Origin of the sequence: Mesorhizobium sp. M1273 (assembly GCF_040318195.1) — a bacterium.
Classification (GTDB): Bacteria; Pseudomonadota; Alphaproteobacteria; order Rhizobiales; family Rhizobiaceae; genus Mesorhizobium.
Window position 1 is genome coordinate 277,551 of record NZ_JAMYLV010000003.1, and the last position, 44,492, is coordinate 322,042.

Annotated in this window: 36 protein-coding genes and 1 pseudogene; 10 read left to right on the forward strand and 27 right to left on the reverse strand. The window is 62.5% G+C overall.

Features of this window, described 5'->3' with window-relative positions:
* Nucleotides 1-71: 71 nt before the first annotated feature.
* From NKH30_RS05705 to NKH30_RS05725, 5 genes are all read right to left on the reverse strand, one after another.
* Nucleotides 72-1,268, reverse strand: a complete 1,197-nt coding sequence (locus NKH30_RS05705; protein ID WP_352539307.1) for a glycoside hydrolase family 172 protein — start codon at nt 1,266-1,268, stop codon at nt 72-74.
* 24 nt (nt 1,269-1,292) lie between these two features.
* Nucleotides 1,293-2,135 carry a carbohydrate ABC transporter permease gene (locus tag NKH30_RS05710; RefSeq protein ID WP_352469604.1) on the reverse strand — a complete coding sequence of 281 codons (843 nt, stop codon included), beginning with the start codon at nt 2,133-2,135 and terminating at the stop codon, nt 1,293-1,295.
* Nucleotides 2,128-3,054, reverse strand: a complete 927-nt coding sequence (locus tag NKH30_RS05715) for a carbohydrate ABC transporter permease (protein ID WP_352539308.1) — start codon at nt 3,052-3,054, stop codon at nt 2,128-2,130. The genes NKH30_RS05710 and NKH30_RS05715 overlap by 8 nt, the downstream gene beginning before the upstream one ends.
* 21 nt (nt 3,055-3,075) lie before the next feature.
* Nucleotides 3,076-4,431, reverse strand: a complete 1,356-nt coding sequence (locus NKH30_RS05720) for an ABC transporter substrate-binding protein (protein ID WP_352539309.1) — start codon at nt 4,429-4,431, stop codon at nt 3,076-3,078.
* A gap of 72 nt (nt 4,432-4,503) precedes the next feature.
* Nucleotides 4,504-5,508: a LacI family DNA-binding transcriptional regulator gene (locus tag NKH30_RS05725; protein WP_352469815.1), complete on the reverse strand. Its 1,005-nt coding sequence runs from the start codon at nt 5,506-5,508 to the stop codon at nt 4,504-4,506.
* 896 nt (nt 5,509-6,404) lie between these two features.
* On the opposite strand from NKH30_RS05725, the gene NKH30_RS05730 reads away from it, so the two are divergent.
* A complete protein-coding gene (locus tag NKH30_RS05730; RefSeq protein WP_352994500.1) occupies nt 6,405-6,869 on the forward strand; it encodes a hypothetical protein in 465 nt (154 codons plus the stop codon).
* 39 nt (nt 6,870-6,908) lie between these two features.
* On the opposite strand, the gene NKH30_RS05735 is transcribed toward NKH30_RS05730, so the two are convergent.
* The 3 genes from NKH30_RS05735 to NKH30_RS05745 all read right to left on the reverse strand — a co-directional run bounded on the left by NKH30_RS05735 (nt 6,909) and on the right by NKH30_RS05745 (nt 10,688).
* Nucleotides 6,909-7,583, reverse strand: a complete 675-nt coding sequence (locus tag NKH30_RS05735; RefSeq protein WP_352448141.1) for a LuxR C-terminal-related transcriptional regulator — start codon at nt 7,581-7,583, stop codon at nt 6,909-6,911.
* On the reverse strand, nt 7,580-8,809 hold the full coding sequence (locus tag NKH30_RS05740) for a sensor histidine kinase (RefSeq protein ID WP_352539311.1): 1,230 nt from the start codon (nt 8,807-8,809) through the stop codon (nt 7,580-7,582). Before NKH30_RS05740 ends, NKH30_RS05735 begins: the two co-directional genes overlap by 4 nt.
* Nucleotides 8,810-9,170: 361 nt before the next feature.
* Complete coding sequence (locus NKH30_RS05745) at nt 9,171-10,688, reverse strand: S10 family peptidase (protein ID WP_352469598.1); 1,518 nt, start codon at nt 10,686-10,688, stop codon at nt 9,171-9,173.
* A gap of 278 nt (nt 10,689-10,966) precedes the next feature.
* Between NKH30_RS05745 and NKH30_RS05750 the strand changes: the two genes are divergently transcribed.
* The gene (locus tag NKH30_RS05750; RefSeq protein ID WP_352469597.1) at nt 10,967-11,464 is read left to right on the forward strand and encodes a hypothetical protein; all 498 of its coding nucleotides are present in this window, start codon (nt 10,967-10,969) and stop codon (nt 11,462-11,464) included.
* Nucleotides 11,465-11,573: 109 nt separating this feature from the next.
* Here the strand turns inward: NKH30_RS05750 and NKH30_RS05755 are convergent, their stop codons facing one another.
* A complete protein-coding gene (locus NKH30_RS05755) occupies nt 11,574-12,908 on the reverse strand; it encodes a four-carbon acid sugar kinase family protein (RefSeq protein WP_352539312.1) in 1,335 nt (444 codons plus the stop codon).
* Between the two features lie 4 nt (nt 12,909-12,912).
* Nucleotides 12,913-14,175: a 3-oxo-isoapionate-4-phosphate decarboxylase OiaX gene (oiaX, locus tag NKH30_RS05760; protein WP_352539313.1), complete on the reverse strand. Its 1,263-nt coding sequence runs from the start codon at nt 14,173-14,175 to the stop codon at nt 12,913-12,915.
* 181 nt (nt 14,176-14,356) lie between these two features.
* On the opposite strand from oiaX, the gene NKH30_RS05765 reads away from it, so the two are divergent.
* Nucleotides 14,357-15,070 (forward strand): transcriptional regulator NanR, encoded by a 714-nt coding sequence (locus tag NKH30_RS05765; RefSeq protein WP_292663135.1) that lies wholly within the window; start codon nt 14,357-14,359, stop codon nt 15,068-15,070.
* Between the two features lie 304 nt (nt 15,071-15,374).
* Entirely contained in the window at nt 15,375-16,343 is a 969-nt protein-coding gene (locus tag NKH30_RS05770) for a GlxA family transcriptional regulator (protein WP_352539314.1), read from the forward strand.
* Nucleotides 16,344-16,419: 76 nt separating this feature from the next.
* Here the strand turns inward: NKH30_RS05770 and apnL are convergent, their stop codons facing one another.
* From apnL to NKH30_RS05805, 7 genes are all read right to left on the reverse strand, one after another.
* Nucleotides 16,420-18,327: a D-apionate lactonase gene (apnL, locus tag NKH30_RS05775; protein WP_352539315.1), complete on the reverse strand. Its 1,908-nt coding sequence runs from the start codon at nt 18,325-18,327 to the stop codon at nt 16,420-16,422.
* Nucleotides 18,324-19,358: a Gfo/Idh/MocA family protein gene (locus NKH30_RS05780; RefSeq protein ID WP_352926817.1), complete on the reverse strand. Its 1,035-nt coding sequence runs from the start codon at nt 19,356-19,358 to the stop codon at nt 18,324-18,326. Before NKH30_RS05780 ends, apnL begins: the two co-directional genes overlap by 4 nt.
* Nucleotide 19,359: 1 nt before the next feature.
* Nucleotides 19,360-20,424, reverse strand: coding sequence for an ABC transporter permease (locus NKH30_RS05785; RefSeq protein WP_023675478.1), 1,065 nt, complete (start codon nt 20,422-20,424; stop codon nt 19,360-19,362).
* Nucleotides 20,421-21,965: a sugar ABC transporter ATP-binding protein gene (locus NKH30_RS05790; protein ID WP_352469590.1), complete on the reverse strand. Its 1,545-nt coding sequence runs from the start codon at nt 21,963-21,965 to the stop codon at nt 20,421-20,423. Before NKH30_RS05790 ends, NKH30_RS05785 begins: the two co-directional genes overlap by 4 nt.
* The gene (locus tag NKH30_RS05795) at nt 21,962-22,615 is read right to left on the reverse strand and encodes a DUF2291 family protein (RefSeq protein ID WP_352994503.1); all 654 of its coding nucleotides are present in this window, start codon (nt 22,613-22,615) and stop codon (nt 21,962-21,964) included. The genes NKH30_RS05790 and NKH30_RS05795 overlap by 4 nt, the downstream gene beginning before the upstream one ends.
* A 113-nt stretch (nt 22,616-22,728) precedes the next feature.
* Entirely contained in the window at nt 22,729-23,670 is a 942-nt protein-coding gene (locus NKH30_RS05800; RefSeq protein WP_352469588.1) for a D-ribose ABC transporter substrate-binding protein, read from the reverse strand.
* A 265-nt stretch (nt 23,671-23,935) separates the two neighbouring features.
* Nucleotides 23,936-24,763: a phosphogluconate dehydrogenase C-terminal domain-containing protein gene (locus NKH30_RS05805; protein ID WP_352539318.1), complete on the reverse strand. Its 828-nt coding sequence runs from the start codon at nt 24,761-24,763 to the stop codon at nt 23,936-23,938.
* Nucleotides 24,764-25,104: 341 nt separating this feature from the next.
* Between NKH30_RS05805 and NKH30_RS05810 the strand changes: the two genes are divergently transcribed.
* The 3 genes from NKH30_RS05810 (at nt 25,105) to NKH30_RS05820 (ending at nt 27,609) form a co-directional block, all read left to right on the forward strand.
* Nucleotides 25,105-25,779: a DUF2161 domain-containing phosphodiesterase gene (locus tag NKH30_RS05810; RefSeq protein ID WP_352454118.1), complete on the forward strand. Its 675-nt coding sequence runs from the start codon at nt 25,105-25,107 to the stop codon at nt 25,777-25,779.
* Between the two features lie 147 nt (nt 25,780-25,926).
* Entirely contained in the window at nt 25,927-26,352 is a 426-nt protein-coding gene (locus NKH30_RS05815) for a hypothetical protein (RefSeq protein WP_352539319.1), read from the forward strand.
* Nucleotides 26,353-26,418: 66 nt separating this feature from the next.
* Nucleotides 26,419-27,609, forward strand: coding sequence for an NADH-quinone oxidoreductase subunit D (locus NKH30_RS05820; protein WP_352501918.1), 1,191 nt, complete (start codon nt 26,419-26,421; stop codon nt 27,607-27,609).
* A 286-nt stretch (nt 27,610-27,895) separates the two neighbouring features.
* On the opposite strand, the gene NKH30_RS05825 is transcribed toward NKH30_RS05820, so the two are convergent.
* Complete coding sequence (locus NKH30_RS05825; protein WP_023675469.1) at nt 27,896-28,327, reverse strand: hypothetical protein; 432 nt, start codon at nt 28,325-28,327, stop codon at nt 27,896-27,898.
* Nucleotides 28,328-28,595: 268 nt separating this feature from the next.
* Between NKH30_RS05825 and NKH30_RS05830 the strand changes: the two genes are divergently transcribed.
* Nucleotides 28,596-29,771: an HlyD family secretion protein gene (locus NKH30_RS05830; protein WP_352539320.1), complete on the forward strand. Its 1,176-nt coding sequence runs from the start codon at nt 28,596-28,598 to the stop codon at nt 29,769-29,771.
* Complete coding sequence (locus NKH30_RS05835) at nt 29,768-31,381, forward strand: DHA2 family efflux MFS transporter permease subunit (protein ID WP_352539321.1); 1,614 nt, start codon at nt 29,768-29,770, stop codon at nt 31,379-31,381. Before NKH30_RS05830 ends, NKH30_RS05835 begins: the two co-directional genes overlap by 4 nt.
* Before the next feature lie 320 nt (nt 31,382-31,701).
* Here the strand turns inward: NKH30_RS05835 and NKH30_RS05840 are convergent, their stop codons facing one another.
* Nucleotides 31,702-32,454 carry a metallophosphoesterase family protein gene (locus NKH30_RS05840; RefSeq protein WP_352469581.1) on the reverse strand — a complete coding sequence of 251 codons (753 nt, stop codon included), beginning with the start codon at nt 32,452-32,454 and terminating at the stop codon, nt 31,702-31,704.
* Nucleotides 32,447-33,259 (reverse strand): nucleotidyltransferase family protein, encoded by an 813-nt coding sequence (locus tag NKH30_RS05845; RefSeq protein WP_352539322.1) that lies wholly within the window; start codon nt 33,257-33,259, stop codon nt 32,447-32,449. Before NKH30_RS05845 ends, NKH30_RS05840 begins: the two co-directional genes overlap by 8 nt.
* Before the next feature lie 718 nt (nt 33,260-33,977).
* Between NKH30_RS05845 and NKH30_RS05850 the strand changes: the two genes are divergently transcribed.
* Complete coding sequence (locus tag NKH30_RS05850) at nt 33,978-34,859, forward strand: hypothetical protein (RefSeq protein WP_352994507.1); 882 nt, start codon at nt 33,978-33,980, stop codon at nt 34,857-34,859.
* 59 nt (nt 34,860-34,918) lie between these two features.
* On the opposite strand, the gene amaB is transcribed toward NKH30_RS05850, so the two are convergent.
* From amaB to NKH30_RS05885, 7 genes and pseudogenes are all read right to left on the reverse strand, one after another.
* Entirely contained in the window at nt 34,919-36,433 is a 1,515-nt protein-coding gene (gene amaB, locus NKH30_RS05855; RefSeq protein ID WP_352994509.1) for an L-piperidine-6-carboxylate dehydrogenase, read from the reverse strand.
* 186 nt (nt 36,434-36,619) lie between these two features.
* Entirely contained in the window at nt 36,620-37,894 is a 1,275-nt protein-coding gene (locus NKH30_RS05860) for an RNA polymerase sigma factor (RefSeq protein WP_352448164.1), read from the reverse strand.
* Nucleotides 37,891-38,265 (reverse strand): YciI family protein, encoded by a 375-nt coding sequence (locus NKH30_RS05865; protein ID WP_254817007.1) that lies wholly within the window; start codon nt 38,263-38,265, stop codon nt 37,891-37,893. The genes NKH30_RS05860 and NKH30_RS05865 overlap by 4 nt, the downstream gene beginning before the upstream one ends.
* Nucleotides 38,266-38,349: 84 nt before the next feature.
* Nucleotides 38,350-39,471 (reverse strand): DNA topoisomerase IB, encoded by a 1,122-nt coding sequence (locus tag NKH30_RS05870; RefSeq protein WP_352994511.1) that lies wholly within the window; start codon nt 39,469-39,471, stop codon nt 38,350-38,352.
* A 118-nt stretch (nt 39,472-39,589) separates the two neighbouring features.
* A complete protein-coding gene (locus NKH30_RS05875) occupies nt 39,590-40,474 on the reverse strand; it encodes a transglutaminase family protein (RefSeq protein WP_352994513.1) in 885 nt (294 codons plus the stop codon).
* Nucleotides 40,475-40,481: 7 nt separating this feature from the next.
* Nucleotides 40,482-42,893, reverse strand: coding sequence for a circularly permuted type 2 ATP-grasp protein (locus tag NKH30_RS05880; protein ID WP_352994515.1), 2,412 nt, complete (start codon nt 42,891-42,893; stop codon nt 40,482-40,484).
* Between the two features lie 6 nt (nt 42,894-42,899).
* Nucleotides 42,900-44,423 (reverse strand): annotated as a pseudogene (locus NKH30_RS05885) (transglutaminase family protein); the annotation flags it as partial.
* Between the last annotated feature and the right edge of the window lie 69 nt (nt 44,424-44,492).

A 44,492-nucleotide genomic window follows, 5' to 3' on the forward strand; every position in this document is an offset into this window, starting at 1 on the left:
CACGCTGCGGCAGGGTCGTGCCCCGACACAGATAGCGCGGGATGCACGGTTCAATTCGAACGCATCCCGGCCTAACGCCTCTTCTCGTCGAAGGCGGCATTCCAATTGTGATAAGGCGCGCGATAGGTGGGGATGCGGTCCTCGACATCGACAAGCGCTTCGAACGGTTTGTGCGGTTCGGCCTGATACCAGAAGGCGACCGACGAAATGTCGTCCGAGCGGCGATTGGCGTGACCGTGCTCGATGGTCACCCGGATGCGTTTGTGGAAGATGACCGGGTCCTCTATGTGCCAGCGATAGAGCGTAACCGGCTCGGTCCAGTTCGGCCCGCCGGCGGCGATGATGCCGTGATAGGGCGCGCTGTAGTCCTGTGTCGGGCACCATGCCGTATTGAAATAATCTTCCGTGCCGGTGCCGTGCAGCGTCGGCGGCCAGGCATCGTTGGCGCCGGGGCCGGTCTCGCCGCGATCGTCGATCAGTTCGGCCTTCGGTCCGATGCGCGGATCGGGCTTGCGCACTGTATCCGGCACGGAAATGCCCGGCTCGCCATCGACGAAGATCATGTCGTCGCCCTCGCCATACCAGTCCCATAGTGCGGAACGCCGCCGCGAATAGACGGAATAGAGTACGCCGACATAGTGGCCATGACCTTCCGCCTCCAGGATGGTGTAGTTGCCGTTCCCGTCGGTGTTTTCCCCGCCAAACAGGACCTGCTCGTTGGCCAATCCCGTCTCGTCTATGCCGTCAGGTCGCTGCTGACTGTATTGGGCGTGGAAGCGGCCCAGGCCTTCCTCGAGTTCCTCATGCAGTTCGAGATCGACATAGTAATAGAAAAGCAGGTCGTCCTCAGCTTCATTGGCGACGGTGAAGCGCATGTGGCTGGCAAACGGCATCGGAAAGTAGCAGTTGAAGGCCTTGCCATCCTCGGGGCTTGCCTGGACCGGCAGGCTGGCAAAATTGCGGGTGCGGGCATGCCCCATGCCGAAGAAATCACCGATCGGCGTTTCGATGCTCGGATACTCCTCGCCATCCCAGTAAGCGCGCAGCACGATCTTGCGCAGGAAGTCCTCACTCTTGCAGGCGAGCGTCGCCCAGATATGCGTGACAATGCCGGCACCGTCATGCTCGGCAATCACCACCGTCTGGCCGGGTTCAACATGCAGCCGGTCGTCATTGCCGCCGGTGCGGTCGTAGCTCGAGAACCGGCGGGTTTTGGCGTCGCGCAATTTGGCGAGCCCGCGAAGCGGCGACAAGCCGGCATTATCCATGTGTTTCTCCTCTTGCTTCAGCGGTTATTTCAGGCCGCTTGTCTTGATCGATTCCATGATCTGGCGTTGGAAGATCACGAAAAGAACCAGCATCGGCACGGCGACGATGGTCGAGGCGGCCATGACGTAGTTCCAGGCGGCGGCGTACTGGCTCTTGAAGTTCGCAATGGCTACCTGCACCACCCAGAGATCGAGGTCCGATGTGATCGTCAACGGCCACAGGAAAGCATTCCAGTTGGCGAGGAAGAACAGGATCGCCAGTGCCGACAGGATCGGCCGGCTGAGCGGCAGGATGATGCTCCAATAGATGCGCCAGTAGCCGGCACCATCCATGATCGCCGCTTCTTCCAGTTCCCTGGGCAGCGACAGGTAGTATTGCCTGAGCAGAAAGATGCCGAACGCGTTGAAGATCGCCGGAATGATCAGCCCGGCATAGCTGTCCAGCATGTGCAGCATCCGCGTCAGGATGAACAGCGGCACGATGATTACCGGCAGCGACACCAGAAAGGTCGAGAACATGGCGAGGAACAGCGTGTCGCGGCCCGGAAAACGCAGCCGTGCGAGCGAATAGCCGGCCATCGAATGAAAGAACAGCGCGGCGACCGTCACCGTCGCCGACACGAAGAACGAATTGAAGAGATAGCGCAGGAACGGCACCTCGGTCAGCACATAGAGGAAATTGCCGAGCGTCGGGCGTTCCGGAATGAGGCTCGGCGTGAAGACGTCGCTCGCCGGCTTGAGCGAGATGACCAGCATCCAGACAAGCGGGAATACCGTCATCAGGCCAAGTGCGGCGGTTGCCAGCATCCAGGCAAGTCTCGCCGCTCGTATCTGCGAACGGCCGGAAGGAGTTCGGCCGTCAGTCATGCTCGAAACGTCCGCCGCGCGTCAGCACGAAGAAGAAGACCGTGACCAGCATCAGCGCCAGCACCAGCAGCGATGCCATTGCCGATGCATAGCCGAACGCGCCGAACTGGAATGCCTGCTTGTAGATGTAGATGATCAGCACCGAGGTCGAATTGACCGGACCGCCTTTGGTCATCACATAGATCAGGTCGAAGACCTGGCCGCCGGCGACAGCCGCGACGAGCGAGACCAGGAGGACGAAGAAGCTGGTCGGCTTGAGCAGGGGCAAAGTAATGTACCAGAAGCTTGTCACCGGCCCGGCACCGTCGATCTTTGCGGCTTCGTAGTACTCTGCCGGGATGTCCTGGAGCCCGCCGAGGAAGATCAGCATGTAGAAACCCATCAGGAACCAGACGCTGACCAGCACCAGCGTGAACAGCGCCAGATTTGGATCGCCGAGCAGCGAAATTCCGCCGAGGCCGACGCGCGGCGCCAGCCGGCTGACGATGCCGACCTTTTCGACCAGCATGAGCTGCCACACGAGCGCCACCACGACCAGGCTGACCATCTGCGGCGCAAAGAACATCGAGCGCATGACCGCGTTGAAGCGGTTGGTCTTCTGCACCAGAAGCGCCAGTCCCAGTCCGGCGACGTAGAGCGCCGGCACCAGCATGACGGCATAAGCTACCGTCACCTTCACGGACGACCAGAACAGCGGGTCGCCCCACATGCGCCTGTAATTGCCGAACCCGACGAACCTGTAGCCGCCGAAGCCGTTGACCTCGAAGAACCCGACGGCGAGCGACAGCAGCATCGGCACGCCGACGAACACCAGCAGGCCAACCGCATCGGGCAGGACGAACAGCCATGCGGCGCAGCGCTCCCTTTGCTTGGCGGTGAGGCCGCGGGCGGAATTCGCGCCCGCGGCTGGCGGTTTCATCTGATCCATGCTGGAAAGGGCCTAAAGGATCGGCGCGCCGGAATAGGAAGCGAGGAACGCATCGAGTTGCTGACTGGCCGTCGTCGCCGCCTGCTGGGCATCAACCCCGCCAAGCTGTGCCGACTGGATGGCGTCGGAGATGATCTTGTAGGCCTCCGGCGGAACCCGCGGCTCGGCGCGCGTCCCCGGATGGATCTCCTTGGCGAAGGTGCCGAACTTGCCGGTGCTGAAGACATCGGCGCCGGCCTTCAGCGCGCTGTTGCGCGGCGGCATGTCGCTCTTGGCGACAGTGCACCAGTTGACGACCCGGTCGATCGATGCCGGATCCATTGAGGCCAGCGCCCAGGCGCAGAACTGGGCGGAAGCATCCGGGTTCTTGCCTCCGGCATTGGCGACAAAGGCCCAGCCACCGCCGACGGTGACGTATTTGCCATTGGCCGGTGTCGGCAATTTGAAGATGCCGTAGGGCACGTCCTTGGCGTTGTTGTCCATCGCCGAAATACCCCAGATGCCGCAGTTCTGCATGGCGCACAGCCCTGCCCCGAGATTGGCGACTATGTCGAAGCCGCCGCCGACCACCTGACGCGGCGCCACGCCGGTATTGATGGCATCCTGCCAGAGTTTCAGCGCCTGGACGGTGGCCGGCGAATCGAAGGCGCTCTTGCCGTCCTTGCCCTGGAATTCGCCGCCGCCCTGCCACAGGAACGGATACCAGGTGAAGTTCTGGTAATAGCCGGGAGTCGTTTCGAACAGCACGCCGTAGCGACTGGGCGTCGTCAGCTTTTTGGCGACCGCCAACAGCTCGTCCCAGGTCTTCGGCACGTCGTTCTCGTTGAGCTTTGCATCCTCGAACGCTTTGACCGAATAGTAGAAGGCCATCGGCTCGACTTCCATCGGCACACCGTAGATCTTGCCGTCCACCATGCGGTTGGCGATGACGCTTTCCGGGAAATCGGCCTTGGCGGCATCCTCGATATGCGGCGTCAGGTCGGCAAGTACGCCGCCATTGTAATAACGCAGGAAATCGCCGGGGCTGATGAGGAAGATGTCAGGGCCCTCGCCCGACGCGAAGGCCGTTGCCAGCTTGGAACCGGAGATGTATTCGCTGTTGACGACATATTCGAGCTCGACCTTCTGGTCGTGGCCGTCGTTCCAGTCGGCCACCAGCTTCTCGAACCACTGGACCTGCGGCTTCACGTCTCCCCCAGGCGCATAGAACTGCCAGAATTTCAGCGGCGCTTCCTGAGCGCGCACGGCCATCCTGTTGATGAACGGGAAGCCTGTGAGGCCGGCGGCAGCGAAAGTGGCGCCGCCCTGGATCAGCCGACGGCGGTTCAGGCTGGCCAATGGCCGGTCGCGGGTCGTTTTGTCAGTCATCAATTCCTCCCTTGGATGTTGTTCGGTCGAACGTTGGCGAAGGGACCTCCGTTCCCTTTGCCGGCATCTGCGTCACGCGCTGTCGAATGGGCTCAACGCGCATGGGATCACTTCGGTGCGCGGCGCGCCCTCGACTTTGCCACCCAGCCGTTCGAGCAGCATTTCCGTGGCGCGCTTGGCAAGCATTGTCGGACTGTTGCCGACACAGGTCAGCTTCGGCCTGACATATTCCAGTTGAGGCAGGTCATCGAAGACTGCGATGGCGATATCCTGAGGGATATTGATCCCATGGTCGTAGAATTCGGTCAGCGCACCGGAGGCCATCAGATAATTGGCGAAGAACATCGCCGACGGCAGGTGTCCGCCGTGCTTCTCCCTGAGCCAGGTGACCGCTTCCCGCCCTGACGGGGCAAGATAGCTTCCCTCGAACCGCAGATCGGCGGAGATTGGCACGCCATTGTCGGCGAGCCCTTTTTCGAAACCGGCGGCACGCGCCATCGCCTCCTTGAAAAAGGATGGCCCGGTGACATGGGCGATGCGGCGATGGCCCCTCTTCGCCAGATACTCGCCCATCAGATAGCCGCCGCCGAAATCGTCCAGCTGGACGCTGTCGACAGCATGGTTCGGCAGATGGCCGATGAAGACGGCGGGCAGATCGAGGCTGAGCAGTTCGCTGTGCATGCCGTGCAGCGCGAAGTCGGCAACGATGACGCCGTCGACCCGCTTGCGCCCGATCTGGCGCAAATACTCGCGGCCGTGATCCTGTGAATGTCCGCCCGGCACGTCGGTGTTGAAGATCAGCATGTCGAGGCCGACCACTTCGAGCGTCGACTGCGCCGTTTTCACCAGCTCCGGATAGAACGGGTTGCGGATGTCCGGGATCAGCATCGCGATAATGTTGGTACGGCCGGTGCGCAGGCTCTGCGCCTGCGGGTTCGGGGTGTAGCCGAGTTCGTCGATCGCCGCTTGTACGCGCTCACGCAGCGATTTCGATACCCGGTCCGCATGGTTGATGACATGCGACACGGTCGTGCGCGACACGCCCGCTCGCGTGGCAACTTTGGAAATCGTGCTCATGGTGACAGGTTATGAGCACATGAATGCATTTGCAAATCGATTTTACCGATGTCTCGCAAATTAGGGCCATCAGGCGGATTGCGCAAAATGCCAAAAGAAAAGGCCGGACTGTTAAGCCCGGCCAAGTGTGAAGGTCTATAACCTCCAGAGGGGAACGCGCCGGACGCAATGGGAGGAGACATCCGACGCAATTCGCATATGGGTCTGTATTGGTGGCGTTTCAACGATGCGGCAGTAGACCAACGGCGTTGCTGCCATAGAGCCAGAAACGCAAAGCATTCGAAGGGGGCGGTGGATCGCAGCTGCCAGTTGGACACAAAGGTCGCCGAATGCAGGGTGGCTCCTGGCATAGGGACTTCAGTCTGTAGGCCTATCGACCAAGGACCCGCACAGCCAAACTTTGGTCCGAGGCTGCTATCGCAAAAGCCCGAAATGCGAGAGTTTCAGGAACTGAGTTCCGAGGAGCCCCGTTGCGATGCCGACTGTTATAGGAGGCCGCCATGGACCCGAGCATTCACCAGGCACGTTGGCTGCTTTTTCCGTTATTTGGCCTGTGTTTCGGGGTCGCGGCCATTGGATTTATTGTTGGCTGACAGTGGGAACTCGGCGCTATCGCGGAGAGACGCAACCACGGGAAGGCAAAAGGCTTGCGCAGTAAATAGTCCCTTCCTGCGCTAGCGAGACCCACCAGTTACCATCGTGGGACTGGTGGGCCTTGACGTTCCGGACGCAAACCATTGTTTTAAGCATCACACGAATTCGAACAGGAGGCAGTACGACAGAGCCGTATGATTAAGGGGAGTTCCGACATGCGACTGGCAAGTTCATTGATGACGACCCGGAAACGAAGGACCGGATCTTCACGAGGACGTCGTGTCGGCATTTCTGTAGTCGTCTTGACCTTCATTCTCGTCGTAAGCCCCTATCGCGTCGTGTTCGATGGATCATCGCAGCCGCTCGGCCCGCAGGCTGCCTGGGCCAAAGATGGCGGGAACGGCAATGGCGGGAACGGGAACGGGAACGGGAATGGGAACGGCAATTCGGGCAATTCGGGTGGAAACTCCGGCAATTCGAACTCGAACGCTGGTGCCGGCAAGGGCAAAGCAAAGTCGCAGGACGACAATCTCCCTGATCCCGCCCCTGCGGTAAACCCCGATAGCAAGCCAAAACTCTTTGTCAACGCATCCACAGGAGACCGGGTCGAGGTGAGCGGCCCGAGCATTGGCGTGGTGCATTCGAACGGACTCAGCGAACGCATCGACAGCGACCAATATGAAATGCGGGATGCCGAGGGCCGCATCATCATTCGGCGCCTGGCGACGCGTTCCGATCGGGACAGGTTGCTTGGAATGATCAACTGAGGGCCAGTTCACATGGCAGCGCAGTGCGGCAATTTCGGCTCAAGCATGATCGCGAACAGGCGGATGGCGGCGCTCAGTCGCGTCGCGCAAGGTCATGGCAGCTTCGGTCCTGTTGCTGACGTTGAGCTTGGCCAGGATTCGCGTCATGTGGTGCTTTATCGTCTTTTCATGGAGGTTCAGCCGAAGCCCGATCCGCTTGTTGCTCAGTCCCGCGGCAACCAGCGTCAGGATCTCCCTTTCGCGGCTGGTGAGGTCGGCAAGTCCGTCAGCTTTCGCCGGCTCTTTTGATTGAGCCGAGAGATCGGCCAACAGGCGCGCCGACAATTGTGGACAGACATATCGTTCGCCCGACGCTACCGTGCGCAGGATCGCAGCCAACGTCCTCGACCCGACCCCCTTCAGAACATAGCCCCTTGCCCCGCTCTGCAACGCGGTCATCACGTGCTGGTTTTCTTCCGAAACGGTCAGCATCACAATTTTCAGTGCCGGATGCCGCTCAAGGGCCGGTCCGATCACGCCAAGGCCACCTCCAGGAACCGATATGTCCATCAGCAGAATGTCGGGCCGCTGGTCTTCGATTATCCGCAGGGCATCGTCTCTGCTGCTTCCTTCACCGACGATCTCGAACCCGCCGATCTGATCGAGCGTGCGCACAACGCCTTCCCTGAACAGCGGGTGGTCGTCGACGATGGCGAGCTTGATGGCTACTGTCATGTCTGCCCCATTTCAACGATGTTGAGGGCCATTCTTACGACTGTGCCACTCTGTGAGGAAGTCACGGTAAACTGGCCCCCGAGGCTTTCCACACGCTCGCGCAGCCCTACGAGTCCCAGCCTCTCGGGACGCACGATTTGCGGGTCAAAGCCGGCGCCGGCGTCGGCCACTTCGATACAAACGCGCTCGCCGTCGAAATGTTTCTCGACCGACTGACCTTCACCTCCGGCATGACGGAATCCATTGTTCAGCGCCTCCTGGACGAAGCGGAAGATGCAGATCTTGGCCGCCGGCGACAATGGCGCATGGCCGCCGGTCATCGATAGCATCACTTTGACGCCGGTTCGTTCTTCGTGCGCCCGTACGGCAAGCTGGAGAATTTCACCCAGTTCGGCATGCTCGATATGCGGCAGGACAAGGCCCTTGCTGATGCTCCTGATCTCGCGCATGGCATCGTCCAGATGTGCTTTGATGGCCAGCAATTCCTGTGCACGCTTCGATTGCGACGTAGCGGGATCGGCAATGACGGGGCTGTCGATCCCCAGCGCCGCGAGAGCAACCAATTGCGCCGGGCCATCGTGCAAGTCCGCACCGATGCGCCTGAGATAGCGTTCGTTAAGTGCGGTGGCACGCTGCGAGGCACGCTGCACCCGCAGCCTCAACAGTCTGTTTTGCGCAAGCAGATCGGAAAGCTCGGCAATGCGCTGCTTCAACGAGCGGCTCTGCGAACTGATCATGCGGCTGCCACGGAACACGATTGCCGACAGCCCGAGAAAGAAGGCCGCTGTGACGGCGGCAACGTCCAGCCAGGTTCGAATGAGTGCCTGATGCAGGTTTCTTTCAAAATCAGTGGCGACCTCGTAGAATTCTGAAACGGCCACCACTTCCCCCGACCATGGCTGCAGCACCGGATTGTAGATCTCGAGAAGATGCAAGCCGCTGGCCCTTTCGGCCTCGCTGTCCGAATCGTCCAGCTTGTCGAACTCCGAGACCATTTGGCCTGCGAATGCCGCCCGGAGATTGTCGCTGGGTTCAAAGCGCTTGCCGATCAATGTCTTGTCGGTCGAATACAGGATGGTTCCGTCGCGACGCCAGAGCTTGAAGGATTCGAGCCTTGTGCCGAGTGCCCCTTGTCCCAGCGTTTCATCGAGCGCGTGGGCGACGCTCTCGTCGAGCACTTCGCTCTTGCGCATATCCGGAAGCAGCGGCGCGATGACGCTGTCCACGTAAAGAGCCGTTGCGGAAGCCGAATTCTGCGTGACCACGGTTTCTATATGATTCGTGACGGAAATCCCGACCACCACCATGGCTGACAGGGAAAATAGACCGCCCGCGAGCAGGAACTGCGTTGCCAGCGACAGCGCATTCCAACGGTCAACAAGGCTTGTCAGCCTGTGTGGCTTGGTGTTCCGAATGGCCCGCTCGGCAGCACGCCGCACCAGTGGCGCGATTCTGGAGAGCCGGCTAATCCGTTGTCGAACGTCGCTGAAAGACGCCATCCTAGGTGTGTAACCGATCAATCGCGATGGAACTAGGGCCTGATGAGAGGGCGAACAGCGTATCCGGCGCTTTTTTGGGCAAACCGTCTCATTGCGTCGTTCGGTAAAGCTCGGACGCGGCCTGCTTCAGTGCCGCCCGTCCATCCGGCCTCAGATACATCATGTGCCCGCCCTCCAGCACCTCGGTGCGAATGGGCTTTGCGCCGGCAAGCGAAGGAATTTGACCAAGCAGGTAGCGCGAGCCCATGTACGGCGTCACCAGGTCGCTGTAGCCGTTGACGATCAGCACGCCGAGGCTGGGGTTTAGCACGCGCGCCTGTTGAAGGTCGTCCATGACACCCGCATAGCCCTGACGCGTCGCGCTCGTCCCATAGTCCCAATTGCCGCTGACTTCACGGTTGAGAAGCCGATAGCTGATATCCGTGCGGAAGTTCAATTCATCACGCACATAGCCGACGAAAGCGGAGGTGAGCGCCGGCACGCTTCGGTCGAGCACCGGATCGGGACCCTCGACTCCCAGGCTCTCTGGCGCCACGTCCGCTGTCGCGATGTTGCCGTCATAGGCGCTGAGAACATTGCCCTTTGCCCGTGCAAACTCCTTGGCGAACAGCCCTATGGGAATGCGTGCAAAGTGCCGCTGGACGAGATCGAGCGGCAGACCGGTGATTGCGGCGACACGCTGGCTCGCCAGGCGTCCACCCTGCTCCAGCCCACCGGCCAGCGCGGCCAGATAATCGCCGAGCGCATAGCGTTCGACTTCCGCCAGCCGCTCCTGCAGGGCCGGGCCGGAAACGCCTTCGCTGTGTAGGCGCACTGCCGCCAGCGACGGCAGTTCCAGCGCCCAGTGGAGCGGCTGGAACTCGTCCGGGCGCACCAGCGTGAATTCGAGCGCCGGCGAAATCAGCACGACACCACTCGGGCTGATGCCGATGTCTTCCTGAAGCTTCCTGGCGAGCAATGCTGCTCGAAAGCCGCCATAGCTTTCGCCAGCCAGGAAGACAGGCGATGCCGTACGGTTCGTCTGCGCCAGATAGAGTCGGATAAACGCGCCTATCGACGCGGCGTCCTGGCTGACGCCCCAGAAGCTGTGTGCTTCCGTGCCGGGCGCTTCACGGCTGTAACCGGTTCCGACAGGGTCCACAAAGACCAGGTCGGTCATGTCGAGCCAGGTGTCGGGGTTATCGAACAGCCTCTGCGGCGACGGCAGGAAACTTCCATCGGCCGCTGTCGCCAGAACCCGCGGACCGAGCGCGCCGAGATGGAGATAGGCGGAAGCTGCTCCCGGACCGCCATTGAACACGAAGGTGATCGGGCGACGCGGATCCGGTCCCGTTTCTTTCCCTGCGTGCAGAGCATAGGCGACATAGAAAATCTCGGCGGTGATATCGCCTTTGCCGGACGGCAATGACAGCGTGCCGGCCTTGGCCTCGTAATCGAGCGTGCGTCCGGCAATGACGATCGAATGATCGGAAGTCTGCGGCGGTGGCAGGAGCGAGAGAACCCCGCCTGTGGGCGGCGGCCGCTGGGCCGTCTCCGCATGACCGAACCCAGTTCCGGCAACCAACAGCAGAAGAGCGAGGGCGATTTCTTGCAGCTTGATAGGCATGACGTCTCCGGAGCAATTGGCTGGAAACTAGCACACCGTCGGCCGAACCAAAGTCACAGCACCGTGCGCCAGTACATCTGACAAGAAGGGGTCGGATTTGGAAATCCGATGCCCAGGCGGAAGATAGGGCGCGAGGGTCACGGCGGCAGCCTAACCTCTTCCAGCAGATGCGTGCGGCGGAATGGCGGACCAACGACTTCGTGAATTTTCTGCCGGTTGACTCGATTGGCCCACTTCCTAGGTTTGCATTCGGGCCTCCCGTGCAATCCGAAGTTGGTATGACATCTTTCCACACCCGAAAGCTTGCCCTTCTCCTTCTATCGGCAAGCGCCGCCATCCTGTCTTCCTGCGTCATGCCCGACGACACGTCGAGCACTGCGAAGGAAGACGCCACGGCGGCGGCAGCCCGCAGGGAGATGGTCGGCCTTAGCGAGGCGGACGTTCGAATGTGCGCCGGCTTTCCTACCGCCACTGCCGATGTCGGCAAATCCGGCCAGATCTGGACCTATCAGCGCGTCGTTCAACGCGGCAATCTCAACATTGTCGTTCCGACCGTCGCCATTGGCCCCGTCCCGGCGCTGGGGGGTTCCGTCAACGTCGCCCCCGGCGGCTATTGCAACACGCAAATTCGAATGGTTGACGGTCATGTTGCCGAGGTTGCCTACGCCGGCGACAACAACCTGCCGAACAACCGCGATGCGCTCTGTGTCAGCACGGTAGACGCCTGTGTCGCCTACGCCCGTCAGTATCATCCAGGCAGGACAATGGGCAGATAGCGTGATGAGTGGCATTGCCGCTGATCTGAACGCCTGAGATTTCTGGTTTGCCGGCTAGTATCCTCGATCCCGATCGAGCATCACCGATTTGACCTGACATTCCCCGCTCTCAACCGCCGACCCCATCGCGAATAGCGGAGAAATAGCGGTCGGTTCCGACCTGCCCACCCTTGAGGGCAATTTCCAGCCCATCGATCGCCTTAATGCTTGAATGCGCCACACAAAGTGGCGAGCCCGGCGATGCCGGCAGCGGCATTCGCACAGTCAGCGCGTCTACGCCCATCTGGCCAAGTGCATGGCTCGACGTGTCGCCGCCGGCGATGACCACGCGCAGTAGCTTCTCTTGAAGCGTCAGTTCGCGGAGAACCTCGCCAAGGCCGTAGCCGAGCTTATGGCGGGCGCCTTCCCGGAGATCGATTTCTGCACCGCGGTCGGCCGCAGGCCCGAGCGCGGTGTAGAGGACGACGCTGCGCCCGGCCCGTAGGCTGGAGCGGCCGGTTGCCACCGCGCGCGCAATCGCGTCGTTCGAAGCCTCAGAAACCAGTTGGACTGGGTCGAGCTCGATCCCGTCGAAGCCGTCGGCCAGAGCATGACGGATCTGTCGTTCCGTCGTCGGCGAGCAGCTCCCCGAGACCACGGCGATCCTGTCGGCAGCGCCCGGCGGCGAAAAGGCGGATTTGGTATCCACGATCCGGTTCGATGCCCATTCGACCAGCAAGGCATATTCGATGCCTGAAGAGCCGACGACGAAATAACCGCCCGGCTTGCGAGCGCGCCAAATCTCCTTGCCGGCAAGTGCCTGGGTTTCCAGGCTATCGACATCGACAAGCACGATACCTGAGCCATTCTCCACAAGCCGGTCGAATGCTTTCGACCGCGACGCGGACTGCAGCGTCGCCAGGTCGACCAGGCCCGAGGCGAGGCTGGTCTGGCGCGACAGATGGATCAGCAGGTCGGATTCGTCCATCGGCGTGGTCGGATGGCGGCTCATCACGGGATGGCGGTCGATGCGGAAATATTTTTCGCGATAGGCCGCGAACAGATGACCGAAGGCGGTGTAGCGCTTCAGCTGCGGCGCGCCGACCACCAGCGGCACGCCGTCTTGCCGGAAAACCGAGCGGCCGATTTCGATCGCCCGGCCGATGCTGCCGATTGCCGGGCTGGAATCGAAGGTCGAGCAGACCTTGTAGTGGCAGATCTCGGCGTTGACGGTCTTCAGCCAGGCGAAGGCATCTCGCAGATGCGTGTCCATCCACTGCGGCGTCTCGCTGCGGCTGGTGCCGGCCAGCCCAAGGGCGCGGCAATGCGCAAATTGCGAAAGCAGCGCTTCGTCCGGCTGGCGCATGAACAGGACGGTCGGCACGCCGCCGAGCTCGAGCGCCTCCATAACGTCGGTCGAGCCGGTCAGGTCGTCGCCATAGTAACTCAGAAGCAGGTTTTGCATGGCGTCAGGCCGCCTCGCCGCCGCCGAACTTCTCGATCGACCGCGCCAGCTCGACATGGCTCAAGGCATAATCCGCCAACGAAATGTCCTGGACCGCCGCCTGCCAGGCCTGCTGCACGGCGCGCACGCCGGCGCCCGGCCCGTCCGGGTGGCTGACGATGCCACCGCCGCAGAGATAGAGAAGATCGACCGTCCGGCCGGTTCGCTGGAAGGTTTCAGGCGCCTGCCCGCCCCACTGGCCGGAGCCGGCGACCGGCAATGCGCAATCGGCCGGCGAAAAGATCGGCGTGGTCACCGCCTTGAAGGATTCGACGAAGGACCAGTCGGGTTCCCAGTATTTTGAGGCGATGCCGTTGATCTGGAACTGGTCGACGCCGAGCAGACGCCAGAACTGCTGCCAGACCTTGAAATCCATGCCAAGGCCGGGATGACGGGTGAGAATGTCCCAGCCATTGCGGTGGGCATGGAGCACAAGGCTGGAGCGTTTTCGAAGGTAAGCCATGCCGCCGAAACCGATCGAATTGATATTGACCACCGCGCAATTGCCGCCGGCCTTTGCCACCAGATCGTGGTTTCGCATCATCTCGTCGGGATCGGCATGTGAAATGCCGAAGGCATACATGACCTTCTTACCGGTCTTCTGCTCGTGATCGAGGATCAGCGGCATGATTGCCCTCACCCGCTCCGACAGCGGCGAATAGGCCGGGCTCATCAGCTTCTCGTCGTCCTTGATGAAGTCGACGCCGGCCGCAATCAGCTCTTGCACCATTGCGGCCGTCTCGGGCGGGCGGAGCCCCAGCGCCGGCTTGACGATGGTCCCGATGATCGGACGATCCGCGACACCGGTCAGCCTGCGGCTGCCCGTGACGCCGAATTGCGGGCCCGGATGCGCGCGCCGGTACTCCTCTGGTAGCCTCATGTCGACGACCCGGATACCGGACAGGCCCTTGATCGAAAAGGTGCCGCCGATGGTGATGGTCATCAACGCCGACAGGTCGGTACCGATGGCGTCCAGCGGAAACGCGATGTCGACGTCGGCGCGCTTGACCGGGCCGTTGCGCGCTTCGGGACCGGTTTCGGGAAGAGACGGCCGATCCGCATCCGGCAGATGCCGTATCGCCAGGACTCGCGCTGCGACCCTGGCCTTGAGCTCTTCGGTCTCGCCGGCCAGCGCGACGAAGGTTCCGGTCGACTGGTCGCTTGCGATCTTGGCCGCCAGCGCCTCGATATTGCCCGGCGTTTCGATGCGATAGGTGAGAACAATCATATTCGCGCGGCCTGCCGGGTGGTTCGAAAAAGGTTCCTTGGCCCTTGAAATCTGGTATAATGAGTACATAAGCTTTGCAAGCCCTATCCGGCTTGGCGGTAAGGGCGAGCCGGCAGCAGGCGTTCCGGAATTCACGGCGGAAATGCTAGATAGGGGCCGGTCAAAGGAGTGATTCGCGACGATGAACCGTTCGGAGCCGATCGTCCGGCGCAAGCTTTCCGACGAAGTATTCTTGAGACTGAAGCGCCTGATCACCAGCGGCGAATTGCTGCCGGGTGACGACATGCCGTCGGAGCGCGAATTGATGGAGCGCTTCGAGGTCGGCAGGCCGGCGATCCGCGAGGCAATGCAGGCGTTGAGCAATATGGGCCTCGTCGCGATCTCGCATGGCGAGCGGGCGAAAGTGCTGCAGCTGACCGCCAAGTCGATCATCAAACAGGTCGACGGCGCCGCCAAGATCATCCTGTCGTCGTCGAAGGACACGCTGGAGCACCTCAAGAACGCGCGTATCTTCTTCGAGCGCGGCATGGTCAGGGAAGCCGCAGAGAAGGCAACCGCCGAGGACGTGCAGCGGTTGCGCGCAACGGTTGCCGAGCAGCGCAGCCATCGTGGCGACTCGGAAGCCTTTATATCCGCCGACATGAAATTCCACACCCAGATCGCGGCAATATCCGGCAACCCGATCTATGTCGCCGTCAGCGAGGCAATGCTTGGCTGGCTAAAGGAATACCACACCGAAATGCTGATCTGGACCGGCAAGGAAAAGTTCACGCTGACCGAGCACGAAGAGATCATCGGACGCATCGAGGCCAAGGATGCGGATGGCGCCGAGAAGGCGATGATCAAGCACCTCGAACGCTCGCGTGCGCTTTACGTGATGAACTCCGGCAGCTGAAAATCAAGAGCAAGGTCCCGACCGCAGCGGCCGGCACCTTGCTCTCGGCCTACTGACTGACCACAGATCAGCCTGAGCCCGGACCGACGCAGTTTTCTATTGCGTCTGAATCCGATGTATGTGCCGCGTGTTTTCATTCAACGATTTCAGCATTTGCATCTTCCCAGCCATGGATTTCCGCGGCCCGCTTTCGTCAGCAAGCCCGCATAGGCCCTCCTGGAGGCGCCGCGCTTGTTCTGGGATTGGCAATTCTTGCAAAGACTATGCTAGGCTTGCCATCCGAGAACGATACTGGAGTACCGCAATGGCTGACAGGGGCCTCCACGTTGTGATCTGGCTGCCGTCGAATTTCTATTCGGCCGTCGTCTCGACGCTCGTGGAAATGTTTCAGCTTGTGAATGACGTCTGCCGTTCGCAGGTTCTCTCCTGTGAGTTCGTTTCAAGGAGCGCGCCGTCGGCATCGAGCACCGGAATTTCCTTCCCGACAAAGGCTCAACCATCCCGGAAAATGGATGTCCTGATTCTCATTGCCATGCCGGGTGTCGAGATTCCGGAGCTTCTGCGCTCGCTCGACGAGGAGAGTGAGCATTCAAAACCGCTGATCGCGCTCGCGCAGCAGCAGGACGCAATCATCGCAGCACATTGCGGCGCGTGTTATCTGCTCGCCACTTCGGGATTGTTGGACGGCAAGCGCGCAACGATATCCTGGTGGCTGAAGAACGAGGCAAGCCGCCGGTTTCCGCAAGTGCGATGGGACGCTTCCCGCCTGCTCATTCGCCAGGACCGCCTTTACACATGTGGAGGCGGGTTTTCCGGACTCGAACTCGCCAGGGCTTTGCTGATCGATCTGGGCTTCGAGAAGGAAGAGCGGATCATTCGAAAACTTCTGGTTCTTCCTCCGCCGCGCAAATTCCAGAGTCCCTACGAATTTCTTCTCGACAAAATTTCGAACGACGCCAGCCCATTCGAGAACAAGCTGCGCGAGCTCTCGAACGACAAGATGTCAGAAATCGATTTGAAATTTCTTGCAACCGAATTGGCAATGTCTTCGCGAACCCTGTCTCGCAGGTTTTTCGACGAGCTCCAGACAACGCCGGGAAAATGGATCCAGGAAAGGCGGCTGGAGTTGGCAAGGTCCATGCTTGAGGAAACGAAACTGAGCGTCTCAGAAATCTGCTATCGGGTGGGATATCAGGACGTCGCTTCGTTCAGCCGTCTTTTTTCCAAGACAACTGGAATGGCACCAGGCGAGTTTCGAAAGCAAGTCCGGTGACAAGTCGGCAGCGGAAGTGCTGCGGCTACGGGCAACCGCTGCGGAACTGCGGCGATTCATGAACCCCGGCGTGACTTCAGCCAATCCGGACGATTGCGTAGGGCGTCATGACAAGACGGTCTCGGCCCGACGCGTCGCGCTGAATCTGGCGTGACGTTCGTCCATCCCAGATATTCAGAAAACCCTGATCGGAACCGAGCCCGGAAACATCGACTGGAAGGTCGTCCGGAGTAAGGTTCGCCAGCCAGACGATGATCTTGCCTGTCTGGGAGTGGCCGGCCAGTGCCAGCACCCGCGTCTCATCGGTCGTTGTCGCCGCCACATGCGCATGGCCGGCCAGATCGCAAAGTCCTTTCACCGCGTGGAAAATCGGCCGGGGTGTACCTTCTTTGACAGGTTCGCCCGACGAGGCCAGCACGCCGAGTGGTCCGGTGAAGCTGCAGAGCGTCAGCATTTCGAGCCCGGCCGGCGCGACGCGCGCCGCATAGCCGATCGTCCATGCGGCCCCGAACAGCCCGGCATGGCGAGGGTCGCGGTCGGCCATGGCAATGCGCTGATTGTCGGGATTGGCCTTGGTCGCGCCGCCATAAGGGTTCTGGCGCATGGCAATGGTCGACGGCCCGACCCGATAAGGTATTGTTCCGAAGATCGTTCGTACTGACGCCGTGATGAAAGGCAATGCTTCCAGCGATTGCATGACGCTGAGATCGTCGGCGGCGTGCACGATCGGGCAGGTGCAATGCGTGACGAAATCGAGCGGGTCGGCCGGCACACGCTTGCGATTGAGTTCGGTGAAATAGCTGAACATGCCGCCGCCGAGGCGGCTGTCGGGAAAGGAGCGCCGCGCCGCGGCGTAGACGTCTTCGAGCGGCGGGCAGTGCGGCCACGCGCTGCCCGGTGGCGTCGACTGCCGGTCGACCGAAGGCGAGACGGCAATGGCCGAAAGCTTGAGCCCGGCCTGGCGCACCCTGTCGGCGACGCCTGAAAGCTCGGCGTCGAGATCGCCGTCGCCGGCAATGACACATTCGAGCGTTGTCCGGACCGGATAGGCGGCGGCGAGCCGGGCGTAGGATCGCAAGGCGTCGAGCCCATGGCCACGCGTCGGGTCGTAGTGGAACATCAATTGCTGCGGACCAAGCTCGCACAGCATCGGCAGCTTGCCCAGCGCCGCCTCGACCTCATCCGGGTAGATGATCACGCCAACATCCGGCAGCGCCGGTCCGGCTTGGCCGAGCGTGACGCGAACTGGGTCCGCGATTGCCGCAGCGGCCGGCACTTTCCCGCGACCCTCTATCCGCAAACTAGTGGTCTGGCGGAAGGTCTTGCCGGCAGGCAGCACATAGGGCCATGGCAGCGCGAGCGGCCGGACATAGGTCTTGTAGGAGGCATCCGACCAGTTGCGCTGGTCCTCCATCTCGAACGTGTCGCCTTGCATCCGGCATTCGGCGGTGACGCCCGGCCGGATCTCATGGGTGATCGCCCGCAGATCCTTGAAAGGCTGCCAGGCATCGATCAGCTCTGGAAGCCGCGTCGCGACCACGCTGCCATCGGTATGCTCGACCGTGACCGGGCTGCCGGCCAGCCCGGCAATTGGATGCAGGATGCAGAAGCCGCAGCGATTGGTCTCGAAATCGTTGTCGGGAAGAGCGCTCACGTCGAAGATCAGCTGGCCATCGGCCGAGCCCTTGATGGTCGCACGGAAGTCGAGCCGGCTTCCCTCTGGTCCGAAACAACCTGCCGAATAGCTGACGAAGAAAGCGTCATCGCCCTGGTCGATGATTAAATCGGTGAGCGCCGGCTCGTAGGTGCCCCAGTCGCGATCCCTGACGATGAAGGCGACGGCGCGCAGAACCTCGGTGCCGCCATGCCGGATGGTGCGCAGATTGCCGTTGACGAAGTCCGCCGTCAGCGCGCCGGCGCGCAGCTTGACCGGTTCGGCTTCAACGGCACGTGTGCCGTAGAGGAGGAAGGCGTCGGCTGTCATTTCAGCAAGGCGTCGAGTTGCACCGGCTCCCGGCTTGCGGCGCCAGCGTACGCAGCCTCGACCAGCGCTAGTGTCTTGAGGTTGTCCGCGCCCGAGGTCGCGGGCTCGGTTCCCTTGGTCAGGCAGTCGACCCAATGCTTTTGAATGGCGACGACGCTTTCCTGGATGTTGTGCCACGGCCGTGATGCCCAGGCCAGCAGCGGCGGCGAGACGTCGCTCACAGCTGTCCCGCTCCTGCCGGTGACGGTGAGGCGGTAGCCCTGCGCCAGCCGGATCGTGCCGTCGCTGCCGTCGATCTCGATCAGCGTCTCGGGGAACGGCTCTGTCGCGAGCCTGCTGGCGTAGCTGCAGTCGACCACGGAAGTGGCTCCGCCCGTGTGGTCCATCAGCATCGTCGCAACGTCCTCCCCGGCAATGCCTGGATTGATGCGCGCCGTTCGCGCAGTGACGGTCGAGACGTCGCCCAGCAGGAAGCGGGCTATGTCGAGGATGTGGATACCCAGATCCTCGATGATGAAGCGCTTTCCCGTCGCCAGATAAGGCTGGCCGGAAAACACGTCATAGGCAGAGCGGAACGAGATCCGTCCGAAAAAGGGGGTGCCGATTTCGCCGCTGTCGAGCACGGTACGCACCGCCTGGATCGGCGACTGCCAGCGAAAATTCTCATGCACCATCAGCGGCACGCCGGCGTCAGCACAGGCCTTTACCATCGCCTTGGCGTCGGCAAGCGTCGGCGCAAACGGTTTTTGGCAGATTGCCGGAACGCCGTGCTGCGCCGCCATCTCCACGAGCATTCTGTGGCTTGGTGCCGTGGTGGCGATGTCGACGAAATCCAGCCTTTCGCCGGCAAACAGCGCTGCCGCGTCGGTATAGCGCCGTGCGACCCCGAACTGGTCGCCAATGATCCGTAGCCGGTCCGGATCGCGGTCGCAGATGGCGGTGATCGAGGCGCCCTCTATATCGCGCCAGGCATGCATCTGGTTGATGGCAAAGAAGCCGCAGCCGATCAGCGCTCCACGCAGTTCCGCCATGTCAGCCGGCCTTTGCCATCTGCATCAGCGTGACACGGCTCTGCAGCCGGCGCTGTGCCTGGTCGACGACGACGGCGACGATGATGACGAGGCCCTTGATCACCATCTGCCAGAACGAACTCACTCCCATCATCACCAGCCCGTCCGAAAGAATGCCGATTACGAAGGCGCCGACAATGGTGCCGCCGATCGTGCCGCGACCGCCCGACATCGAGGTGCCGCCGAGCACCGCCGCGGCAATGGCGTTGAGCTCGAAGCTCTCTCCGGTCGCCGGATGCGACGCCATCAGCTCCGACGAGATGATCAGCCCGACGATCGCCGCGCAGAAGCCGGAGAACATGTAGACGAACATCTTCACCATATTGACGCGGACGCCCGAAATCCGCGCCGCCCGTTCATTGCCACCAACCGCGAAGATGTGGCGGCCGAGCGGGGTGTATTTGGCGAGATAGGCCGCCCCTAGCGCAACGACGAGCAAAATCCAGAGCGCGACCGGCAGGCCGAGCAACCGGCCGGCGCCGAGAAAGCCGAATCCGGTGGTGCCGAGCTCCGGCTTGCCGACGAGATTGGGGAAAGTACGGCCGTCGGACGACAGCAGCGCCAGGCCGCGCGCGACATAGAGCACGCCGAGCGTGGCGATGAACGGCGCAACGTTGAGCCTGGTGATCAGCAAGCCGTTGACGGCGCCGATCAATATGCCGACGGCAAGCGTGATCAGCGCGATCTCGAAGACGTTGAAATAGATGGTATAGCCGACCTGCAGGTCGATGCCGTTGAGCACGAGATAGCCGGCCACCATGCCGCACAGGCCGACGATCGAGCCGACCGACAGGTCGATGCCGCCGGTGATGATGACGAAGGTCATGCCCATTGCGAGGAATGCGTTCAGCGCCACATGCTTCGACATCAGGATAAGATTGGCGGCCGATAGGAAATTGGGGGCGGCTATCGAGAAGAATAACAGCACGGCGATCAGCGCGATGAACGTCCTCGCCTTCATCAGCGTCAGCAGGACCGAGCCGCCCGACATGGAGTTGACCGCCGCCTTGGCTGGGATGTCAGTCATGCGTCTTGCTCTCCGTGCGGGACCGGTCCGTGGCCGAAGGCGGAGGCAGCGACGAGTGCGGCCTCCGTCGCCTCGGCGCGGTCGAACATGCCGGTCAGTTTTCCATTGCTCATCACCGCGATGCGGTCGGACAACGCCATCACTTCGTCGAGATCGGAGGTGGCAAACAGAATCCCCAGGCCGTCGCGCGACAGCTTGCGCATGGTGCGGAACACGTCGGCCTTGGCGCCGACGTCGATGCCGCGGCTGGGCTCGTCCATCAACAGCACCTTCGGCCCGGTGAGCAGCGCCTTGCCGATCACCACCTTCTGCTGGTTGCCGCCTGACAGCGACGAGACTTCCTGCGCCGGATCGGCGACCTTGATCGCCAGTTCGCGCACCGTCCGGGCCACCGCCTGTCTTTCGGCGGCACCACGAATGTGGAACAGGCGCACGAACCGCGACAGGCTGGCCAGCGTCAGATTGCTGGCGACGGAGAGGATTGACACCAGCCCTTCGCGCTGGCGGTCTTCGGGGATCAGCGCCAGGCCGCGCCGGATGCGCCGCGTCGTGTCGCGCTCGTGCACTTTCTTGCCGGCAATGAATATCGTGCCCGTCGAATGGCCGTGGCGGCCCATGATGCAGTCGAACAGCTCGCTGCGTCCGGCGCCCATCAGGCCATAGATGCCGAGAATTTCGCCGGCGCGCAGCGATAGCGAGACGTGATCGACCGCAAGCCCGCCGGTGACGCGCGGCAGGCAGATGTCCTCGGCGCGGAATATTTCCTCGCCCGGCACATGGCCGTCGGCCTTGGCGAAGTCCTTGGCGTCCGAGCCGATCATCTGCCGCACGATCCACTGGGTGTCGACGTCTTTCATCTCCGCCTGGCCGGTGATGCGCCCGTCGCGCAGCACCGTAATGGTGTCGCCGATGCGGATCAGCTCCTCGAGCCGGTGCGAGATGTAGACGATTGCCACGCCGCGTGCCTTGAGGTCGGCAATCACCTTGAACAGGATCTCGACTTCCGCCGCGCTGAGCGCCGAGGTCGGTTCATCCATGATCAGGATGCGCGCATCGAGCGAAACCGCCTTGGCGATCTCGACCAACTGCTGCTGGCCGATGCGCAGATCCTCGACCAGCATGTCGGGCCGGATGCCGGCTTCCAGGCGTTCAAGGAACTCCGCCGCGCGGCGCTCCTGCTCCTTGCGGTCGATCTTGCGGAAGCGGTTGGTGATCTCGCGGGTGGCGAAAATATTTTCGGCGACAGTCAGATTGCCGAACAGATTCAGCTCCTGGAAAACCATGCCGATGCCGCGGCTCACGGCATCACCGGAAGACGAGAATGAAACCTCCTCGCCGTCCAGCAGGATGCGCCCGAGCGTCGGTTGCTCGACGCCGGCGATGATCTTCATCAGCGTCGATTTGCCGGCTCCGTTTTCGCCGACCAGCACGTTGACCGCGCCTTTGCGCACTTCGAAATTCGCCCGCTTGACCGCGACGGTGCCGGAATAGACTTTCGAGACGTCCTCCAGCTTCAGGATGACATCTTGATCGCCGCTCATGACTTCGGCCCGATCTTTGCCTCCGCCGGCGTCACCAGCGGCAGGTCCTGGCCACTGCCCGGCGTATAGGCGCCAAGTACCTCGACGCTGCGGCCCTCGAGTGCCTCGCGCGGCAGCTTGGAAAGCACGGTCTTGTCGGCATAGGCGTTGAAAGCCTTGCCGAACTGGGCGAAGTCGATCTGGTTGGTGAAATCGTTGAACTGGATGAAGTCGAGGCTGTCGCGCAGCGCGGTTCCGCGCATGGCGGGTCCGATCTGCACCCGCGCGTCCGCCTTGCCGTCGCCGTCGGCATCGACGTCCATCGTCGCCGCGCGTGACTGTGTGTTGGATGCCACGACCTTGCCCTCGAGCCGAACGGCGAAGGTCCATGGCGAATTCGCCTGCTTCTTCGGGTTGCCGTATTTGGCGCCGGCAGCGGCGGGATCGGTCTTGGCCAAGGTGTGAACCTCGGCAAACGGCCCGGCCTTCTGCTGCAGATAGGGTATCACTTTCGCCGCCCAGATGTCCGCGACCATCTTGTCGGGATCGAATGCGGAGCCAGTGCCGCCGTTTTCCGCCGACGGCGTCGGCAGGATCTTGCAGGCGGTCAGGCTGCCTATTGCTGCGAGGAACAACGCGACAAAGATCGGCCGGGTCAGCGTGTTGAACATGTCGGCTCGTTCGGCATGGCGGTCAGGAGCACCCAGAGAAATGGAGGCAAGGGCGAAATGGAAGCAAGGGACGAACCGGAGGCTCGTCCCTTGCTGCTTGATGTTACGCCGGCTCAGTTGGTGAGCGCGAACGTCTCCAGCTTGGCGGCATTGTCGCCATTGACCAGGACGCAGTCCATCAGCTGCTTTTCCTCAGCCGGGGACTTCTTGTTCTTGATGAAGTCGTTGGCCTGCTCGACCGCCATCTGCGCCTGCGCGAAGGCCGGCTGCAGGACTGTCGCCTTGATGCCGCCGGAGGTGATCGAGTCGCGCACGTCGTTCGACCCGTCGAAGCCGACGACGATGACGTCCTTGCGGCCGGCAGCGGCAAGTGCCGCATGAGCGCCCATCGCCATCGTGTCGTTGCCGGAGATCACGCCCTTGATATCGGGATTGGCCTGGAGGATCGATTCCATCTTTGAATAGGCCTCGGTCTGGCTCCAATTGGCCGACTGCTGCGCCACCATCTTCAGGTCCGGATAGTCGTCGATGACGTCGTGGTAACCCTTGGAGCGGATGCCGGCATTGGTGTCGGATTCCTTGCCGACGAGCTCGACGAAATTACCCTTCTCGCCCATCAGCTTGACGAATTCCTGCGCGCCGAGCTGGGCGCCCTGATAATTGTTGGAGACGATCTGCGCGACGGCAACGCCGGTGGCATTGATCTCGCGATCGATCAGGAAGGAAGGAACGCCTGCGTCCTTGGCCTTCTGCACCGCGGCGACGGTGGCGTCGGCGCCGGCATTGTCGAGGATGATCGCCTTGGCGCCGCGGCCAATCGCCGTGTCGATCAATTCGGACTGCTTGTTGGCGTCGTCGTCATGGACGAGCACCAACGCCTCGTACCCGAGTTCCTTGGCCTTCGCCTCCGCGCCGACAGCTTCCGCCTTGAAGAACGGATTGTCATGCGAGGGCGTGATGATGGCGATCAAATCCGCCGCATAGGCGGGTGCGGCGGTGCCAAGCGCCAGCATGCCGGCAAAAGCCGCAAGCGTCATTCTGCGTGTCAGTTTCATGTATTCCTCCCGTTGAAAATCCGTGCCTTATCCCAAGGCTATATGCATTCGATTTCGTTAGCCGGCCGTAGGCGGCGGGTCGCGTCAGATTCACAAGCCCTTGGCCGGCTTCACCTCGACGGATCGCTCCCCCTATCCTCCACTCATCCAGCGCCTGATCCTGCTGCGAAGCTTGACGGTCCGATCCATCGAACAGCTAAGCCAACTGGTATAATGAGTCAATGACAATTTCAGGTGACATGTTCCGGAGAACGCGTTGCTGCCCTCAAGTGATGCGCTGAATGCTCGCGGCAATCTCCTCCGGCTCGAACACCCGCCTCCAGTCGTCGCGCATCAGCACCGGCTTGCCGAACTCTATCGCCTTGTTGCAGGCGTCGGAGAACACGCCTTTGGTCTCGCCGAAGATGACGGCGCCAAGCACGTTCATATGACCAAGCAGGAAGTCGAGCGCCGCCTGCTTGTCGACCCCGCGCGCCACCACCTCGTCAACGGCCTCCTTCATGACGACGAGCAGCGAGGCGCATACCGTTTCCGAAAGGCCGGGCTCGAGCAGCGCCATCTGATCGACGGTGACGCGATGCGAGCGCATGACCGGGGCCCAGATGATCTTGGCGATCGCCTCACCCTTGGCGAAATCCTCCTCCGGTCCCTGCATCAAGGCGCTGACCATGTGTTGCTTGGCCTTGACGCCGCCGAAATAGTCCTTCTTCGCCGCCATGTCGGTCTCGTCGTTGAAGATCGGCGGATGGCACGGGTGAGTGACGAAATACGTCAGGTCCGACCGCTTCGGCAAATGCCCGGCGAAAGGTGCCGCGGCGTCGAGCACGACGACCATCGTGCCTGATGCAAGCTTGCTCTCGATGTTCGCCGCGACCTTGCCGATATGCGTGTCCGGCACCGCCAGGATCACCACATCGGCGCCATCAAGCGCCTCATCGGCGCTGACGGCATCGATGCCGAGGCCCGACTTAAGCCGCTCGCGGCCGGCGTCGCTGACCTCGACATGGCGTATCGTATAGGGAGATCCGCGAAAATTGGTCGACAGACGGTAACCCATTTTGCCGCCCGCACCAAACAGCGCAATCGTTGTCATGTGTCCGTTACTCCTGAATTCCAACGACGGCCCTGCCGATCGTCATCCCATTGACTTGTATGCACATTGCCGCCGGTCGGCGGATTAGAGAACGCAGGGGAGCCGCCGCTCAAATGACGATGCCATGGACGATGTCTCGGGCGCCCGGATGTCCAGCACAGCGCAGCTACGCGGAGCATGCTACCTCAGGTACACATTATACCAGCATACCAAATTGGCAAGCGGCCATGGCACGGCTCTGACCACTTGTTTGGCCGTCGTTTACCTCCTGTTCAACGGCAAGGAGCGATCATCGCGCTGAACCGCCGATCGGCGGGATGATTCGCAGCCGACAAAGGCCCATGCTCGAAACGTCACTCTACAGCCCGGTCAAGGCCTTCCTGGAAGGCCTGGGTTTCATGGTCAAGGGCGAGATCGGCGGCTGCGATCTGCTGGCGCTGAGTGCCGACTCTCCACCGATCGTCGTCATCTGCGAGCTGAAGCTGAAGTTCAACCTCGAACTGGTCCTCCAGGGCGTCGACCGTATGGCGGCGAGCGACGAGGTCTGGCTAGCGGCATGCATGTCGGCCCGTGGCAAGGGCCGTGAGAGCGATGTGAGATACCGCAATCTCTGCCGTCGCCTCGGCTTTGGCCTGCTTGGCGTGCGACCGAACGGCGAAGTTCAGGTGCTGCTCAGCCCGACGGCATTGGCTCCGCGTCGGGATCCCCGGCGCCGCTCGAAGCTGATCGATGAACATCGGCGTCGGCAGGGCGATCCTGTCGCCGGCGGCGGCTCGCGTGCGCCGATCATGACCGCTTATCGCCAGCAGGCGCTGGCATGCGCCGCAGCCCTCGCCGATGGCCCAAAGCGGCCGCGTGACTTGAAGCCCAACCTGCCGAACGCGCCTAAGATCCTGCTGCACAATGTGTATCGCTGGTTCGCGCGCACCGATCGCGGGATCTACGAACTGACCGCTCAGGGCCGTGAGGCGTTGCAGCGCTGGCCGCAGCCCGATCGCAGCCACACCGCTGCCTGAGACAGGCAACGCCGGATTTCGCGCCCTGCTTTCCGCGACAATCACGGCTTTCGGCAAGACATCACCTCGCTCACGGAACCATATTTCGACACGATGGTTTTGTCGTCACCGAATTGATCGTCCGCTGAGCAAACGGAAGGAACGGCCATGCGCCTATCGACGACAATTGCCACACTTTCGGCACTGGCCCTTGCCTCGCCGGTCTATGCGCAATCCGTGGGACCAGAGCTTGCCCCTGTCCCGCCGACGGCCCCGCAAAGCCTGCCAGAGCAAGCCACGCCCGAAGGGACCACTCCCGACCAGGCTACACCTGACCAAGCCTTCTCCGCCCAGAATTTCACCGCAGTGACAATCGTGGCGATGGAGGATCTGCCTCCTGACATCAAGGCACAGGCGGAGGCCGTCGTCACCCAGACCAGCGCCGAGGATTTGCGCATCCTGCAAAGTTCGATCGACGCATCGCCGCAGGCGGCATCGGCGCTGGCGGCGAACGGGCTTAATTCCACGCAGGTCGTCGCAGCCAATATCGACGGCGACGGCACGCTGACGCTGATCATCCAGACGACGACGTGAGCGGCTGAAAGCGGACAAGCCGGCTCCGGCACGGAACCAAAGCCCGCTTGATCGCGGAGGACTGTCATGGCCGAGGCTGCAGTTCGCAACTTCACCATCAATTTCGGGCCACAACATCCCTCCGCTCACGGCGTCCTGCGGCTGGTGCTCGAACTCGACGGCGAGATCGTGGAACGCGCCGATCCCCATATCGGCCTGCTGCATCGCGGCACCGAAAAGCTCATCGAGTACAAGAACTACCTGCAGGCCTTGCCCTATTTCGACCGGCTCGACTACGTCGCGCCGATGAACCAGGAGCATGCATTCTGTCTCGCCGCCGAGAAGCTCCTCGAAATATCGGTTCCGAAACGCGGACAGCTCATCCGCGTGCTTTTCTGCGAAATAGGCCGGCTGTTATCGCACCTCCTCAACGTCACCACGCAAGCCATGGACATCGGCGCGCTGACGCCGCCGCTCTGGGGTTTCGCCGAGCGCGAGAAGCTGATGGTCTTTTATGAGCGCGCGTCCGGCGCCCGCATGCACGCGAATTATTTCAGGGTCGGCGGCGTGCATCAGGATCTGCCGCCGGAACTCCTAGACGACATCTGGAAGTTCTGTGATCCGTTCCTCAAGGTCTGCGACAATCTCGAAGAGCTGTTGACCGAGAACCGCATCTTCAAGCAGCGCAATGTCGATGTCGGGGTGATCGGCCTCGATGATGCCTGGGCCTGGGGCTTTTCCGGCGTGATGGTGCGCGGATCGGGCGCGTCCTGGGACCTGCGCAAGGCGCAGCCATACGAATGCTATTCGGAGATGGATTTCGATATCCCAGTCGGCAAGCATGGCGACTGCTACGACCGCTATCTCGTCCGCATGGAGGAAATGCGCCAGTCGGTCCGGATCATGCGGCAATGTCTGGAAAAGTTGCGCTCACCAGAAGGCCAGGGACCGGTCGCGATTCCGAGCCACAAGATCACGCCGCCGCCGCGTGCCACGATGAAGCGCTCGATGGAAGCGACGATCCACCACTTCAAACTTTATACCGAAGGCATTCGCGTGCCGAGCGGTGAAGTCTATGCCGCCGTCGAGGCGCCGAAGGGTGAATTCGGCGTCTACCTCGTGTCGGACGGGGGCAACGTTCCCTACCGATGCAAGATCCGCGCACCTTCCTTCGCCCACCTGCAAGCGATGGATTTCCTGTCCCGAGGCCATATGATCGCCGATGTTGCCGCGATCATCGGCTCGCTCGACATCGTGTTCGGAGAAATCGATCGCTAGTTTAGCCAGGTCGCAGGATCTTCCCCGATCGCAGGATCATTCGTCGTTAGTAGCCGCGCAGGCAGGCCTGGACGGCGCTCGACCACCGGTCAGACGAAGGCTCTCACCTGTGGCGGGCCAGCTCAAATTCTCACATCAAAGACGGACGCATGGCCGCGACAAGGCGCAGCCAAGCGTCGAGGAGTTTCACAATCTGCGCGGCCCGACGGCGCACGAGCCCTTCCAAGTTCGGAAGCGCTCTCCACGGCGCGGAAAGAACGCGTGTTCCGCCGTTCCTCGTACCGCCTCAATGCACGATCAAGCCCTTCATCCAGGCAACAAATCTGTTGCCGCGAACTATCCCGCGCACCCTGGCAGCGGCCCATCTCGCTTGCATCGTAGCGCCGACATGGCAATGGCAGACGATTTGGTGCAACTGCCGGTCGCTCAGTTCGAAGAAGCGCTTTGCCTCACCATAGGTATCATCGCTGAGGCCCATGGCACGCAGAACCGGATCCTCGAAGGCGACAGTGAGCGGCGTCCCAGCGCCACGCGATCTGTCGCGCGCTTCCCTGTTCATATATTCGGTGCCTGGAAGCGCCCCAAGGCATCGCGTCGGGTTTTGTTCGAGAAGTTCCGCCCAACGTTCAATCCGCTGGGTTCGAGTCATCGCCGGATACGCCGCGAAGGACTCAACTTCCGCGACGGCCTGCAGTTGGTCGAGTGTTTGATGTTTCATGGTCGGCTCCTGTCGACAGGTGAATTCGCCCACGCCTATATGAGCAATTATCGCGCCATGGAGCGCTGACAAGGCCGGACCGCCGCAACATGAGGCGTACGGATCACCTGCCCGGTGAAGCGGCGCTCGAATTCCGACGCGCCCCCGCCTGTGTTCGATGTCGACCCGTTAACCGAACCCGTTTCCGGACAGGAACTTTTGCGGAAGCTTGCCGTTTGGCTTTGCGTCCGCTTCGGCGGCTGCAATATCAATCTTGAAAGCAATTCCGTTGGACACGAAGCCTCAACGCGTCGAGCAAGACGTCGAGCCTGTAAATGAAACCCGGGAGCAACCGGCCCCGGTTCGAGAATCTCGTGAGCGATCGGCAGAGCCCCGGCAGGAAAAACCCGACGGGAATGCCTCGCAACGAAAGGCCGGTCTGCTCGGCTTTCTCAGGCGCCATCCCTATGCGGCCGCAGCCATCGCGCTTGCGCTGTTGCTCGTCGTGGCAGGCATCGCGATCTGGTGGCTGAACGCTCGCCAGTACGAATCGACCGACGACGCCTTCATAGATGCGCGCATAGTGACGATCGGTGCGCAAATAGCCGGCCGCATTACCGAGCTGGCGGTTACCGACAATCAGCACGTACAGGCGGGCGATGTCCTCCTGCGTATCGACGACAGCGACTATCAGGCAAACCTGAAGCAGGCCGACGCCGGCGTCGCCGCGGCCGAGGCCGAAATCGTCAATGTCGCCGCGCAGATCGAGGCTCAAAAAGCAAAGGTAAACGCTGCCCAGAGGCAGGTTGCACAGGCCAAGGCAGCGCTGGATTTCGCCAAGGCCGAGGATCAACGCAATCGCGAACTCCTGGCCAGGGGCACGGCAACGCAGCAGCAGGCGCAGCAGGCGGCATCGACGTTGCGTCAGGACCAGGCTGCGCTGGACAGCGCCGAGGCCAATGTCGCCTCGGCAAAAAGCCAGGTTTCGGTCTTGCAGGCACAGGCCAGGAGTGCCGAGGCGCAGCTCGAGCAGGCCAAGGCCAGCCAGGAGCAAGCCCGCACGACGCTGTCACGCACGACTATCACAGCACCCGCAGCCGGGCGGGCAACGAGCATTTCTGCGGCTAACGGCACCTACGCCCAACCTGGCCAGGTATTGATGATGTTCGTTCCCGACGAGGTCTGGGTGAAGGCCAATTTCAAGGAGACGCAGCTCGATCTGATGCGGCAGGGACAGCCGGTCGACATCGACATCGACGCCTACCCGGACAAGTCCTTCCATGGTCGCGTCGACAGTATTCAGGCCGGCAGCGGCACCGCCTTCAGCCTCCTGCCGGCCGAAAATGCCACCGGCAATTACGTCAAGGTGGTGCAGCGCGTGCCGGTCAAGATCGTCTTCGACAAGCCGCCGGATGTGCTTCTCGGGCCAGGCCTGTCGGTGGTGCCGACGGTCAAGGTGCGATGAGCGGCGAAACCGCCAGAAATCAGGGTGAAAGCCGATCCGCCGCCGGGACGCACAATCCCTGGCTTATCGCCGTCGTCGTCTCCATCGCCACTTTCATGCTGGTGCTCGACACCTCGATCGCCAATGTCGCCCTGCGCAACATCGCCGGCAGCCTGGCGGCCGGAATGGACGAAAGCACCTGGGTGATTACCACCTATCTCGTTGCCAACTCGGTGATCATCCCGGTCAGCGGCTGGCTGGCAAGCGTCATCGGCCGCAAGCGCTACTACATGCTCTGCGTTGCGACCTTTACCGTCGCGTCGCTGCTGTGCGGACTGGCGCCCAACCTGGAACTGCTCATCCTGTTCAGGGTCCTTCAGGGACTCGGCGGCGGCGGCATGGCGCCAAGCGAGCAATCGATCCTTGCCGATACCTTTCCGCCAGAAAAGCGCTCGCAGGCCTTCGCGCTTTACGGCATTGCCGTCATCGTGGCACCGACGGTCGGGCCGACGATCGGCGGCTGGCTGACCGACCATTTCTCCTGGCACTGGATCTTCTTCATCAACGTGCCGTTCGGCATCCTGTCGCTGGCCCTGGTGCAATGGCTGTTGGTCGAACCGGACGTACTCGAACGCGAACGCAAGGAACGGCTGAAAGGCGGCCTGAAGATCGACGGGATCGGGTTCGTCCTGGTAGCGACGGCATTGGGGTGCCTGGAGATTTTTCTCGACCGGGGCCAGCGCTACGATTGGTTCGCCTCGGATTTCATCACCACTTTCGCAGTGATTTCCGCGATCGCGTTCCTGCTGCTTATCCCATGGGAACTCAGTCGCAGCGATCCGGTCGTCGACATGCGCCTATTATTCACGCGCCAGTTCGGCACGGCGTTCCTGGTCATGATGGCGGTCGGTGCTATCCTGTTCAGCACCACCCAGATCGTGCCTCAGCTGCAGCAGACGACATTTGCCTACACCGCGACGCTCTCGGGCCTTTCGATGATGCCGGGCGGCATCGCCATGTTGATCTTGATGCCGGTGTCCGGATTTGTAGGCAGCATCGTGCAGCCCAAATATCTGATCATGATGGGCATGTCGGTGGTCGCAGTGGCCCTTTGGCATATGACCTCGCTTACTCCGGACGCCAGCTTCCGCTTCTTTGCCTTTGCCCGTGTTTTCCTGATGGTCGGGCTGCCGTTCCTGTTCATTCCCATCTCGACCGCGGCCTATGTCGGCCTGCCCCCGCAGAAGACCAACCAGGCATCTGCGCTGATCAACGTTGCACGCAATATCGGCGGCAGCATCGGCGTCTCGCTGTCCAACACCGTCATTGCGCAAAGCTCCCAGATCCATCAATCGAATCTGGTCGGCCACACCGTGCAGTCGTCGCCCGCCTATCAGCAGGCGCTTCGGCAGGCGACCGAGCATTTCGTCGCCCAGGGTTCGCCAATGGTCGAGGCGAAGCAGCAGGCGATCGCCTGGCTTGGTCAGTTGATCGCTCGCCAGGCCACGCTGCTCGCCTATGTCGATGTCTTCCGCTACTGCGCGGTGGCAACCGCCCTGCTCGTTCCGCTGGCGCTGCTGCTGCGGTCAAGCAAGTCAGGCGGCAGCCAGCCGAATCCGGAGATGGGCTGACCCGCAGGCGCGACGGTGTAGTTCCAAAAACGGGCAAGCCGGGAACCAGCCGACCCGTTGCGTTGTTCTGCGCCAAGAGGAGATGATTACGATGGCCACTATTCCCACACCCGAGCCAACACCGACCCCGGTGCCACCGCCTCCCATCCCCGATCCCAAGCCCGTGCGTGAGCCGGACCCCGACAGGCTCCCCGACGAAGATCCCGTTCCCAACCCGGATGAAAACGACATTCCACCGAAGCGGATGGCTGTTACCCGGCAAGTGCCATGATCGTTCTGCAGCGTGCACGGGCGATTGCTTGCGCCAGTGGCGCTGCCTGTCAGATTTCGAGCATGGCGTAGGGGCGGCCCGTCGGCTTGGCGACATGCATGGCAACGTTATAGACCGACGCCCCGCCCGGCGTACGGCCCTCGTAGGCGCCGCGATGCGCATGACCATGCACCACCGCACTGACCTGGAACCGGTCTATTGTTTCGGCCAGGCGTGACGAACCGAGAAATGGGAAGATCTCCAGCGGCTCGCCTTCGACCGTCTCGACGACAGGCGCGTAGTGCAGAACGACAAGCGTGCGTTTGGCGCGGACCTGCCGCATCGCGTTTTCAAGCCGCATCGCTTCGTTCACGCTTTCCGCCACCATCGACTTGATGGCCGGTTCGCCGAAGGAGCCGAGCATGCGCGATCCAAAACCGCCAACGAAACCCTTGACCCCGACGAACCCGACCTCGTGAATCTCCGTCGCCTCGCCATCGAGCAGATGAACGCCCGCCTGGCGCAGAATGTCGGTGACCTGCTCGACGGCGCCTGACTCATAGTCGTGGTTGCCAAGTACGGCGACGACCGGGATCGTGCAGGCACGCAGTTCCTCGGCAAGGATTTCGGCCTCCCGAGGCTTGCCGAGATTGGTAAGGTCGCCGGTCAGCACGAGAACCTGGGCTTCGCGCGACATCTCGCCGAAAAGATCGCGGTACGACGCCTGGTCCTCCTTGCCGACATGCAGATCGCCAATGGCGGCGATCTTGAGTGTGCCGCCGTTTTCCGCCTTTGCCGAAGCAGGTTTGAGTTCGTCAGCCATCGCTATATTCTCCTTCACCGCCGACGTCGGCAAAGCCCCATTCCTTGACGTCGATCTCATAGTCGGTTCGTGAAAGCATGCGCCCGCGGCAGATCCGCATCCGGGAAGGCGGCAGTTCGCGCTGTTTGGCCAGCCGGTCGAGCAATTCGTCGAGCAGCCACGCCGGCACACGGTCTCGCTCCGTCGGATAGATCCATCGGAAGTTCAAGAGATGCATCAGCAAGACTTCCCAATGGACTTCCATGTAGGAAAGCAGCCTTTGCCAATCGATCTGGTCGTGCGCCTTGAGGATGGTGTGCGCGACGTCGGCGCCATCGTGGCGGCGGCGGTCCTGGATGAAGCTTTTGGACCAGATAAGCTCGGTTGGGCCGATGATCCGCACCTGGCTGCCCAGCAATTCGCCCTGACGGGCGTGCTCCAGCCACAGGTCGTCGACGGGCATTGTGCCGTTCATCGAGGCGAAAATGACGTCGAAAAAATGCGTGCCCTTGAACACTTTGCCGAGCCACCGGTCGTCCTCGACCACGACGGCGTAACCGATCCGCTTGAAATGGGCGAGGATGCGCGGGCAGTCGCCGGCCTTGCAGAAAATATCGAGATCCTTGGTCAGGCGGGTGATCCCGGTATAGGCGCTTACGGCATAGGTGCCGGCGACGAGAAAGGGGATGCCGGTCGTGACAAGCTCGCGGATCGCCTCGATATAAAAGACCTCCGCTTCGGCATTGCGAGGCGTCGGGGCGGCTTTTGGATCGACCGACGGAACGGATGCCGGGATGGCGCTTTCCGGTGGGGGATTAATGATCATAGCTATGGCTCCTGGCCCGGCAGACCAGCAGCCGCCTGTATCTAATAGCCAAGCACGCCCGATGGTTCCCGCCGTTACGCGGCACTGCCGCTCCCGCCGCTGCATCAGGCGAACACATCGCCGTCGCAGGCCTTCGAAGCGGTCATGGCTGTCGCCGTCGCGGCAGTGATGAAAAGACATGCGACCGGTTATTTTGGCGTCAGGATCGCAGTGCAATCAGCCTCAAGCGCGTCGAGGCGGAGTAGGCCCGCTATCATCCTCAGGTCCGGAAAGGATTGGCTTCAACATGGTTCCGGAGCTGTCGGAGGCGCTGCGCACCCGGCGCAACAGCCATTTGAGCGCCCGTAGCCAAACCGACTCTGTTTTCCGTAACGGTGCAGGCGGCGTGGCGAAAAGGCCATTCTCCATTTTGTAGTTCCTCACAGTCTCAGTCCAAATCAGCGTTCTTCAACGAGCAAAGCTTGTGTTGGTTCCGCGTCGCCATCGGCGGGAGCACGGGCTGGACGGGGCGAGGCCATCATTGGCGGGTTCGAGCGGGCTAGCCTTCTGCAGGGAGATCAGCGCCTCGCGAGATCAGCCTCGGCGATCAAGTGGCGGAATTCAGCTACCAGCCGGCGGGATTCGGCTCGTATCCTGATGCGCCGGCTCTGGACACGACCCGCGAAGGCTGAAATTGTGATCGTATTTCCAGTTGCAAATTTGGTTGGGCTCGGCGGGGATGGCGCTGGTTTCTGAAGACATTGCCCGCCATCCGGCGCTGCGTCGCCATGTCCAGGCTCAGTCGCGGACGCTTCTCCAGACCTATGAAGCGAACCCGCGGCTGGCCTCCGTATTCGCCACCCAACAACGTTGGCTGATGGCCCATATCGGTCTTGCCTTGTATTTCAATCGAGAGCCGGACGATCATCGCAAGGGACTTACGTCCGCACGGTTCATGGACGACATCTGCCGGCATTCGGTGGCCAGCCGCAACACCGCCGACGCCTTCCTGAAGGAGATGCTGCATTACGGCTTCATCCGGCATCTGCCGATCAAATGTGGGCGCATCCGCCCCTTTGAGCCGACCGCGGGCACTCTGGAGACGGTTGCCGGCTGGGTCATGGCTCATCTCAGAACGCTGGACAGCCTGGACAGCCTGGACAGCCTGGACAGCGGATTTCGACTGGCTGCATTCGTCGCACAACCGGACATGCTCGCCAAACTGCAGCCGCTGGTGGCCGACGGCCTGCTTTCGTCGCATGCCGTGCGCGAGCCGAGACAGACCTTTTCCTTGTTCACCTGGCTCGACAATGGCGGCATCGTCATGGATTGGCTGATGTCCGGCGTCGACCCCGATCATGCCGACCTGGACCGAATCCCGACCGGTGTCGTCTCAATCGGAGATTTCGCGAACTGGCTCAAGCTTTCCCGCACCCACCTGTCACGCAAATTGGGCGATGCCGAAGAACTCGGCAGCGTCGGCTGGTTGGGCCAGCGCGGTCACTCGGTCATGTGGGTGTCGAGCGAGTTCTATCAGGAATACATGACCGCCCAGGCGGTCAAGCTCGCCATCATCGATGCAGCCTTCGATAACTGTGTTGTAACTTCGCAAGCCAGCTGAACCGCGAGCCGACCGCCGTCGTGGCAGCCTTGGCGCCGCCGCGACGGAGGTCCGGCATTTCAATCGATGTCGAACGACACGCCCTGCGCAAGCGGCAGCGCCTTGGAATAATTCACCGTATTGGTGGCGCGCCGCATATAGGCCTTCCAGGCATCGGAGCCGCTCTCGCGGCCGCCGCCGGTTTCCTTCTCGCCACCGAAGGCACCGCCGATCTCGGCCCCTGACGTGCCTATATTGACGTTGGCGATACCGCAGTCCGATCCGTCGACGCTAAGAAAGCGCTCGGATTCCTGCAGGTCGCGGGTAAAGATCGAGGATGACAGCCCCGCTCCCACCGCATTGTGTTCTTCTAGCACGGTGTCGAAGTCCGAATATTTCATCACATAGAGGATGGGCGCGAAGGTTTCCTCCGTCACCGGCGAAACCTGCCGCGGCATTTCGACCAGCGCCGGACGCACATAGTAGGCGTCGGGGTGACCGTTCTCGACCCGCATTCCGCCGGTTATCTTACCGCCATGCGAAGCCGCCTCCTCCAGCGCCTTCTGCATATTCTCGTAGGCAGCCTTGTCGATCAGCGGGCCAACCAGAGCGCTTGTCTCCAGCGGATTGCCGACCGAGACGCTCTCATAAGCCTTCTTCAGGCGCGGAACGAACTGGTCATAGACGCTCTCATGCACGAACAGGCGCCTGAGCGTCGTGCAGCGCTGGCCGGCCGTGCCCATGGCGCCGAAGGCGATAGCGCGGAGCGCCATGTCCAGATCGGCCGTCGGGCAGACGATGCCGGCATTGTTGCCGCCGAGCTCCAGCACCGCACGGGCAAAGCGCTTCGCCAGCCGTGGGCCGACATCCCTGCCCATGCGCGTCGAGCCGGTGGCCGAGACCAGCGGCACCCTGGGATGATCGACCAGGATCTCGCCGACGGCACGGTCGCCGATCAGCACGGGCGCCAGTCCCTGCGGCGCGTCAGCACCGAAACGCTTTACCGCGCGTGCAAAAATCGCCTCACAGGCGAGCGCCGTCAGCGGGGTCTTCTCGGACGGTTTCCACACCACCGCGTCGCCGCAGACCAGCGCAAGTGCCGCGTTCCACGACCATACCGCCACCGGAAAGTTGAAGGCCGAGATGACGCCGACGATGCCCAGCGGATGCCAGGTCTCCATCATGCGATGGCCGGGACGCTCGGTGGCGATGGTCAGGCCGTACAATTGCCGGGAAAGACCGACGGCGAAATCGCAGATGTCGATCATCTCCTGCACTTCGCCAAAACCTTCGGATGGGATCTTGCCGACTTCGATCGATACCAACCGGCCAAGCTCGGCCTTGTGTGTGCGCAATTCCTCGCCGAGCAGCCGCACCAGTTCGCCACGCTTGGGAGCTGGCACCTGCCGCCACGCCAGGAAAGCTTTGTGGGCATTGTCGATGGTCGTTGCCGCATCGGCCGGCGAGATGGTCTTCAACGCGGCGATCTGCTCGCCGGTTACCGGGCTGCGCACGATGAGGTCGCCGCCCGTAAGCGCGCCCTCGGCAACGCCCAGTTTCGCCAGAAGCCCGGCCGTTTCCTTCGCAATCGTCATTTCGTTCGTCCCTTTCAGATCCCGTCGCTCATATGGCGTCGGTCCAAGCTTTTCGCCATACCGGTTCCCTGCCGGTCGGCATACCGGGCGCTGTCATGGCGTGGCATTACGCGTTTCAGGGAGAAATCGCCACCCCGGCATGGTCCAAGCCGGCGTCCGACTGTTGAACCAGCCAGATAGAGCGAATCAGTGTGCCGTCTTGGCGGTTTCCCGCACGGCGCTTTCTTTCATCAGCCGGTCGATATGCATGCGGATATGCGCTGCCTCGGCGGCCGTATTGGCAAGCGCGATGGCGCGGTCGAAAGCGACGCGCGCCTCCTCGCCGCGGCCAAGCTGCATCAGCAGTCCGCCCTTGAGGCCGAAGAAATGGAAATAGCCGGAAAGCCTTCCCTCCAGCGGCTCGATCATGGCGAGTGCGGCTTCCGGTCCACGCACCTTGGAGACCGCGACGGCGCGGTTGAGCGTCACCACCGGCGACGGCTGCATCTGCTCGAGCAGGCCGTAGAGCAGGTCGATCTCGTTCCAGTCCGTATCCTCGGGCTTTTCCGCCCGCGCATGCAGTGCGGCTATCGCCGCTTGTACCTGGTAGGGACCGGGCTTGCGATGGCGCAACGCCTTATCGACCAGCGCCAGGCCTTCATCAATCATCTTGCGGCTCCACAGGCTGCGGTCCTGGTCTTCGAGCAGCACGATCTCGCCGTTCTCGTCGAAGCGAGCCGGCGAGCGTGCATGCTGCAGCAGCAACAGCGCCGTCAGCCCCATGATCTCCGGCTCGGTCTGGAACAGCCTGAGCAGCAGCCGGGCCAGCCGGATCGCCTCTTCGCAAAGCGGCGCTCGCGCCGAAGCCTCGCCGCTGTTGCTGGAATAGCCTTCGTTGAAGATCAAGTAGACCATGGCGGCGACGGCGGCGAGCCGTTCGGAGCGCTCGACCGCTCCCGGCGTCTCGAACGGCACCCCGGCGTCGGCGATACGCGCCTTGGCGCGCGTGATACGCTGCTCCATGGCGCTTTCACCGACCAGGAAGGCGCGGGCGATCTGCTTGACCGTCAGGCCGGAGACGATGCGTAACGCCACCGCGATCTGCTGTGTGGCCGGCAGGTCGGGATGGCAGCAGATAAACAGCAGCCGCAAAATATCGTCGCGGTAATGCGCCCCGTCCAGCCGCTCGGCGACGTCGCTCTCGGCATCCTCCAGATCGGAGATCTGGTCCTCCTCCGGCAGCGGCGCCTGCTTGGCGCGCTTGCGCACCGCATCGATGCCGCTGTTGCGGCCGACGAAAATCAGCCAGGCTGCCGGATCGCGCGGAGGACCGTTTTTCGGCCAGTTGTTCAGTGCCCTCAGGCAGGCGTCCTGGAATGCTTCCTCCGCCGCGTCGAGGTCGCGGAAGTAGCGCAGCAATGCCCCCATCGCCTGCGGGCGGGCGGTGCTGATTGCCGTGCTGATCCAGGCGAGTTCGGTCATGCGGAAACCTTGGCGGGATTGAAGAGCGAGACCGGCCGGATTTCATAGGAGCCGCCGCTCGGATTGACCTCGGAAAGCTCGCGCGCGAAGTCGACGGCCTCATCGAGATCGGCGCATTCGAGCGTGTAGAAGCCGAGGAACTGTTCCTTGGTTTCGGCAAACGGGCCGTCGATGACGATCGATTCGCCCTTGACCTTCCTCAGCGTCGTCGCCGCGGTCGTCGGCAAGAGCCGCGCCACCGGGCCAAGCCGGCCCGCCTGGGCATATTTTTCCTGCACACCCAGAAGCTTTTCCATGACGGCGTCGTCCTGCTCCTTGCTCCAGGAGCAGACGACGTCTTCAGAGGCATAGCAGAGGATCGCGTAGAGCATGGGGCGTCCTTTTCTCTGTCAAAGGACGAAACACTAGGACCGATGCCGACATGGCGTCGACAAAAAAATACGCTCCGTCCGGCGTCAGCCCTCTCTTGCCCTCAGCCATCTCAAGACCAAGGCCTCCTCGTCGTCGAGCCCGGCGATCGAGCGCTTGCCTTGGTTGGCATCCGCCATTTCGTCCAGCAGCCGTCCTTCGGGCCAGGCGCGGAACACTTCCGGATGGATGTAGCATTGGCGACAAACCGCGCGCGTATTGCCGAGCCGCTCGGCAACCTTGTCGATGATATTGTTCATCACCCGCTTTTGCTGCGCCTGGCTTTCCGGACGTTCGGTTTGCGCAAACAGCGACGCCGCATGGATGGTGCCACCCCAGGTTCTGAAGTGCTTGGAGCTGAACTCCGCTCCGGCGTTTTCCCTGATATAGCGGTTGACGTCGTCTGAGCGCACCGGACGCCTGTTTCCGTCCTCGTCGAGATACTGGAACAACTTCTGCCCCGGCAGGTCCTGCGCTCCACGCACGACCTTGGCAATCCGGCGATCGACAAGCTTCAATCTCCATTCCTTGCCGGATTTACCGATGAAGGCAAAACGCAGGCTCGAGCCCTTGATGTCGACATGGCGGTCACGCAGCGTGGTCAGCCCAAAACTCTTGTTGTCGCGGGCATAGGCGGCATTGCCGACACGGATCATCGTGTTGTCGAGCAGCCAGACGATAGCCGCAACGACGCGTTCCAGCGGCAGGCCGTGACGGCGCAAATCGACGTCGATCTGCCGCCGCAGTTCGGGCAGGCTTTCGGCGAAGGCGATCAGGCTCGAATATTTGACGCCGTCACGCTCCTCCGCCCAGTGCGGGTGATAGCGGTATTGTTTACGGCCGCGCTGGTCCCGACCGGTCGCCTGGATGTGACCGTCGGCATCCGGCGAGATCCACACATCCGTCCAGGCCGGTGGAATGGCGAGCGCCTTGATGCGTGCCAGCGCCTCCCCGTCGACAATCCGCCCGTCGGGTCCTTTGTACGAGAACCCCTTGCCCGAACGCAGCCGGCGAATACCGGGTTCAGTGTCGGTGACATAGTTGAGCGAGGCCCGAACGGCCGAGGCTTGCGCGCCGTTCTCCAGCGCTCCGTTGTGCGGCACCGCGTTTTTTGGTGCAGCTTTCCTCACAGCCGATTGGCCAGACGGCGACCCGGATTTGTCCAGCATGTCCTCTCCACGGAATTTCCGTAGATAAGCCGCTTGCCGGCTGCGGGTTCCAACGCCTCTTGATCTCTTGGTTCCAGAACAGCCTATCGACGTCGCCGTGCGTCGAAGACGTGCGTCGTCACGCCTTCTCGAGCACGACCGGAATGACGTCGACCGCCTGCTCGCCGACCTGTCCACCAGTGGTTTTCAGCACGCCGACGATCGGCGCCACATCGGAGTAATCGCGGCCATAGCCGACCGTGATATGGTCGTTGCTAGCCCGCATGCCATTGGTCGGATCGAATTCCTGCCAGCCGGCATCGCGCCCGCACCACACCTTGACCCAGGCGTGCATGGCGTCGGCACCTTCGAGCCGCGGCTTCCCGCGCGGCGGGATGGTGCGCAGGAACCCGCTGACATAGCCCGCGGGAATACCGAGGCCGCGCAGGCCGGCGATCATGATGTGGGAAAAATCCTGGCAGACGCCGCGCTTCAGGCCAAAGGCGTCGCTGGCCCGCGTCTGCACGGTGGTCGCCTCGCCGTCATAGGTGAAATCGCGGTGAATGCGGTTGCACAGAGCCATGGCCGTGCCGACTGTCGAACCGCCGGCACTGCCTTTCGCATAGGCAGTGATTGCCGCGTCGATGCCGGCATGATCGCTGGCGGCCAGAAAGTGATGCGGCGAAGCCGGCGCCAGCGAGTGCACTGCGCCGAGTTCTTCCCTCAGCCGGCGTATGTCCGGCGATACGTCGAGCCCGGGTTCGGGCCGCGACACTGAAACACGCGCGCTCATCCTGATGTCGAGCGCATCATGCGCGTCACGAAAGGCGATCGAGGTGACACTGTTGCCGAAAAAGTCGGAAAAGTCGGAACGTTCGCTGGGCGCCGGCACAAAAGACAGTGAAGCGGCAATGACGCGCTGCACGCCAGGGATGGTCGGCGGCAGCACGCGCACCTGATGGCGGCCGCCGCCGGCCGCCGCATCATAGTCGTAACGCAGGTGAAGCCTGATGTCGTAGAGCATGCTGTCTCTACCCGAAATAGGCTTTGGCGAGGCTGTTGTAGAGCCCGCCGATTTCATTGGCGAGATCGCCGAGGGCCTTGGCCGTCATGTCCGAGGGCTCCTTGATGGCGATCGACGTGTTGAGCTGCAGGATTTCCTTGGCCGCCGGCGACATATGGCCTTCAGCGCCGACAGCGGGCAGCAGCGCGATTTCGGCTTTCAGCCGTTCGAGCTGGAAAAGGATTGAGCGCGGGTTGAGCGGATCGAGCGCCAAAAGGTCGACCACCGTGCGCCGCCCCGCCTGCACCGGATACTGCCGACGGTGGGTCATGACGCTGTCGCCGATCTCCAGCATCATGTCGAGCGCACCTTCCGGCGCCTGGGCTCTGGTCAGCCGGGCGAGCGTGCGGGCGATCTGGATGCCGCGTTCGAGCCTGCGGCCGATTTCCAGGAAACGCCAGCCGGCAAAGCGGTACATGTTCTCGTGCAGCAGGCCGGAAAACCCGGCCAGCTTGCGCAGGATGACCGTCATTGCCCTTGTCGCGTCGTCGCCCGGCGCCACTGTCGCGGCAAATTGATGGATGGTCTTCGACAGATCCTTCAATGCCAGCCAGCCATCGGGCGAGAAGCGGTCGCGGATCTGCCCGGCGCTGTAAACGGCGCTGTCCAGCGTGCCGATGAGCCCCAATGGGATTGCCGTCTCGACGTCGATGCCGAACGGCGCGAGATAGTCGCTGATATCGGCGAGCAGCGGCATCTCGGGATCGGATGTCTCGGCCAGCCGCACATGGTAGGCGCGCAGGATGCGCACCGTGTCTTCCGACCGCTCGATATAGCGGCCGAGCCATGTCAGGTTCTCAGCCGCGCGGCTGGGCAGGCTGCCCGGCAGGGTTCGGGTGAAGCTGTCGCGCTCCTGCGGCAGCAGTGTCTCGCGCTCGACCGGCCTGTCGCTGACCACCCAGACATCCGCCGCCTGGCCGCCGCGCTGCATGGCGATGGCCGTCGGGTCGAGCGAAAAGCCGACACGGGCAAAACCGCCCGGCATCACCGTCCAGCCTTCCGGCGTCCGCGCCAGATAGACGCGCAGGCTTGCCGGCCGCGGCTCCAGCCAGCCCCCGACATAGACAGGCGTGGTCGACAGCGTCACCGCTTCCTGGCCGACGAAGTCGCCGCCGTCCCGTTCGATCCTGGCGACGAGCTCGGCCCGTTCCTCGACCGACAGCGCTGACCCGAGCTTGGTCGAGCCGTCGTCCTCGAAGGCAAGCCGCGTCGACAGCGCCGGGCCGATCACCATGCTATCGATGTTGGCGAGCACATGTTCACGCTCCGTCTCCTGCCCGCACCACCATGTCGCGACCGTCGGCAGCAGCAGTTCCTCGTTGCGCAGGGCGCGCGAAATCTTGGGCAGGAAGGCGAGCAGCGCGCGCGTCTCCATCAGGCCGGAGCCCAGTGCATTGACGGCCGAAACCGCCCCTTGCCGAACCGCCTCGACCAGCCCCGGCGTGCCGATCTGCGAGTCCGGCCGCAATTCAAGCGGATCGGCGAAGGCGGCGTCGAGCCGCCGCCACAAGACGCTCACCGGCATCAGCCCCGAAACCGTGCGCACCATCAGCCTGCCGCCGGAGACGGTCAGGTCCTCGCCCTCGAGCAGCATGATGCCGAGATAGCGGGCGATATAGGCATGTTCGTAATAGGTTTCGTTCAGCGGTCCCGGCGTCAGTATGGCGACACGGCCGCCGGCTTGCCTGGCCATGCCGATCAGCGCGTCGCGGAAGCGACGGAAGAAGCCGGCCAGGCGGTGCACATGCATCTCGCCGTAGACGTCGGACAGCGCCCTCGTGGTGGCGACGCGGTTTTCCAGCGCAAAGCCGGCGCCCGACGGCGCCTGTGTGCGGTCGCCAAGCACCCACCAGCGGCCGTCCGGGCCACGGCCGAGCTCGAAGGCGCAGAAATGCAGGAAATGGCCGCTGGCCGGCCTGGTGCCGACGACCGGCCGCAAATATTCGGGGCTGGCCGCGATCAATCCGGCCGGCAGAATGCCTTTCTCGACCAGCCGGTTCGGACCGTAAATGTCGGCGATGGTCTCCTCGAACAGATCGGCGCGCTGGACCAGGCCGGCGCTGATACCAGCCCATTCCTGCTCCTCGATCAGCAGCGGCACATGCGCCAGCGGCCATTCGCGCTCGTTGGCGCCGGCCTTGTCATAGACGCGGTAGTAGACGCCGGCGTCGCGCAGGTACTGGTCGGCGCGGGCGAAGCGCTGGGCAAGCTTTTCCGGCCCCAGGTCCTCCAGCGCCTCGATGAAGTGCCGCCAGGCCGGCCGCGGATTGCCCGACGCATCGACCATCTCGTCGACGACGCCGTCGATCGGCTGATAGTGCTCCAGCAGACTGTGGGTTTGCGGCTTGCTGCGCAGCCTTTTGTGATTCCCCTTCGCCATAGCTGATCAGAGTCTTTGCGGCCGCCGAAGGTCAAGGGTCATCGGGAAATCTTCAGAGGCTTCTTCGTTGCGCAGCACATAGCTGGACGGCGTATGGCCACGCGGCTCGAAGCGAGCGAGCCGCCGCGCCTCCGCTTCGTTGCCATTGACCGGGAAGGTGTCATAGCTGCGCCCGCCGGGATGCGCGACATGGTAGACGCAGCCGCCGACCGCGCGGCCCGACCAGCGATCATAGATGTCGAAGACCAGTGGAGTGTTGACCGGCAGCGCCGGATGCAGGCCCGACGCCGGCTGCCAGGCCTTGAAGCGCACGCCGGCCACCGCGATCTCGCGGTTGTCGGTCACCTTCATCGGCACGACGCGGCCGTTGCAGACGACGGCGTGACGCTCCGGGTTGAGCCCCTCGGTCTTCACCTGCAGCCTTTCGACGGAGGAATCGACAAAGCGTACGGTGCCGCCGATCGCGCCTTGCTCGCCCATCACGTGCCACGGCTCGAGCGCCTGCCTGAGCTCCAGCTTGACGCCGGCATGCTGGACCTCGCCGCAGAACGGGAAGCGGAATTCGAGCTGGGCGTCGAACCATTCCGGACGGAACGCAAAGCCGTTCAGCTTGAGGTCGTCCAGCACATCGAGAAAGTCAGCCCAGACATAATGCGGCAGCATGAAACGGTCGTGCAGCGAAGTGCCCCAGCGCACGAAGCGGCCGTCGAGCGGGTTCTTCCAGGCCCGGGCGATGATGGCGCGCACCAGCAATTGCTGCGCCAGGCTCATGCGCGCGTTGGGCGGCATCTCGAAGCCACGGAATTCGACCAGCCCGAGTCGGCCGGTCGGCCCGTCCGGCGAAAACAATTTGTCGATGCAGATTTCCGATCTATGCGTATTGCCGGTCACGTCGGTCAGAAGGTTGCGGAACAGCCGGTCGACCAGCCACGGCAGGGGTGCCGCGCCCTTGTCCGGATGCGGCACCTGCGCCATCGCGATTTCGAGTTCGTAGAGCGTATCGTGGCGCGCCTCGTCGAAGCGCGGCGCCTGGCTGGTGGGGCCGATGAACAGGCCGGAGAAAAGGTAGGACAGCGACGGATGCCGCTGCCATTGCAGCACCAGGCTCTTCAACAGGTCGGGGCGGCGCAGGAACGGACTGTCATTGGGCGTTGCGCCGCCGACGACGACATGGTTGCCGCCGCCGGTGCCGGTGTGGCGGCCGTCGATCATGAACTTGTCGGCGCCAAGCCGCGTCTGCCGCGCCTCTTCGTAGATCGCCGTGGTCGTCGCCACGCAATCCTGCCAATTCGCGGCGGGGTGGATGTTGACCTCGATGACGCCGGGATCGGGTGCGACACGGATGACGTTGAGGCGCGGATCGTGCGGCGGGCCGTAGCCCTCGATATGCACAGGCAGTCCGATCGCCTTGGCAGCGTTCTCCGCCGCCGCGACCAGTTCGAGATAGTCCTCCAGCGCTTCAACCGGCGGCATGAAAACGCAAAGCCGTCCGTCGCGCGGCTCGACCGAAAGCGGCGGGCGCCCCCCGCCCGCCCGATCGGGGGTCGACAGTTAGACACAGTCGGGGGGGGCCGGGGGCGTATTCCAAAAAAACACCAC

Bases quoted from the DNA above. Each gene is read 5' to 3' on its own strand.
- NKH30_RS05705 (WP_352539307.1), bottom strand. From the start codon at position 1,268: ATGGATAATGCCGGCTTGTCGCCGCTTCGCGGGCTCGCCAAATTGCGC.
- NKH30_RS05710 (WP_352469604.1), bottom strand. From the start codon at position 2,135: ATGACTGACGGCCGAACTCCTTCCGGCCGTTCGCAGATACGAGCGGCG.
- NKH30_RS05715 (WP_352539308.1), bottom strand. From the start codon at position 3,054: ATGAAACCGCCAGCCGCGGGCGCGAATTCCGCCCGCGGCCTCACCGCC.
- NKH30_RS05720 (WP_352539309.1), bottom strand. From the start codon at position 4,431: ATGACTGACAAAACGACCCGCGACCGGCCATTGGCCAGCCTGAACCGC.
- NKH30_RS05725 (WP_352469815.1), bottom strand. From the start codon at position 5,508: ATGAGCACGATTTCCAAAGTTGCCACGCGAGCGGGCGTGTCGCGCACG.
- NKH30_RS05735 (WP_352448141.1), bottom strand. From the start codon at position 7,583: ATGACAGTAGCCATCAAGCTCGCCATCGTCGACGACCACCCGCTGTTC.
- NKH30_RS05745 (WP_352469598.1), bottom strand. From the start codon at position 10,688: ATGCCTATCAAGCTGCAAGAAATCGCCCTCGCTCTTCTGCTGTTGGTT.
- NKH30_RS05750 (WP_352469597.1), top strand. From the start codon at position 10,967: ATGACATCTTTCCACACCCGAAAGCTTGCCCTTCTCCTTCTATCGGCA.
- NKH30_RS05755 (WP_352539312.1), bottom strand. From the start codon at position 12,908: ATGCAAAACCTGCTTCTGAGTTACTATGGCGACGACCTGACCGGCTCG.
- oiaX (WP_352539313.1), bottom strand. From the start codon at position 14,175: ATGATTGTTCTCACCTATCGCATCGAAACGCCGGGCAATATCGAGGCG.
- NKH30_RS05765 (WP_292663135.1), top strand. From the start codon at position 14,357: ATGAACCGTTCGGAGCCGATCGTCCGGCGCAAGCTTTCCGACGAAGTA.
- NKH30_RS05770 (WP_352539314.1), top strand. From the start codon at position 15,375: ATGGCTGACAGGGGCCTCCACGTTGTGATCTGGCTGCCGTCGAATTTC.
- apnL (WP_352539315.1), bottom strand. From the start codon at position 18,327: ATGACAGCCGACGCCTTCCTCCTCTACGGCACACGTGCCGTTGAAGCC.
- NKH30_RS05780 (WP_352926817.1), bottom strand. From the start codon at position 19,358: ATGGCGGAACTGCGTGGAGCGCTGATCGGCTGCGGCTTCTTTGCCATC.
- NKH30_RS05785 (WP_023675478.1), bottom strand. From the start codon at position 20,424: ATGACTGACATCCCAGCCAAGGCGGCGGTCAACTCCATGTCGGGCGGC.
- NKH30_RS05790 (WP_352469590.1), bottom strand. From the start codon at position 21,965: ATGAGCGGCGATCAAGATGTCATCCTGAAGCTGGAGGACGTCTCGAAA.
- NKH30_RS05795 (WP_352994503.1), bottom strand. From the start codon at position 22,615: ATGTTCAACACGCTGACCCGGCCGATCTTTGTCGCGTTGTTCCTCGCA.
- NKH30_RS05800 (WP_352469588.1), bottom strand. From the start codon at position 23,670: ATGAAACTGACACGCAGAATGACGCTTGCGGCTTTTGCCGGCATGCTG.
- NKH30_RS05805 (WP_352539318.1), bottom strand. From the start codon at position 24,763: ATGACAACGATTGCGCTGTTTGGTGCGGGCGGCAAAATGGGTTACCGT.
- NKH30_RS05810 (WP_352454118.1), top strand. From the start codon at position 25,105: ATGCTCGAAACGTCACTCTACAGCCCGGTCAAGGCCTTCCTGGAAGGC.
- NKH30_RS05815 (WP_352539319.1), top strand. From the start codon at position 25,927: ATGCGCCTATCGACGACAATTGCCACACTTTCGGCACTGGCCCTTGCC.
- NKH30_RS05820 (WP_352501918.1), top strand. From the start codon at position 26,419: ATGGCCGAGGCTGCAGTTCGCAACTTCACCATCAATTTCGGGCCACAA.
- NKH30_RS05825 (WP_023675469.1), bottom strand. From the start codon at position 28,327: ATGAAACATCAAACACTCGACCAACTGCAGGCCGTCGCGGAAGTTGAG.
- NKH30_RS05835 (WP_352539321.1), top strand. From the start codon at position 29,768: ATGAGCGGCGAAACCGCCAGAAATCAGGGTGAAAGCCGATCCGCCGCC.
- NKH30_RS05840 (WP_352469581.1), bottom strand. From the start codon at position 32,454: ATGGCTGACGAACTCAAACCTGCTTCGGCAAAGGCGGAAAACGGCGGC.
- NKH30_RS05845 (WP_352539322.1), bottom strand. From the start codon at position 33,259: ATGATCATTAATCCCCCACCGGAAAGCGCCATCCCGGCATCCGTTCCG.
- NKH30_RS05850 (WP_352994507.1), top strand. From the start codon at position 33,978: ATGGCGCTGGTTTCTGAAGACATTGCCCGCCATCCGGCGCTGCGTCGC.
- amaB (WP_352994509.1), bottom strand. From the start codon at position 36,433: ATGACGATTGCGAAGGAAACGGCCGGGCTTCTGGCGAAACTGGGCGTT.
- NKH30_RS05860 (WP_352448164.1), bottom strand. From the start codon at position 37,894: ATGACCGAACTCGCCTGGATCAGCACGGCAATCAGCACCGCCCGCCCG.
- NKH30_RS05865 (WP_254817007.1), bottom strand. From the start codon at position 38,265: ATGCTCTACGCGATCCTCTGCTATGCCTCTGAAGACGTCGTCTGCTCC.
- NKH30_RS05870 (WP_352994511.1), bottom strand. From the start codon at position 39,471: ATGCTGGACAAATCCGGGTCGCCGTCTGGCCAATCGGCTGTGAGGAAA.
- NKH30_RS05875 (WP_352994513.1), bottom strand. From the start codon at position 40,474: ATGCTCTACGACATCAGGCTTCACCTGCGTTACGACTATGATGCGGCG.
- NKH30_RS05880 (WP_352994515.1), bottom strand. From the start codon at position 42,893: ATGGCGAAGGGGAATCACAAAAGGCTGCGCAGCAAGCCGCAAACCCAC.